Origin of the sequence: Vitreimonas sp. (assembly GCF_036392335.1) — a bacterium.
GTDB lineage: Bacteria > Pseudomonadota > Alphaproteobacteria > Caulobacterales > Aquidulcibacteraceae > Vitreimonas.
Genome location: NZ_DASVYD010000069.1, coordinates 1 through 57671, shown reverse-complemented (window position 1 = coordinate 57671; position 57671 = coordinate 1). Strand labels below are relative to the sequence as shown.

Genomic DNA, 57671 nt, shown 5'->3' with positions numbered 1-57671 from the left:
CGGCCGAGCACGTCGAGCTCATGAGCGTCATTCTGTCTTGGGACTATGCAATTCTTTTCTGGCTCGACCGCCTGCTGCCCCGGGTCGATCGCCTGATCGACGCTGGCGGTCATGTGGGCACGAAATATCGAGCTTTCCGGCACGTCCTCGACATCCCGCCCAATTTTGAATGGATCGTGCTTGAGATCCCTTCTGCGGTCGAACAAGGACGGTTGTTGGCCAGACGCGATGGACTGAATTCGCTTCAGTTTGAAACTGAGGCCAGCGCTACGCCGCCTGCCGATCTGCTTTTAGCGTCTGGCTTGCTTCAATATTATCCCGACGCGTTTTCCAAATTGCTTCGTCAATTGCCGAAATTGCCGAGCCATCTGCTGGTCAACAAGGTCGCTTTACGAGACGCCCGACCGGTGTTCACCATGCAACGCATTGGCCCCGCACGGGTGCCGTATCAAATTCGCAATCGCCAAGCCTTTCTCGCCGACGTGCTGAGCCTGGGATACGAGATCGTGCACGAGTGGGACATTCCCCAACTCGCGCACACCATTCCAACCCATCCTGAATTGGGCGCTTCGCACAGCGCGGGCTTTTACTTCCGGCGGACAGGAGCGCCGGCGCCGGGCGCTCGGTTCAGAGAGAGCGCCGGCCCGATCCGCGTGGATTAGTCCATGTCGAACGTCGCCGACAAATTGTACGCGCACGCCTCGGTCTCGGCTCTGATCTGGGGGCGCCGCGATCTTTACGAAGCGCGCTGGCTTATGCCGGCGCCGCCACCGGCTTCGCCAACACCAAGCCTGCCATGCGTTGTCCATCCTTGGGTGACGAATATGAGGACGATGCTGTGCCCATTGTGCGGCATGGGTTTGTGACCTCAGCCCGCTGGTGTTGTCGCCTCGCCGCGCCCGGCTAGTATGGCCCGCAAGAGCGCAAGGCGCTGTGAGAGCCTGCCCCGCTCGGCAAACGCCAGGCCCGCATAAGCGCCGGCAAGCACAATGGCGGCGGCGAGCGTGTACTCCAGAGCGGACGCCGCCCATATTGCGTGGAGCGCCGCTGTCGCCGCCGCCGCGCACATAGCCCAAAGCAGTGGCTGAGCGATGTTGAGAAAGTAATCCTTTGCCGATGCGCCCACGACATCCAGGTAAAGCGGGAAGCGGCGCACGGCGAACAAAAAATAGGAGACAGTGTAGGTGATGGCCACGGCCAGCGCGCTATGCAAAGCGGCCAGCGGAAGAAGCACGACCCACACGATCGCGAACTCAGTCGCCAGCCGCAGGCGCCGCCCGGTAGCGCCGATGGCCAGCAACATCGATCCGCTGATGGCCAGGATGGATTGAAGGCAAACCACCGGCGCAAGCGCTGTGAATATTGGTGCGGCCGGCAACCATTTGCTCGAGAGAAACACTTCAAACAATGCAGCGCTTGTCGTCGCCGCCACAGCCAGCGCAGGGAATACGAGCGCTGCGACGATCCATGTGGCGACCAGGATGAGATCGCGCGTTGCGGCGCGATCCTCACGTATCATCACCATGCGGGTGAAGAGCGCATTCTGCAAAGGAAACGTCAAAAACTGCATCGGCAGAAAGGCAATGCGGCTCGCCAGCGAATACGTTCCGACAGCGCCAGCGCCGATCAGACGGCCAATGATCAAGGGGTCGAGCTGCCGGGAGAAAAAGGTGACAAGGCTGAGCGCGGCCGTGTCTCGACTGAAGCGGATGTGGGGACCGAGAAGGGCGAAATTCAATCGAAGCGCGGGACGAAACTGCGTTGTGCAAATCGTGATCACGGCTTTCAGGAGCCAATAGGTCAATTGCTGGGCGACAAGCGCCCATGCGCCGGCGCCGGCGAAGGCAAACGCCAAAGCGCTCGCGGTGCCGCATATCGACGCTGTGAGTTCCGTGGCCGCGAGCGTACGGAATTGCTCGCGCTGCTGCAGCTCAGCGCTCGGGGTCGCCAGCGCCGCCTGCATCAAGGGGATGGGCGCCAACACCAATATAATGGCGATAAGCCGGGGCTCCTGCAGCAGCCACGCTGAGGGCCAGGCGATGGCGACAAGAAAAACCGAAAGCGCCGCGCCGACCGCTGACAGAAACCAGAATGCGCTGGACCAGGTTGCGTGCTCGCCTCGATCAATGCGCACCAAAGTCTGACCCAGCCCTGCATCGCTAATCGCGGTCGTGAACCAGACAAAGGCGCCGGCCATCGCCACCAGGCCAAATTCCGCCGGGGACAATAAGCGGGCAAGAACAGGGATAGCCACGAAGCTTGACACCGCCTGAATCACACGGGCGGCGGTGAGTGCGGCGACATTGAGCGCGAATTTCCGGAGCGCCAAGCGCTGCCTCCCCAAGAGCGGCGCCGAGTGCTTCCTGCAGCCGGGCGTCGCTATGTCGATACGCTTGGCGCGGCTGCGCGCCAAGTCGTGTCGTTCAAGACCTGAATACGGCAAATGACGCATATCAGGTGAAATTCGAATTGACCGATCGAGAGCCGGGGGGCGCGGCGCGCCATGCGGGCCGGAGGTCGCTCTCGGCGAAGGGCAAGCTGAAACGGCGTGTCGAGCAAGTGGAGGAGAGCATCGGCCGCTGCCCGAACGCACGCGTCGGCGCAGATGTGCAGGAAGGTGAGATCGGTCAGGTTAAGGCTGGGCGCCTCAAGGACAAGATCGCGTCAATGAAGAGCAATTGCTGCGCGCCCGCTTCAAGGCGGCGAAGCCCCAGCCTCTAGCGGCCCTCGGCCCACGCGATAGCGTCAGCGCCAGCTGGAAGCCGTCGAGGGCAGGCAGGGTGGGTGGTCGCCCGCCACACGGCTTCGGCGACGTCGCTCGGGTGCGTCTGATGCTGGGGATCGATGTCGGCGTATTGGCGAAACGCCTGCCCGACGAGTTCGGCGTAAGGCGCGGAAAAGCCGCCTTCACGCTCGATCCGTACGCGCGCACTCTGGGCGAAGGCGGCAGCCCCCGACTTGCTTACTTATACGCCACCGCCGCGCTCGCTGGCCCGGCCAGCGGAATAATCTCGGTGCGCTTGAACCCGGCCGCCTTGCACCAGCGCGTGAAATCGGCGCCGGTGAAGTCGAACGCTTCGCCGAACTCGATCAGCATGTTGAGCGACATCATGAGGCCGAAGGCGTTCTGGCGTCGCGCGTCGTCGATCAGCGATTCCACCGCGATGAACGCGCCGCCTTCGGGCAGCGCCGCGTACGCCTTGCGGATCAGCATCATCTTATTGTCGAGATTCCAGTCGTGCAGGATCATGCCCATGGTGATCACATCCGCCTTGGGCAGGGGATCGGCGAAGAAGTCGATGTCCTTCGTTTGAACCCGATCCGTCAGGCCAAAGCGCGCGATTTTGCGCTGCGCGATGGGGGAGACTTCAGGCAAGTCGGCGCTGATGCAAGCGATGTGCTTGTGGCGCGAGGCCACCATGATCGAGAGCACGCCGGCTGCACCGCCGACATCGCAGAGCGTATTGTACCTGGAGAAGTCGAACTTCTCCGCCAGCGCCATGAAGTTGGCGGTCGAAACGCCGGTCATCGCTTCGATGAATTGCTCGAGCCGCGCCGGATCGGCGTAGAGCTCGCCAAACATCGACTTGCCGCCGTTCTTCATCTCGTTTTGCGGCTTGCCGGTTTTCAGCGCCTCGGTGAGATCGCCCCAGAAGCGGTAGAGCCGCGCATTCGCCATCTCCAGAATGCCGCCGACATAGGAAGCCTTGCTGCGATCGAGAAAAGCCGCTGTCTCCTGCGTGTTGCGATAGCGCGCGCTGGGGCCCTCGCCATCGCGCTCCAGAAAGCCCAGCGCCAGCAAAGTGTCGAAGAAATCCGGATTGGCGCGCGCATGGAGTCCCAGTGCGGCGTTCAGCTCTTCACCGGTCATCGCCTTGTCCGCGAGCGTCGTGAAAAGCCCAAGCTCGACCGCCGACAGCAGCGATTTGGAGGCCCAGAAACCAAGGCCCGTCTGGATGATGCGATCCGGCGTCAGCTCGCTCATGCTTCTCCCCCCAGGCTCAGGGCCGCGAGGCTACGCCAACCCTGGTTCACGCGCAAACGCTGCATCGAAAGCGCGGTTCGTCGACCGCGTGTCGTCACGATTACGCTCATCGATGGAGATGGCGTGAATTCGCGTGACCGCAATCGGCGATTTTCAGAGTTGGATTTCCGCTTTGCGACGTCAAAACCCGAAGGACCGTTATTGGAATTGCTCGCCGCGCGGCTCGTTGAAGTTTCTGAGGCCAGCCCGAAGCGGACGCGCCCGAATGCTTCAGCAAAGAGACAAACCAAGATATCCGCAAGGCACGGAGATAGCGCTCGCGGCCGGTCCTCGATAACATCGCCCAAAGGCGTGGTTGGCAAGCTACCGAACGCCCGATACTCGTCGGGTCGCCGCGCAGCTGGTGGAAGCCGTGAGGGCGAGGCATGGCGGGAGAAGCGATCTTCATCGGCTATCGGCGCGATGACACTGCTGACGTCGCCGGCCGCATCTACGATGCGTTGGAAGCGCGGTTTGGGCGTGAGCGCATTTTCAAGGATGTCGACAGCATTCCGGTTGGTGCAAATTTCCGCAACTACATAAGAGGCATACTGCCACGCTGCCGGGTCGCGTTGATATTGATCGGGCCCAATTGGGTCGACGCGCGGGATGGCTCTCGGCGACTTGATGATCCGGAAGACTTGGTGCGCATCGAGGCAGAGACCGCGTTGGCCACTCCCGATCTGCAGGTCGTGCCAGTGCTCGTCAATGGCGCGCAGATGCCACGCGCGGAATATCTGCCCGATACGCTTCAGCCAATCCTGCACCTCAACGCCGCAATGATCCGACGCGATCCGGACTTCCGAATTGATATCGACCGCCTCGCCGCGGCCTTGCGCGTAAGCATGCGCTCCGGCTCGCTCGATCTCGGCGCCATCGGGAGCGCACGTAAGCCGCTACGAACGCGCCAAACTGGACCGCTTATTCTGTTCGCTGCTGTCGCCATTGTCGCGCTGGCTGTCGCTACGTTCAACACATTGCGCTGGCAGCCCACGCAAGATTCTGAGCCGGCGCAGAGACAATCACCGATGGTGGAGCCCGCGCCTCAGGACGTGGCGCCAGTGGGGGCCGACGCGGCGCTGCCCGGCAATTCCTCGCCGCTATCAGAGCGCGTGCTCATCGGAGACTGGAAGGGATATTGGGACCTCAATTGCGACGAGCTAACATCGAGCCAATTCCCTATCGAAACTCTTATCCAGGTTACACTCGAGTATCAGGGGCGAGCGGCGACTGAGACGCTGACGCGAGGCGATCGAGAAGAAGGAACATGGTCTCTAGAGGGGCGTGAGGTGCGGCTAACCTTCGGGGACCGTACTTGGAGCGGGGTAGGCGACCCGTTTTGCCTCTCAGGCGAAATGCGGTTCACCGGTGGCCAGACTCGTCCGTTCTCGATTGCACGACAGTAACAGCTGGGCGGGCCGCAGTCGGCGATCTTCAGACGTTGGATTTCCGCTTTGCGATCTAAAAACGCGAAGGGCTGTTGTTGAGATGTATCGGATGCCTCTTCGGGGATCGACGTCGATCCTTGGTCATTATGCGGCGCAACGATGGGAAACTGGCGCTATATCTCCCGGTGCAGCGTTGCAGGCGGCTTGGGGATGTAACGAGCGCGCGGTGCTGGCTCATCAGCGCGAGTCTTGGGTCCCACGGGCCTCGGCGGTCGGCGCGTGAAGGGGCTCGCTCGTGGCGGTCACGCCGAACGGGCTCGCATGCTTGCAAGAAGTGAGTGGAGAGTGTTTCCTGCTCCGGCGCCGGTGGGGGAGATTATGCAGGACGGGGTCATTGCCGGGGCTGCGCCGCGCACGCGCGTCTTTATTTCCTATTCCCGCAAGGACCAGGCATTCGTCGATCGTCTTGCCCAAGCGCTTGACGCCAAAGGCTATGACACGCTGCTTGACCGCGAGGATATATCGGGCGGCGAAGCATGGAAGGAACGCCTTGATGCGCTGATCCTGCGCGCCGATGTCGTCGTGTTCGTTGTGTCGCCCGATTCTGTTGCATCACCGATTTGCGGCTGGGAGACTCTGCGCACTGTCGAATTGGGCAAACGGCTCATTCCGCTCTGTTTGAAACGCATCGAAGACGATTTGGTCCCCGCGCAACTGGCGCGGCTCAACTACATTTTTGTCGACGGCGATGCGCCATTCGAGGAGGCCCTTCCGCGGCTCTACGCGGCGTGTGATGTCGACATTGCCTGGGTGCGTGAGCATACACGACTGGTCGAACTCGCGTCGCACTGGAACGCGGAGGGCCGAAAAGACGCTGCGTTGCAGCGAGGCGAAGTGCTCGCGGCGTCTGAAGCGTGGCTCGGTCGGCGTCAGCCGCTCGCGCCAGTCGTGCCAGAGGTTTTGACAGCCTATCTGCAGGCTTCGCGCGCAAGCGAGACCGCCGCGTTTGCGCGCGAGCGTTTGCGTTTGCGCCGCATGCGTCGTCTGCAACTCGGCATCGGGGCGCTCGTCGTGGCCGCCGCCATGATCGTGTTAGTTGCCGGCCTGGGTGCAGCACGGCTGATCTCGGGTCTTGGCGCCCAGCGCGCGGCAACCTTGATGGAGCTGGCAAGGGTTGCCTCGGACCAGGGGCTTTATGATCGCGCCGCGCGCTATGCGCTCGTGGCGCTCGATGGCGCCGATACGCCATTCATCGGCTTTGACGCCAGTGGAGCCGAGGCAGAGCTGCGGCGCGCGGTTGCTGCGTCCTACTCTGCTGGCGTGCATTTGCTTCATGAGGGCCCGGTTAGAGTTGCCGCGTACAGCCCGGACGGTACACGCATCGTGACTGCCTCCGACGATGGCGCGGCGCGCGTGTGGGACGGCGCAACTGGTCGCCTGATCGCAGCTTTGCAGGTCAGTGCCGATGAGGTCGTAGGAGAAGCCGCGTTCAGCGCCGATGGCGCTCGAATTGTCACCACCTCGGGCAACGACGCTGCCCGCGTCTGGGACGCAACGACCGGCCGCCAGCTTGCGGTTTTCCGCGTCGTTGACGGCTTTGTATCTAGCGCCTCATTCAGTCCGGACGGGGCGCGCGTCCTATTCGTGGCGGATGACACGGCGCGGGTCTGGGATCTGGCGAGCAGGCGAGAAATCATCATACTGCGCGGCCACGAGCGGGGCGTGCAGAGCGCTGCGTTCAGTAGCGATGGCCTGCGTATCGTCACAGCCTCCGCAGACGAGACGGCGCGGATTTGGGATGCAGCGAACGGGCGCGAAATCGCAGTGCTGCGCGGCCATGAGCGGCGCGTCTTAAGTGCTGTGTTCAGCCCGGATGGCGCGCGCGTTGTCACCGTGAGCGATGATCGCACGGCGCGATTGTGGAACGCCATGACAGCGCAAGAGATCGCTGTCATCTCTGGAGGCGGTGGCGCTGTTAGAGGCGCGGCGTTCAGCCCCGACAGCGCCCGGCTGGCTACGGCTGCGGACGAAGAAACCTCGCGCGTAAGGGATCGAGCCAGCGGGTTGGAGGAGGTCACGCTCTCGGGAATAGTGCGCGTGTGGGAGGCTGCGAGCGGGGCTGAGGTCGCCGTGTTGCGCGGTCATGAGGACTCGGTGCGGGATCTTGCCTTCAGCCCCGGCGGCGAGCGTATTGTCACTGGATCCCGCGACGGGACGGCTCGCATTTGGGACGCCAGCAATGGTCACGAACTCGCGGCGCTGCGCGGCCATGAAGGTCCCGCAAACGCTGCTGCGTTCAGTCCAAACGGCAGGCGCGTTGTAACAGCGTCCGACGATGGCAGCGTGCGCGTGTGGAGCGCCGCCGCCAATGTGACACGCCGACTCGAAGGACATGCAGGTCGAGTGACGGCCGCGGCGCTGGGTCGGAGCGGAGCGCTGATCGTTACAGCGTCCGAGGATGGCGCAGCCCGCGTGTGGGACGCGGCACGCCGGCGTTCGGTGGCCGTTCTAGCAGGGCATGAGGCGCCCGTTCTGGGCGTGGCCTTCGCCGCCAACGACACCCGCGTGGCGACTTTCTCCGATAACAGCGTGCGCGTGTGGGACGCCGCCAGCGGCCGACAGATTGCGCTTCGGCAGGGCTATGAGGGCGCGGTCCGGGCCTTCAACCCGGACGCGACCCAACTCGCCACCGCCGCCGCCGATGGCGTCGTGCGCTTATTGGACACACAGAGCGGCGAAGAAATCGCTTTGCGCGGACATGGGGGCGAAATTTCAAGCGTCGTGTTCAGCCATGATGCATCGCGAGTTGTAACGACGTCATTCGACCGGACGGCCCGTGTCTGGGATACAGCGAGCGGACGTGAGATCGCTGTTTTGGCTGGCCACACGGACTTCGTTCTCACCGCTGCGGCGAGTGCCAACGGCGCGCTCATCGTCACCGCATCATCTGACAACACGTCGCGGGTCTGGGACGCGGCGAGCGGGCGTGAGATCGCTCGCCTTCGCGGACACGAAGGCGCTGTTTTTAGCGCTGCGTTTAATGCGGATGCATCGCACGTTGTAACCGCGTCCGATGATGGGACCGTCCGGGTGTGGGATAGCACGAACGGACGCCAAATTGCGTCCCTCCGCGGACATGAAGGTCCTGTGCAAAGTGCCGTGTTCGGCGCAAACGGCACGCGCGTGGTGAGCCTGCTCGCACATGATGGGACGATGCGGGTGTGGGACGTGCATAGTGGGCGCGAAGTTGCGGTGCTGCGAGGTCCCGATGGGTTCTTCAGCTCTGTCGACGGGATAGGTCCCGATCTCGCCCGCATCGTTGTTGTATCAGGCGGCGGCGAGGCGCGCATCTGGGAGCTTCATCCGGCGTTATCGGCTGCTCGTCCGCAATTGCGTCGATTGACGTGCTCTAGTGCGCTCTCGGGAGTCGTGGCGAGGTTCTCCGACGGTGATTACCGGGCCGCGCCACTGCTTGATCGCGCGCTGGACGTCGACGCTTGCGCGTCGCCTTCACCGTGGTCGCGGCTTGGCGTCTACCTTGGATTTGCGACCGACGCGCCTAGCGGAGGCGCTTCGCTGGCGCAGTGAGAAGGCTGTGCGAGCTGGCGTCAAGACTACAGGCCAAGATGCTCAATGCGCGGATCAATAAGTGTCCGCTCCTGTCGACAAGCGGACGAGGCCTGTCTGCTTTGCAGTGTTCAAGCGTTAGGTCCGTTGTTGGGATGCAGCCCCCGATCCTCATCGCTCCAGACCCTGACCTCGCCCGAGCGTCGGCGGCTTGATCTGACGGAGCGGGGCCTCGCGCCGTCGCTCCATCTTGAGCCGCTTGCGGATATCGAGATGCATCTCAAGCTCGCTCAACCTGTCGCGCCACGGGGCAGAGAATGTCAGCACGTTGCGCCTTGTCTCGTCGGCCAGGCCAAGCCGCTGTAATTCCCGCGCACGTGCTTTCAGCGCCTTGGTGACGTCCGGATCGCGATCGGGCGCACGCAGCCGGCTTAGCCGCAATTGCCCCTCGGCATCGATCTGCCGCGCAATCAGTGCGTCGAGCCGGGTAGGGCGATGGGCGCGCGCCTCCCGCTCCAGCGCCTCGCGTTCCTGGCTGCGCGCGCGTTCGCCCAGCCGCGCGGTGGCCACTTCGCGTGCGATATAGCGCATGCCGTGCCGGACAAATTCCCGGGGCAGGACGAGGGGACGACCGCCGCGCGCCCGCCCGCGCAGCAGGATGTGGGTGTGGGGATTGTCAGTGTCCCAATGGTCGACCGCGACCCATTCCAATTGCCTGCCGAGCACCGTTTCAGAGCGCTCCATCACTTCGCGCACATAGGGCTTCAGGTCGTTGAGGCGCTCGCCTTCTTCGGCCGAGAGGATGATGCGGAAATGACGCTTGTCCTCGCGGCCCCAGACCTGCGCCCGCGCGCGTCCGTCGACCTGGTCTTCCAGGGCGTCGTAGAACACCGGTCCGCGCTCCTCGCGGGTCAGGTAGCGGGTATGCGCCTCAAGCTCGCTCTCGCGCTTGAGGCGCGCCTGGTCGCGCTCCCGCGCCCGCTCTTGTTCCCGTTCCGGCTCAAGCTCTGGGTCGCGCTGGGCGGCGTCGCGGGCGACGTAGCGCATATGGGCGCCAAGGGCGGCCGCACCGCCGCCGCCATGGCCGAAGAAATGGATCTTCACCACCGCCCGCTGGCGCATGTCGAAGCCGCCGCCGCCCGATGATCGCTTGCTCTCGCCAAAGCCGAAGCGGCGCCGCGCGCCCAAGCGCGCATCGAGACCCTTTGAGAGTTTCGCCGCGCGTTCTTGTTTTCCGCCATGGCCGAAGCGCCCGCGCAATTCGTCATCGCTCCATGCGAGCAGCGGGAGCGCGTCGTTCGACACGTTCGCGGCGAACAATGTGCTGAAACTTGTGACGCTCATCCGACGCTCTCCCTGGCTTCAGAGGTAAATTCGGCGCCGCTTTGTCCGCACCGTGTTCCACATTGTTGCGGGCCCTGTGCACCTTGGTTTTTCACGAGCGCTTTCAAGCGCGTGAGACCGAGCACGCAGTGCGGTTTATCTTGCCTTCACTCCTTCGTCTTTTTCCGCGTTATTCCGCCGATTGCTTTGTTCTTCGCGGGAGCGGGCATGCGCTCGCATGGCGTCGAAATAAGTTGAGGCCCTCGCTGCGCTGACGCCCGAATAACGCGGAAGCGCCTAGCATAACGCGCCCCGGTGCCTGCTCGTTCGATCTGTGGCTAACTGGCCCGTCTCAGATCGGATCAAGGGGACAAGGCCATGCATGCACGATCGGGAAGCGCGCCTGCAAAGACAGATACGCTTCAGCTTAGCATTTTCGATCTGGAGACAGTCGAGCACGATAGGATCGCTGATCCTTCTCAGCATGAGGTCGCTCGCGAGCGGATCGCTAGCAAAGGCTCCAACGCATTAACGCACATGCGCCAGCCAGTTGCGCCAGTTCGCGTGATCACGACCGAGGATCTCCCGGATTATTCCACCGAAGTCATCAAACAAGTGGACCGCTCGATCGCCGCGTTGCCGCCGGAGAAGCTCTGGTTCACCTATCAGGACATTCGTCGCTGCTTCGGCGTCTCACGCGCGACGGTCGCACGGCGGCTGAAGGATGGCGTCGTGCCCGGCGTCCGTTTCCAGCAGGGCCGAATGATAGAGGGCGGGGCCGTCCGGCGTTTGGATCGCGAACAATTAAGGTGGCTGCTGCTCGCGGTGCAGGGCGGACCGCAGAGAACGCAACACGCCCTAGCGGTTTCGTCGCGGCAGTGATATACGATCGCTGATCCCACGCTGCTGCGAATTGAGGTGTCTGAGGCGCAAAAGGTGTCGTTTCCGGCTCCAGGCTGGTCACGGTTTGCGACTGGAACACGAGAACACTTTCAGCGTGTTGGGAATGTTGGGAAATCGCGCTTTGCTTGACTTAAGTAACGCGCGGACAAATCAGCGGATTTTTTATGTGCGCGAGTCACCTAGGCGCACCATCCCTTCATTTGACATTCCCTGCATCCTGACGGCGGACTGGCGCGTATATGGGGCAAGGAGGCCTTATGCGCGCGCGAGACCTGATCGTTGTTCTTGTTTTGGCTGTGGCGGCATGCAGCCGCGCGCCGGAGCCGCCTACGGCTGAAATTGCGGCGGAACGCACCGAAGCGGTCAACGCCGCCGTCGCTGCACAGCGCGCCCAATTCGCCGCTGCGCCAGCGCCGACGACCGACGACACGGCCTACCAGTTCGTGTTCGATGGTCTTGTTGCGGAACGCGTTCCAATGACCGCGTTTCAAGGCGACGTCGTGCTGGTCGTGAACACGGCGTCGCGCTGCGGGTTCACGCCGCAATATGCCGGGCTTCAAGATATCTACACCGAGTATCATGAGCGCGGCTTCGAGGTGCTGGGCGTGCCCGCGAACAATTTCGCCGGGCAGGAGCCGGGATCGGCGCAAGAGATCCAGGAATTCTGCGCACTGAACTTCGGGGTGACCTTCCCGATGGCCGCCAAGACCGATGTGGTTGGTGACAACGCGCATCCGTTCTATCGCTGGGCGCGCGCGGAGTTTGGCGAAGCCGCGGTGCCGCAATGGAATTTCCATAAGCTCCTGATCAACCGCGAGGGCCGCATCGTCGCCGCGTTTCCGTCGAACGTGACGCCCACCTCGGCTGAGATTCGCGCCGCCATCGAGGCTGCGCTGGCGACGTAGCGGCGCCATTGCCGATCAGCGGAGCGGCGACTAAGCCTGTGGCGAACAGTGAGGAACGCCATGCGCAGAGCCGCGATCGTCAGTCCCCTTCGCACCCCCGTCGGCAAATTCCAGGGCGCGCTGGCCTCCATGCCCGCCGGAGAACTCGGCGCGGTGATTTTGCGGGCGCTAATTGAGCGCACCAAGCTCGATCCCGAACGTGTCGACGATGTGATTTTCGCCCAAGGCTACGGCAATGGCGAAGCGCCGTGCATCGCGCGCTGGTCGCTGCTCGCCGCCGATTTTCCGATAAGCGTGCCCGGGTATCAGCTCGATCGGCGTTGCGGTTCTGGTCTGCAAGCGGTGATCGACGCCGCGATGATGGTGCAAACCGGCGTCGCCGACGTCGTCATCGCCGGCGGCGTCGAGAGCATGAGCAATGTTGAGTATTACTCCACCGATCTGCGCAAAGGCGCGCGCGCCGGCGAATCCGTGATGTATGACCGCCTGTCGCGCGGCCGCGTCATGTCGCAGCCGATCTCGCGCTTTGGCGTCATCAGTGGGATGATCGAAACGGCGGAAAATCTCGCTAAGGACTACAACATCACGCGCGAGCAGGCCGACGAATACGCGGTGATGAGCCATAAGCGTGCGACCACCGCTTGGGCGGAGAACAAGTTCGCCGACGAACTTGTGCCCGTGCCCGTGCCGCAGAAGAAGGGCGAACCTGCTCTTTTCAGCAAGGACGAAGGCTTTCGCCCCGATGCGTCGATGGAGACGCTCGGCGCGCTTCGGCCCATCGAGAAGGGCGGCGTCGTCACCGCGGGGAATGCGAGCCAACAAAACGACGCGGCCGCCGCATGTCTGGTCGTCGCCGAAGACAAGCTTGCCGAATTGAAGCTCGAACCGCTCGCGTGGTTCCATTCCTGGGCGGCCGCGGGGTGCGAGCCGTCGCGCATGGGCATCGGTCCAGTGCCGGCGGTGGAGCGGCTGTTCAAGCGCAACGGTCTCGGTTGGAAAGATATCGATCTGGTCGAACTCAACGAAGCGTTCGCGCCGCAGGTGCTGGCGGTGCTGAAGGGCTGGAATTGGGACGATCGCGACAAGCTCAACGTCAACGGCTCCGGCATTTCGCTCGGCCATCCGATCGGCGCCACCGGCGGACGCATCCTCGCCAATCTCGTGCGCGAACTGCATCGTCGCCAGGGCCGCTACGGTCTGGAGACGATGTGCATCGGCGGCGGCCAAGGTCTCGCCGCCGTGTTTGAGCGCGCCTAAGTGCCGCGCGCGATCGGCGCGGAGAGCGTGCTGGACGCGTTGCCGCGCGGCGCACGCGTGTTGGTGCAGGGCGGAGCAGGCGAGTCGCGCCTAATCGCGCATGCGATCGAAGCGGGCCTATCCGCACGGCGCGATCTTAGCTTCGTTGGCGTCATGCTGCCCGGCGTGAACTGCAACGCTTATGGCGGGGCGTTCACAACCTTCTTTCTGACGCCGGAGCTCAAGGCCGCTGGCGCGCATTTTCTGCCCTTAGGCTACAATGACATCCTCTCGTATCTCGCGGCGCTTCCTATCGACGCTGCGCTCTTCACGGCGTCGCTGCCGAACGCGGACGGATATTGCGGCTTCGGCGTCGCGGTCGACTTTCTTGCCGACCTTTGGCCGCGGATACCGCTCCGTATCGCGCACATCAATCCGTCGATGCCGCACACACGCGGCCATATCGGCATGCCATTCGATCAGCTCACACATACAATCGAGGCCGACGCGCCGCTGATTGAATTGCGCGACCCGCCAGACGACGAGACTGCGCGCGCGATTGGCGCCCATGTCGCGGAACTCGTTGTGGACGGCGCCAGGATCCAGACAGGAATCGGCAAGGCCCCAAGTGCGTGCATGCGCGCGCTGACACGCAAGCGAGGATTGCGCCTCCATACCGGGTTCGTTGGCGAGTGGGCGGTCGATCTCATCGATGCCGGCGCACTCGCAGCCGACGCCGCCATCACGGCCGGGCTCGCCCTGGGGACGTCGCGTCTCTACAGCGCCGTGCGCTCAGAGCGCTTTGCTTTCCAGCCCGTGTCCTACACGCACGCGCCGAGCGTGCTCGCCGGGCAGGAAAAGCTCGTCACCATCAATGCGGCGCTTGAGGTCGATCTATTCGGCCAAGTCTACGCCGAGCGCGCACCTGGTGGCTTTGTCTCGGGTCCCGGCGGATCGCTCGATTTCGCCCGCGGCGCTCGGCTCGCCGGCGGCACGCGGATCATCGTCTTACCCTCTACGGCGCGAGGCGTAAGTCGCCTCGTTGCACCGTGCGCAGGGCGGGGGCCAGTGTCGCTTAGCCGGTTCGACGTGGATATCGTGGTCACCGAATACGGTGCGGCGGATATTCGCGCCTGTACCCATGACGCGCGCGCGGAACGGCTGATCGGTATTGCCGCGCCCGCACACCGCGACGCGCTGTGGGGCGCATGGCGCGCGGCGACGGCCTAAACGACCTGCTGCGCTTCCATCAGCTTTGCCTCGAGGTCCGGCAATGGCGCCTTCAGCAAAATGAGGCGGCTTAATTGATGCAATTGATCGGCCGCTCTTGGATTGCCAAGGCGGTTCGCTTCGAGAATGGCGAGGCTGATCATTTGTTGCGCCCGCTGGCGTTTCGCTGGATCGTTAAGATCGGTCAGCATGATCCGAAGGCGCCGCAATACGGCGCCCAGCGGCGGCGGCTCGCCGGCATCGTTAAGCCGGCGCCGATCGCCCCAGCGCTTACCCCCGTCGCGCTGACGGCGGTCAGGTCCGAAATAGACCTCGTTATCGACCCATTTCTTGATCACGTAGCGGAGTTTACGCTTGGGTTGGCTAACGTCCAATTAGCGTCCCTGCATAGCGCTATTCTCTGCGGCGGATCAGGCCTTCCTGTGCGGCCGACGCCACCAGCACGCCGTCTTCACGATAGATGGCGCCGCGATTGAAACCGCGCGCACCAGAGGCGGAAGGGCTATCTTGAACATAAAGATGCCAGCGCGAGAAATTCGTGGGGCGATGGAACCAGAGGATGTGGTCGAGGCTGGCCGTTTGCACGCCCGACATCCACGACGCGCCGTGCGGCCGCATCGCCGTGCCCAGCAACGAATAGTCGGAAGCATAGGCGAGCAGCACCTGGTTGATGGCGACATCGTCGCCCAGGTCGCGCGTCGCCCGGAACCATACTTGGTGACTAGAGCCGGTGGGCTCGGGCTTGAGCAGATTGACGGGTGACACAGGCCGGAGCTCGATCGGCCGGTCGCGCACCCAATGCTTCAATTGCTCGGGCTGATCCTTGAACATTTCGCGCCAGCGCTCGTTCTCGTCCGGCACCTCGTTCGGCAATGGCGCCGGCGGCATTTCGTCAGCGTGGTCGTAGCCGTCCTCCGGGACTTGAAAAGAGCAGGCGAGGTTGAAGATCTGCTCGCCTTTTTGAATCGCAATCACCCGTCGCGTCGCGAAGCTCTTTCCGTCCCGCGATCGTTCCACCTGATAGAGGACCGGTTGCTTCGGATCGCCCGGGCGAATGAAATAACTCTGTAGCGAGTGGCAGATGCGGCCTTCGACGGTCTTGTAGGCTGCTGTGAGCGCCTGGGCCACGACCTGTCCGCCAAAGATGCGAATCCGATCCGCCGCCGGCGAACGACCGCGAAACAGGTTCACCTCGATCGGTTCGATGGTGAGAATGTCGACTAGTTCGTCCATAGCGGACATGGCGGAAGGCCTAATCATAGTGGGAGGAGGCGGCTTCGTATGGCGGTCCCGCCAGCGGCGCAAGCTTGTGCGCTGAATAAGCGTCAGACGCGGGCGATGGTGGCCAAAGCCGTGGCGACAAGCTTTGTTTCGTCGGCTGTTTCCACGAACACATCGGCCTGAACCGTCACCTGACGCTGGCCCGTGCGAATGACGCGTCCCTTCGCCCGCAGCCGGTCGCCGACCGCCGGGCCCAAAAAGTGCAGCGTATAGCTGGAGGTAACAACGTCCCCGGCGACTGACGCGGCCGCCCACGCGCACGCATTGTCCGCCAAGGCGCCGATCACGCCGCCGTGTGCGAAGCCGTGATGCTGGGTGAGCTCCGGCCGGAGTTCGAGTAGGATTTCGGACTCGCCTTGCCAGCATCTGATGGGCTGCGCGGCGAGCAGAGTGGTGAAGCCCGACTTCTGCACGCTTTGCTTCAGGCGAGCGAGCATGGCTTCTGGTGTGGTGGGCGTGTCTGACATCTTGGGGATTGTAGAAGCGCGAACCGGCGTCGCTCAATTATGCCCCTAGGGCAGCAACTGGCCGTACGCATCGCACCAGGGGTAGCGCCGACCGCGCCAAGGCCGTGCGAGTTCTTCTTCCATCAGCGTTTCGCCCAAGTCGCGGCCGTCGACCAGCACATAAGCGATGGTGCGCCCATAATAGTCGCTGCGCCCGGTGGGGCGCGCTTCGAAACTCTGCGCCGCGGCGATCAGATCGCGCACCGCTTGGGTGGCGGCTTCGCCTTGCGCGCGCTCCGCGGGACAGCTGGCGCGGTTGCCCGTCTCGGGCGTGTCGATATTCACGAGCCGATAGGTGATATCCGCGCTCATGTCTTCGAGCGTGTCGCCATCGATGACGCGAATATAGCCCGAGGGCGGTCCGCTACGTTGTTCTCCGCTTGCGGACATCATCGGCATGAACGCCAAGGTCCCCGCAGCGCCTAGGGCGAACAGGGTTACGTACGCCGCACCAAGAAGTATGCGATTGCGTCGCGCCATGGGCGCTCAAAAAACGCAACCTCCGTTAGAGAAGCGTAAAGGCGCGCAGAAAAACTCCGTTTTGTTTGGAAATGCGCAGCGAAATTAAATGCTTCCCAACCATGCCTGTGACGTAATCTCGCATACATGCGTGAACTTGCGCTCCCCCCGATCACGCCGCAGGAGCTTGCGGCGACAGGCGAAGCCCTCTTCGGTCGCGCTTGGCGGCAGACGCTGCCCAGTATCCTAAACGCGACGGAAACCGAATTGGCGATGGTCGAAGCGGGCAAGATGCCAGCGCCACCGGCGTGGCGTGGGGTTTTGGTCTCGCTGGCGCAGGAGGCTGCTTATCGCGCGCTTGAAGCGGCGAGCACGCTGCTGTCGTATCAGGCCTCCGACGTCGAGTATGATGTCGATCACTATGTCGGCCCGAACTATTCGGCGGCGTTTTCTTAAGCGCTCTTGGCGTCGCCTTCGGACTGGTGAAAACGCCGCTCGATAATCGAGACTGTGTCGGCGACTTGCTCTAGCGCGCGTACGCTGCGCTGCTCAACGCCGTGGATACGCTCCTCCATCCGCTGACGCAGCGCTTCGAACGCGCTGGCAAGGTCGTAGTCTTCCGATCCCGAACCTTCTAGTGCTGCAAAGCGACGTTCGTTGGCGCTGACGAAGGTCGAAATGCTCTCGCGCAGCGTCTCGAACGTGTCGGCCTGGCGCGACTCCATTTCGGCGATGCGGGATTGCAGCTCGGCGATGATATGATTTTCCGCCAAGCCCTCGGAGAGACCGCTTTCCAGTTTCTCCAGCCGTTCGCTTGCGTCGGCGACCGCGTCGGCGTTCTGCGAGGCGAGGCGACCAATGGAGCGCGTCACGCCAGCGATGCGATCAATCGTTTCCGCGCTTGCGCCCTCGAGTGCGGCGACGCGCGCGAGCATGTCCGCGTGCGCGGCGGCCAAGGCGTCGTGCGTGGCGGTGTTCAGCGTCGTCGCTTCCAAGCGCGTCAGGCGCTCGGTGAATTCGGCGTCGAGCGGCCGTTCGGAATTTTCGATCGCGGCCAGCCGTTCGCGGATGGGAGCCACGGCGCTCTCGGCCGCGGCCTTGTAGTCGATCTGCTCCAGCGCCTGCAGCCGCGCCAGCGCTTCGGCGTGGCGGCGGCGCAGCTCGGCTAAGTCGTCGTCAACGGTCGCGCGCAGCACCTTCGCCGCGGCCTCGGCCTCAATCAAGCGGGCGTCCAGCGCCGCGTCACATTCGCGGACATCTTGGACCACTTTTTCGAGCGCCGCGATCGTGCAGGCTTCGACCCGATGAGTCTCGGCGGCGAGCCGGCGCTGGTCCTCGGCCGCGAGTTCCTCGTTTTGCACAATGCGTGCGGCCAACGCGTCGATGCGCTGGCGCATCGCGTATTCGTTTTGCGCCGTGCGCGTTTCCAGTTTTTCGCGCAGTTCGGCAAGCGCGGCGCCTACGTCGGCATGCCAACCTTCGGCGGCGGCCGTCGCCTCTTTGCGTGCGCGCTCCACCTCGGCGAGCAGGTCGGCGTCGGCTTGGCGCAGGCTTTCAGTCGCGGCGTCCAGGGCGGCCTGCGTGGTCTCGGCCACATCGTCAAGGCGCGTGCGCAGGTCCTCGTCGAGCCGGGCGACCGTGCGTTCGGCGCCGGCGACCTTCTCGGCGAGCGCGCTGGTCCGTTCCGCGGCGTCGCTGAACGCCGCTTGCATGCGGGCGCGGGTTTCATTGGTGCTGCGCGCAATGCTGTTTTCCAGATTGCTGCGCATATCTTCAACGTCGCGCACGAGATGCGCCAGCGCCTCGTCGCTCTGCTGCGCGGCGAGGGCGGCGGTATGACGGATGTCGGCCAAGCCCGCTTCAAGCCGCTCGTCAGTGCCCTCGGCGAATTCCTGGAAGTCCGACGCGACAGCGCGCTTCAGCTCTTCATGGGCGTCGCTCAAATCGGCCGCGGTTAACGCCGCGCCGTGCGCCAAACGCTCAATACCGTCGACGCGCCGGCCAAGCTCCTCGCTCCAGGCGTCGAGATCGGCGCGCACCTGCGCCTGTCCATCGCCGAGTTCGGCGGCATTGTGTGCGGCGCTGTGTGCGACGCGCTCGACGCTGTCGAGGCGCCGCCCCAGATCGCCGCCCCAGAGCCCAAACTCGGCGCGCATCTGATCTTGCGTGGTGCGCAGTTCGCCCAGCGCCAGTTCCGCATCACCGACGCGCTTGCGCACGAGGCCGAAATTGCCGGCGCTCTCTTGCGTCGCGCGCGCCACGCCATCGGCGGCGTCGGTCGCGAGCATCTCCACCTGATCAAGCCGACGGGCCAGATCAAACACCGTGGAATCAATACCCTGAACCGTGGTGTCGAGCGTGCTGACGGAAAGGCCCAGACGACGCTCAAGCGCCTCAATACGGACGCGAAGCGCCAAATGGTCTTTTTGCGGTGCGGCAGACGCTGTCGGCTCCGGTAGCGGGCGACGCGATGGGGCCGCTGGCGGCGGCGCGGTCATCGCCTGCGCGAGATAGTCGCCTAGGCTCATACCCAGGCGCGCGGCTTCGGCTTCCGCGCGTCTGCGGGTGTCGGGATCAATGCCCGTCAGAACCCAGGAATGTTCGCTCATGATCGAACAGGCATGCCGCGAACGTGCTTAAGGCTGCGTAAAATTGGAGCTTTTGCCGCGTGATCGCGCGCCGCTCACGAATTGTGACAATGGCCGCCGCGGCGAAACGGCATAGATCGTAAATGAGATGATAAAAATCGGCTGTCGCAGGCTGCCAAGTGCGCGATTCATGTCATGCTTCGTGCTTGCGAATGAGGCGGTGCGGCCGGTTTTGCCCGCAAGCTCACCTTCAAGCCGCCAGATTCATGTTGTCATTTTGTTAAGCATCGGCAGGCCGGGGCACTTATGTAGGATGGGTAGCTGAGGCCGAGGGCGCGATACGGAGGCACGATGTCTGAAGATATCTTTCGCAACTATGCCCGCTCTTTCGAGCAGCGGCGCGAAGCGGAAATGTCGCTGCAGGACTTTCTAAGCCTCTGCCGAACCGAGCCTATGGCGTACGCGAGCGCGCACGAGCGGCTGCTTGCGGCGATCGGCGAACCCAAGATGGTCGACACATCCAAGGACGCCCGTCTCGGCCGGATCTTCATGAACCGCACGGTCCGGTTTTATCCGGCCTTTGCTGAATTCTACGGCATGGAAGAGACGATCGAGCGCATCGTCGCCTTCTTCCGCCACGCCGCGCAGGGTTTGGAAGAGCGCAAACAGATCATCTATCTGCTCGGCCCGGTCGGCGGCGGTAAGTCCTCGCTCGCGGAACGCCTGAAGGCGCTGATGGAAGATCAGCCGATCTATGTTCTGAAGGCCGGGGACCAGATGAGTCCGGTGTTTGAGCACCCGCTCGGTCTGTTCGATCCTGAAGTGTGGGGCGCCAAGCTCGAAGAAGATTACGGCATCCCAATGCGCCGTTTGACCGGCCTGATGAGTCCGTGGTGCTTGAAGCGCCTGGACGAATTTGGCGGCGACATCACCAAATTCCGCGTGGCCAAAGTCACGCCGTCGCGCCTGCGCCAGATCGCAATCGCCAAGACCGAGCCGGGCGACGACAACAACCAGGACGTCAGCTCGCTGGTCGGCAAGGTCGACATTCGCAAACTCGAAATGCACGCGCAGAACGACCCGGACGCGTATTCCTACTCAGGCGGTTTGAACCGCGCCAACCAGGGCATGCTCGAATTCGTCGAGATGTTCAAAGCGCCGATCAAAATGCTGCATCCGTTGCTGACGGCGACGCAGGAAGGCAATTACGTGGGCACCGAGAATATCGGCGCGATCCCGTTCCAGGGCATCATCATGGCCCACTCGAACGAGGCCGAATGGCAATCGTTCAAGAACAACAAGAACAACGAGGCCTTCATCGACCGCATCTACGTGATCAAAGTGCCGTATTGCCTGCGCGTGGACGAAGAGAAGAAGATTTACGAGAAGCTGGTGCGCACCTCCGAATTGGCCGAGGCGCCCTGCGCGCCGGCGACTTTGGAAATGCTGGCGCGGTTTTCGGTGCTTTCGCGGCTCAAGGAGCACGAGAATTCGAACCTGTTCGCCAAGATGCGCGTTTACAATGGCGAGAGCTTGAAGGAGGTCGATCCGAAAGCGCGCACGCTCCAGGAATACAAGGACGCGGCTGGCGTCGATGAAGGCATGGACGGCATCTCGACGCGCTTCGCCTTCAAGGTGCTCGCCGCCACCTTTAATCACGACACGCAAGAAGTCGCCGCCGACCCCGTGCACCTCATGTATGTGCTGGAGCAGGCGATCCGCCGGGAGCAATTCCCGCAAGAGCAAGAAGGCAAGCTGCTCGAATTCATCAAGGCCGATTTGGCGCCGCGCTATGCCGAATTCATCGGCAATGAAATCCAGAAGGCCTATCTGGAAAGTTACCACGATTACGGTCAGAACTTGTTCGACCGCTACGTGGACTATGCGGACGCCTGGATCGAAGATATCGATTTCAAGGACGCCGACACCGGCCAATTGCTGAATCGCGAACTGTTGAACCAAGAGCTGTCGAAGATCGAAAAGCCGGCTGGCATCGCCAATCCGAAGGATTTCCGCAACGAAGTCGTCAAATTCACGCTGCGCGCGCGCGCCAGCCACGGCGGCAAAAATCCGTCATGGACGTCTTACGAGAAAATTCGCGAAGTCATCGAACGGCGCATGTTTAGCCAAGTCGAGGATTTGCTGCCGGTGATCTCGTTTGGTTCCAAGAAGGACAGCGACAGCGAGAAGAAGCACGAGGAATTCGTGCTGCGCATGACGGAGCGTGGATATACCGAGCGACAAGTGCGTCGTCTCGTGGAATGGTACATGCGGGTGAAACAAGCCGGCTAGATCGGGCGCGCTCATGCACATCATCGATCGCCGACTGAATCCGGGCGGCAAGTCCTTCGCCAACAGGCAGCGCTTCCTGCGCCGCGCCCGCGCGCAAGTGCGACGCGCGGTGCGGGAGAGTTCGAGTCAGCGTTCGATCAAGGACGCCGGCAAGGGCGGCGAAGTCTCCATTCCCGCGGGCGGCGTGCACGAGCCGACTCTGCGGCGCTCATCGCAGGGCGGCACGCGCGATTACGTGCTGCCCGGCAACAAGAAATACGTTGAAGGCGACACCATCGCGCGCCCTGACGGTGGCGCTGGCGGCAAACCGCAAGCCAGCGACAGCGGCGAGGGTGAAGACGAATTCCGCTTCGCGTTGTCCGACGAAGAATATCTTGATCTCTATCTCGAAGACTTGGAGCTTCCGGACTTGGCCAAGCGTCAGATCGCGGGCGCGACGTCGGTGCAATGGCGCCAAGCCGGCTATTCCACCTCCGGCCCGCCGTCGCGCATCTCGGTGCCGCGCACGTTGCGTCACTCCATGTCGCGTCGCATCGCGCTGAAACGGCCGAAGGCGGAAGAGATTGTCGCGCTGCGCGAGGAGATCGAACGACTGGAGCGCGAAGGCGGCCATTTCGATGAATTGGTCGCGCTGCGCGCCGAGCTGGAGCAACGCCTCGCCCGCACCAAGCGCATCCCGTACATCGATCCCGTCGACGTGCGCTATCGGCGCCTGGAGTCCAATCCCAAGCCGATCGCCAAAGCGGTGATGTTCTGCCTGATGGACGTCTCCGGCTCGATGAACGAGCACATGAAGGATTTGGCCAAGCGCTTCTATTCGCTGCTCTATCTCTTCCTGAATCGGCGCTACGAGCACGTCGACGTCGTCTTCATCCGTCACACGCACGAAGCGTCCGAGGTCGATGAACAGACTTTCTTCTATTCGCGCGAGACCGGCGGCACAGTGGTTTCCACCGCGCTTTTCAAGATGCAAGAGATCGTGCGCGACCGCTATCCGGTCGATCAATGGAACATCTACGCCGCGCAAGCCAGCGACGGCGACAACACGTCGAGCGACAATCAAGTGGTGTTGGCGCAGCTCAACGACGTGATCCTGCCGATCTGCCAATATTACGCCTATGTCGAAGTCGGCATGGACGATGAAGACGAGCATCAGCCCGGGATGGGCGAACCCAGCACCAATCTCTGGCGCGCCTATCGGCGCGTGCCGGCCGATGCGCCCTTCGCCATGCGCAAGGTGCGTCACCGCCGCGACATTTACCCGGTGTTCCGTGAATTGTTCTCGCGTCGCCCTGAGGGCGTAAGCGCGGAGGGCGCCTAATGAGCGTGATCGCCGACCCAAAAAGCAAACTGCTCTACCAAGGCCCAGATTGGGATTTTGAGCTGATCAAACGCGTGCACGAAGCATGCGGCGAGATTGGCATCGAGGAAATGGGGCTCGATCCGTATCCGAACCAGATCGAGGTGATCACGACCGAGCAAATGCTTGACGCCTATGCCTCAACCGGTATGCCGCTCTTCTATCGCCATTGGAGCTTCGGCAAGGAGTTCGCGCGCAACGAGGCGCTTTATCGCAAAGGCTATCAGGGCCTCGCCTACGAGATCGTCATCAATTCCAATCCATGCCTCGTCTACATCATGGAGGAAAACTCCGCGACGATGCAGACGCTGGTGATCGCGCACGCTGGTTACGGCCATTCGCACTTCTTCAAGAACAATTACGTCTTCAAGCAATGGACCGACGCCAACGGCATTCTTGATTACCTGGAGTTCGCCCGTGGCTTTATCGCCAAGTGCGAGGATCGCTACGGCCAGGAGGAAGTGGAGAGGGTGCTTGATGCGGCGCACGCCCTGCAGAGCCACGGCGTGCATCGTTTCCCGCGCAAGCGCATGGCGGATCTGCGTTCGGAGGAGCGGCGCGAGGAAGAGCGCCGCAAGCACGGCGAGCAATTGTTCAACGATCTGTGGCGCACCGTGCCGCAAGGCAAACGGAAGCCGAGCAAGGACGAAGACGCCAAGCGCAAGGCGTTGCTCGGCCTGCCGGAAGAGAATCTGCTCTATTTCCTCGAAAAGACCGCGCCGCGGCTTCGCCCATGGCAGCGCGAAATCCTACGTATCGTGCGGTTGATCAATCAGTATTTCTATCCGCAGCGTCAAACCAAGGTGATGAACGAAGGTTGCGCCACCTTCGTGCACCATCGCATCATGAACCGCCTGCACGAGAAGGGGCAGATCGACGACGGCGCCTTCCTCGAATTCATCCACTCGCACACCAGCGTGGTGATGCAGCCCGGCTTCGACGATCGCCGCTATAGCGGCATCAATCCCTATGCGCTTGGCTTCGCCATGTGCTGCGATATCGAGCGCATCTGCACCAAGCCAACCGACGAGGATCGCGAATGGATGCCCGATATCGCCGGCAATGGCGATCCGTACGGCACGTTGCGCGATGTGTGGGCCAATTACCGCGACGAGAGTTTCATTTCGCAATTCCTGTCGCCACGCGTCATGCGTGACTTCGGTCTGTTTCGTATCGTGGATGACGAAACGGAAGACGAAATGGAGGTCGCCGCGATCCATGACGAACGCGGCTACCGCAATATACGCCGCGCGCTCTCAAAGCATTACGACATCGCCTACCGCGATCCGGACATTCAGATCATGGACGTCGATCTCGCCGGCGACCGCAAGCTCATCCTGCAGCATCGCGTCATGGACGGCATCACGTTGGTTGAAGGTGACGCGGAGAAAGTGCTTCAACACGTCGCCGACCTCTGGGGCTACGACGTGAAGCTGATCGAGCAGGATGATAACGGAACGGTGCATGCCGAGCACACAGCCAGTCCGCGACGGATGTTCGCCTAGGGCGTAGCGGCGAGTGCGCTCAGCCGGTCGCGATCGACGTAGGCGCCAAGTTGAATGATGCTGGCGAGCACGTCGGTATTGCCCATGAGGTCAGCCATCGCCTTTTCACCAAGCGTTCCAAAGGCGGCATGAAAGGCAGCGTCATGTCCGGCTGCGCTCACCGCCGCGCGCGTCTCCTGGGCGCAAGCGTTCAGCAGCAAGCGGTTGACGAGCGCGCCCATGCGGCGGTTGGCCTCAAGACCTTCCGTGTCGCTGACGCGGACGGACTGGGGCAGGCTGGGATGCCGTGACATCGCGATGAACAGCCAACGCGCTGTTGTCACGCTGTCTTCTGTCGTCACAGCGCCTGAGACACATGCGTTCAGAGCGGACACCGGGTCTGACGTCGTCTGGGCGTGAGCTGGGCCGAGCCCGAACCCCGCAGCGAACACCGCAGCAATCAATACGTTTTTCATGAGCTTCCCCGAGTAGCCACACCACAATGCAATTTCTGGTGGGGCCTGCAAGAGGGCGCCCATGGAATCTTGCTAAGCCCCAATTCGCGCCAATCCCTCAGCGATCGCCGGATCAACCTGCACGTCGCGCACCGACATCGGCCGCGTCAGCCGCAGCGTCTCCATGCTTCGCGCGCGCGAGAGCGCCACGTACGTCTGCCCCGGCGCAAATGCGCCGCGTCCTAAATCGATCTCGACGCTATCGAGCGTCATGCCTTGCGCTTTGTGAATGGTGAGCGCCCACGCGGGCGCCAAGGGGAATTGCACGTATTTGAATTCCTCCTTGACCTCCATGCGGTTCTCTTTGGCGTTCCAGGTCCAGCGCGCCTGCGGCCAGGTCGCGCGTTCGACCTCAACATCATCGCCGCTATCGAGCGTCACGCTCACGATTGTCTCGTCCAAAGCCGTCACAGTGCCGAGCGAGCCGTTCACCCAGCGCCCCTCAGGATCGTTCTGCGTGAAGATCACACGCGCGCCGCGCTTCAGCACCAATTCCATCGGCGCCGGAAAGCGGTCGCCTTGCGCCTTTGGCGCGTCGCCTTCGAATCCGCCCGAATAGCGCGCCGCGGCGCCCTCAAGGTTAGCCAGGCCGCGCGCATTGTAATTGTCCGCCACCGCGTTGGTTGCACACAGCAACACCGGTCGCTTCGGCAGCGAGCGCTCCAGACACACGGTGTTCAGGATCGTCACCGCTTCTTCGACGCCGCGGCGTTCGCGAATTGATGAGAGCAGCGTGATGAAATCCTGATTGGTCTGGCGGTGCACCTCGGTGAGCTGCACCGCCGCCAGCGGTGCGTCGCGCAACACATGCGCGGAGAACGCGTAAGGGCTTGCATAGCCCGCATCCTCCAAAAGCTGCCCTTCCTCACCGCGCACCACAGGCGGCAATTGATAAAAGTCGCCCACCAACAACATCTGTACGCCGCCAAACGGCCGCGAGGATTTGCGCGCGATCTGCAGATGCGTGTTCATCGCGTCGAGCACGTCGGCGCGCAGCATCGAAACTTCGTCGATGATCAGCCGGCGGATGGCGCGCGCGGTGCGCGCGAAGAACCAATTCGGCTTTTCGGCATTGCCGATCAGCGGCCGTGGCGGAAAGCCGAAAAAGGAATGCACTGTCTGCCCGCCGATATTCATCGCCGCCAAGCCCGTGGGCGCTAGCACCGCCTGGGGATAGCTTGGGTCGGAATCCACCAGCGAGCGGATGAAATGGCTCTTGCCCGTGCCGGCGCGGCCAGTGACCAGTACGACCGGCGTGCGGTCATCCAGGGCGGCCTGGGCTTCCGCCACGGCCAGATCGGGTTTCTTCGCGGGAATCGACATGCGCTTCTTGTATATAGTCGCTCGCCCGCTTGCGCTAAGCTGACGCACAAAGGAGTTCGCGATGCTTCGTTTCGTCTGCGCGGCCGCTGCCGCTTTGGTGTTGAGCGCCTGCGCGGCGCAGCCGGAGGCGACGTCGGCGCCGGCGGAAACGCTGGCCAGCGATGGGCGCGCCATTGCCGAGGCGCAATGTGCGGGTTGCCACGCCATCGGCGAATATGGCGCAAGCCCCGTGCCCGAAGCGCCCGTCTTCCGCACCATCCTCACCCGTTATCGCGCCGACGTGCTTGAGCAGGAGATGATCGAAGGCATTGAGGTCAGCCACCGGATGCCTGACTTCCAGTTCAATCCACAGGGCGCCGATGCGCTCATCGCCTATCTGCGCTCGATCCAGCAAGTTCCGCCGCAGCAGTAAAAAAAAGGGCGGCGCTTGCGGCGCCGCCCCGGAGAGAGTCTGCTTGGGTAGCTGTTAGTGCGCGCCGGTCGATGGCGGCGTGCGCAGGTCGAAGCGGTCGAGCTCCATGACCTTGGCCCACGCTTTGACGAAGTCCTGCACGAACTTTTCCTTCGCGTCGGACGCACCATAAACTTCCGCCAGCGCGCGCAATTGCGAGTGCGAGCCGAAGATGAGATCGGCGCGCGTGCCGGTCCATTTCACTTGGCCGGTCTTGCGGTCACGGGCTTCGAACTCCTCTTGCGAGCCGTTGATGCCTTTCCATTGCACGCTCATGTCGAGCAGGTTGACGAAGAAGTCGTTCGACAACACGCCCGGCTTGCTCGTGAGCACGCCATGCTTGTCGTGGCCGACTAGCAGCACGCGCAGGCCGCCGATCAACGCCGTCAATTCCGGCGCGGAGAGTTCCAGCAATTGCGCGCGGTCGACCAGGTGATCTTCGATCGGCATAATCGGCTTGCGCACGTAATTGCGGAAGCCGTCGGCCTTCGGGTTCAGGAATTCGAAGGAATGGACTTCCGTCTCTTCTTGCGTCGCGTCGGCGCGGCCCGGCGTGAAGGGGACCTTCACATTGTGGCCGCCGTCCTTGGCCGCCTTCTCGATCGCCGCGGCGCCGCCGAGCACGATGAGGTCCGCGAGCGAGACCTTCTTTGCGCCGGCGTTGAACTCCTTCTGGATCGCTTCAAGTTTCGCCAGCACCTTCGAAAGCTGGGCGGGCTTGTTGACCTCCCAATCCTTCATCGGCGCCAGGCGAATGCGCGCGCCATTGGCGCCGCCGCGGCGGTCCGACCCGCGATAGGTCGAGGCCGACGCCCACGCCGTTTCGATCAATTCACGCGTGGATAGGCCCGAAGCCAGCAATTTGGCCTTCAGCGCGTCCACGTCGCCGGCGTCGATCGTGCTTGGCGCGCCCGAGATCGGGTCTTGCCAGATCAACGTCTCCTTCGGGACATACTTGCCGCGATAGAGGCATTTCGGACCCATGTCGCGGTGCGTGAGCTTGAACCACGCGCGCGCGAACGCGTCGGCGAACTCTTGCGGGTTCTGATGGAAGCGGCGCGCGATCTTTTCGTAAGCGGGATCGAAGCGCAGCGCCAAGTCCGCCGTCGTCATCATTGGCGCGTGCTTCTTGTTCGGATCGAACGCGTCCTCGACCGTGCCGTCGCCCGTATTGCCCTTCGGCTTCCATTGGTGTGCGCCGGCAGGGCTCTTGGTGAGCTCCCACTCGTACTTAAACAGCGTGTCGAGATAGCCCATGTCCCACTTGGTGGGGTGCGGCTTCCAAGCGCCTTCGATGCCCGACGTGATGGTGTGGCCGGCCATGCCCGATTCGAACGTCGAGATCCAACCCAAGCCCTGGAGCTCGATGGGCGCCGCCTCGGGCTCTTTGCCGACGTGGCTTTCCGGCCCCGCGCCGTGCGCCTTGCCGAAGGTGTGGCCGCCGGCGACGAGCGCCACGGTCTCTTCGTCATTCATCGCCATGCGGGCGAAGGTTTCGCGGATGTCGCGCGCGGACGCGAGCGGGTCGGGATTGCCGTCCGGCCCCTGTGGGTTCACATAGATGAGGCCCATCTGCACGGCGCCGAGATTGCCGGCGAGTTCGCGGTCGCCGGAATAACGCGTGCCCGGCGCCTTGCTGTCGGCAAGCCAGGCTTCCTCAGCGCCCCAGTTCACATGATTTTCCGGTTCCCAGGTATCGGCGCGGCCGCCGCCGAAGCCGAACACAGGGCCGCCCATCGATTCAATCGCCACGTTGCCGGTGAGGATGAGCAGATCGGCCCACGACAGCTTCGCGCCGTACTTTTGCTTAATCGGCCACAACAAACGACGCGCCTTGTCGAGGTTGCCGTTATCCGGCCAGGAATTCAGCGGGGCGAAGCGTTGCTGGCCGCGGCCGCCGCCGCCGCGACCATCGCCCACGCGATAGGTGCCGGCCGCGTGCCAGGCCATGCGGATGAAGAACGGGCCGTAGTGCCCATAGTCCGCCGGCCACCAATCCTGGCTGTCGGTCATCAGCGCGCGGAGGTCTTTGATCACCGCGTCGAGATCGAGGCTGTCGAATTCTTTCGCGTAGTTGAAGGCCGGCCCCATCGGGTCCGATTCCGGTGAGTTCTGGTGGAGAACGTTCACATTGACTTGGTTGGGCCACCAATCGCGGTTGGTGCGTGCGCGCGTGTGCGGCACGGGGCATTTTGAGTCAGTTCCGTCGGCCATCTCGGGCTCCTCCTAACGATAGGCGAATGGACTAGCGCGTTAGGGGATATCGACCAAATCGATTTTATAAGAGGGAACTATAGAAATTTCCTGTGGATCAGCGGGAGAGCAGCTGAAGCAACAGGCCGTATTCATCCTCCATCAGGCCGTTGCGGCGCGCCCGCGCGACGGTTTCGCGGCCTTCATTGGCGATATGCGGCGCCCAAGCCGCGAGGGCGTCGCACCGGGACGCGTCCGGCCGCGGCCGGCGCTCGACCGCAAGCTCCACCAGGCGGCCAATATATTGGCCGACGCCTTCGCGGATCTCACGTTCGCCGCCGCGGCTCGCGGCCGCATTCATGGCCGCAATCTCCAGCGCGCCGACAACGCCTGCATCCACGGTTTGCCGCATCGGCACGCCGCACGCGAAACTGTCGCCCAACGCCATCGACCAAGCGTCGGTCGTGCGTTCAACCTGAGCCGCGGTCGGCCGCCCGGCGAGCACGGACGCCAACGTCCCGCGGCTCGCCGCATCGGCATAACGCAGCGAGGGCAACGCGTCGGGCAGCGTGGCGCAAGCGGCGAGCGCGAAGAGGGCGAGCAGCGGAACCAAGCGCATAGGCGTCCTTTAAGCTTGATCGAGCGCTTGGCTCAGATCGGCGATCAGATCGTCGGGATCTTCAATGCCGATTGAGATGCGAATGAGGCCAGGCGTGATCGAGTATTTCGCCAGTTCCTCGGCTGGCATGCCCGAATGCGTCATGGCGGCGGGATGCGACGCAAGTGTTTCGGTGCCGCCAAGACTGACCGCGAGCTTGATCACCTGCAGTGCGTCGAGCACCCGGAAGGCCGCTGCTTCACCACCTTTGACTTCGAATGAGAAGGTTGAGCCCGCGCTATTGTTCTGACGCTCATGGATCGGCCGGTCGGGATGATCCTTTGGCAGGAAATCGAGATACCAGACATTGTCGATCTTCGGGTGATCACGCAGGAACTCGGCCACCTTGCGTGCGCCGACCGCGCCCGCTTCCATGCGCAGCTTCAATGTTTCCAGCGAGCGCATCAGCAGCCACGCTGTATGCGAATCCGCCATGGTGCCGAGGGTCGAGCGCATGCGCCGCACCGGCGCCAGCATCGCTTTCGAGCCGGATACGCCGCCGGCGATCAAGTCGCTATGGCCGCCGACATATTTGGTCAGCGACATCACGACGATGTCGGCGCCGTGTAAAAGCGGCGTCGAATAAACCGGTCCCAGCATCGTGTTGTCGACGATCACAGGCGGGCGTTTGCCATCGACGGTGAGGAACTCGGAGACTTTGCGCGCGGCCTGAATATCCACCAGCGCGTTGGTCGGATTAGCCGGCGTCTCGATGAAAATCGCCCCGACACGGCCCTTCTTCTTCGCCTCTTCCGCCGCCTTCATCATTTCTTCCGGACCGTGTTCGGCCTCGAACGCGACTTGGCTGATGCCGAATTCCGGCAGGATCGAGTGGATCAGCGTTTCGGTGCCGCCGTAGATCGGCCGGCTCTGCAGGATCACGTCACCAGGCCGGAGATAGGCGAGCAGTGCGGTCGAGATCGCCGCCATGCCCGAGGCGAACACGAGCGCGGTTTCGGCTTCATCCCACAACGCCAGCCGATCCTCGACCACTTCGAGGTTCGGGTTGTTGAAGCGCGAATAGATCAGACCCGGTTCTTCGTCGGGCCCCAGCTTGCGGCGGCCTTGAATGGTGGCGAAGAAATCCTTGCCGTCCTGCGCCGTTTTGAACACGAAGGTCGAAGTTTGGAATTGCGGCGGCTTCAGCGAGCCTTCCGACAACATCGGATCGTAGCCGTAGCCCATCATCAGGGTTTCGGGCTTCAGCGGACGATTATTGAGCGTACGCTTGCGCCATTTTTTCTCGGCCACGCGGGGGTCTCCTAAAGAGCTAAGTTTGCGCTCTTCTCGGCTGACGTGGCGTGAAATTCAATGGCCGCGCGACGGCGCGCAAGAATTTGCCGGCTTTGCGCTCAGAGCGACCAATCCGCGTCGGCCGGCGCGGGCGTGAGCGCCATTTCCGGCATGGAGAGCCCCACATCCGTCAGCGCGGCGGGCAAGCTCGGCAGCGGCGTCGCGAAATTCTGCGCTGGCAGCGCGCCTTTGCCCGGCTTTGCATTTGCGGCGGAGAATTGGCTCCACGCGATCGTCGGCAGCGGCGCGGCCTGCGCGTTCGGGGCCGGCGCGGCGACCGCACCATTCGCGATCTGATCGGCCAAGCCATCAGCCATCGACGCCAGCATCGCGAATTCCTCGGCGCCGACCATTTGCGGCACGCGGCCGGTGAGGCGCAACTGCATCGGCAATTGGTACGACGCGCCCGACGGTTCGATCACACGCAGCATCACGCCATGCACGGCGTCCGGCTCACGCGCGAGCACATCATCGTTCGCGACAGAGACGATGCCCCATTGGCGATCGACGATGAAGCGTCCGCCTGCGTCATCGACGAGATAAAAGCCCGGCTCCTCGTGCGAGAGAGCGGATTCGGGCGCGTGCGAAGGATCGAGTGGCGGAATCATGGTCCGCGCACTCTGACCCTTCGTAGCTAATACCGCGTGAAAACGGCGTTCTTCTCTTGTTTAGCGTGGTTAAGCGCTCTTTACGCTTGTTCGCCCCAGCCGGCGGCGGCTTTGACTTCGAGGAATTCCTCCAAGCCGAAATGCCCGCCTTCGCGGCCCAAGCCTGATTGCTTGTAGCCGCCGAACGGCGTGCCCATGCCGCCCCAGGCGCCATTGATATGGATGTTGCCGGCGCGGAGCTTGCGCGCGACTTTGCGTGCGCGCTCTTCCGGCCCGGCGACGTAAGCAGCCAAACCATACGGCGTGTCGTTGGCGATCTTGATCGCTTCTTCTTCTGACTCGTACGGAATGATGCAGAGCACCGGTCCGAAGATTTCCTCGCGCGCGATCGTCATGTTGTTGTTGACGTCGGCGAACACGGTCGGGCGCACATAATAGCCGCGATTGAAGCCATCGGGACGGCCGACGCCGCCCGCGGCGACGCGCGCGCCTTCATCGATGCCCTTTTGGATGAGGCCTTGCACTTTCTGGAACTGGTTGGCGTTGGCGAGCGGGCCGATCGCGCCCGGTTCCGCTTGATCGGGCGCCTGCACCTTGACCGAATTCGCGGCGGCGGCGGCAATTGCGACCACTTCCTCATATTTCGATTTCGGCGCCAGCATGCGCGACGGCGCGTTGCAGCTTTGGCCGGTGTTTTGCGCCATGTGCAGCATGCCGCCGGCGACCGCCTTCTTCAGATCGGCGTCGTCCAAGATGATGTTCGGGCTCTTGCCGCCCAATTCGAGCGCGACCTTCTTGATGCCCTTGGCGCAGGCTTCCATCACCGCCGTGCCCGCGCGGGTGGAGCCAGTGAAGCTCATCATGTCGACGTCGGGGTGGGCAGAGAGCGCCGCGCCGACTCCTGGGCCGTCGCCATTGACGAGGTTGAACACGCCCGCCGGGACGCCAGCTTCCTCTAGAATTTCGGCGAACAGCACGGCGTTGAGCGGCGCCAGTTCCGATGGCTTCAGCACCATCGTGCAGCCCGCGGCGAGCGCGGGGCCAACCTTCGCGCAGATTTGGTTTTGCGGCCAATTCCATGGCGTGATCATGCCGACAACGCCGATTGGCTCTTTCAGGATGCGGCGGCCCTTGCCGTAATCATATTCGAACTTGAAATCGTCGAGCTGTTTGCGCGCGTCCATCAGATAGCCAAGCCCGGCCGGCGCCTGGGCCGCATTCGCCAGCGGCAACGGCGCGCCCATTTCCATCGAAATGGTCTCGGCCATTTCCGGCAGACGGCGCTGATAGATGGCGATGATCTTGTCGAGCAGCGCTTTGCGCTCATCGATGCTGGTTTGGGAGAAGGTCTCGAACGCCTTCTTGGCGGCCGCGACAGCCTTGTTCACGTCCTCCGCCGTGCCCAACGAAATACGGCCGCACGGCTCCTCATTTGCCGGATTGATCACGTCATGCGTGCGCGGCTTGGTCGGGGCGACCCATTTGCCGTCGATGTAGAAATTCAGTTTCTCGCGCATGGGAGCCTCCAGGTGTCAGGTGCCGGGTGTCAGCGTGCATTATCAGATATAGGACGGCGGGGCGAGATCGCGCCACGGCATGGGAGCTGACACCTGACACCTGACATCCGACACCTGCGAAGCTATGGCCGCATCAAGGCTCGCACCCTCAAGCCGCGCCAAGCCGGTCTGGTCGAGACGCTGCTGCCGCATCTGGCCGTCCCGGAGGAGGGCGCGCTGGATTGGGAAGAGCTGTTCGCGCCGGTGGCCGAGGATGTCGGCCTTGCGCCCCCGACAGCCCCACTTCCTGCTGAACCTAGCGCCCAAATCCTCGAAATCGGCTTCGGCGGCGGCGAGCACCTGGTCTCCCAGGCCACCGCTCATCCCGACCGCCGCTTCATCGGCGTCGAGCCGTTCTTGAACGGCGTTGCCTCGTGCCTGCGCCACATCGAGGAGAGCGGCGCGCAGAACATCCGTCTGCACCAGGGCGACGCGCGCGATGTGATCGCGCGTTTGCCCGATGCGTCGCTTGATCTCGTCTATATTCTTTTCCCCGATCCCTGGCCGAAGACGCGCCACCACAAGCGCCGCCTGATCCAGCCGGAATTTCTGGGCGACCTCGCGCGCGTCATGAAGCCCGGCGCCGAACTCCGCTTCGCCACCGATTGGGCCAATTACGCCGCCTGGACGCTCGAACATCTCATGCGCGACCGGCGCTTCACTTGGCTCGCCGAACGCGCCGAAGATTGGCGCCAACCTTGGCCCGGCCACGTCACCACCCGCTACGAAGAAAAGAAACTCGGCGATTGCGCACCGATCTGGCTGCGATTCGTGCGCCGCTGATAACGGTTAGCACCAGCCGCTTATTTGGAGGCGGCTATCGCGGCATGACTCTGTGGGGTCCCGTCGAAGAAGTGGGCATCAACGGAACGTGTGGATCGGTTGGCTGTATAGAAGGAGCGTTCGTGGTCAATGCGGACACGCGTGCCTCAAAGACGAGCACACCTCGGTCGTATATCTCCAGTGTGTCTCGATTGTCCCAAGCCTCGTTCGCAGGTCGAGCACCCCTTCTGAGGTGTCTGCTTATGACCTGCGCGAAACGCGATCCGTCCTCGGAGATGTCGGCGCCACCGGTGCGCCCCGCGCCCTCTGGCAAGGCAGGCGTCTCGAATAATTCGCCAACGCCCTCTGCGTCGTAGGCCATGTAGCCGTAGAGCAATTCCCGCGTCGGGCGGCGTGGCATTCCTCGCGTGTCGTACCAATCAGTGACGTTTTCATTGCTCAATGAAACGTGCGTGATCACGCGGCCATCGTTCGTAGGGCGCATGCCATGAGCGCCCTCGAGCGCGCCGCTCGCCGGGAATGGGATCGGCCAGTTGGGCAAAAGCTCGCCAGGCGCCAACCTGAACGAAAACACATCGCGGATCTCGCGCCGCCATTGCCAGGACCATCGATTGCGTTCGTCGTTATCCGCCCAATAATAAGACACCTCTGCGTTGGGCAGGGTGCGGATGAACACCGGGTCTAGCATCCCTCCGATGTAGAGTGCGCCAACGCGATCGTAGAAGATGTCTCGGGCGAAACTCACGTGACCTTCAGAGCGCCGCACCGCGCGGCCATCAGTCGTAGTGCGCTCGAAAAGTGCGTAGGCCATTGAAGAGGGGCTGTACGGCGGGTCACCCAATATGACGCCCTCAAATGCCGCGAGCGTCGTCCCGTTTGACGACAATACCGGATGTCGAACGTGGGGAATATTCGCGAGCAAGACCAAGGGGGACTCGTCGCGCGGCCGCAGACGCCAAACACTCGATCCATAACCGCCCAGCACACTTGCCGCACCTGTTACAAACGTGAGTTCGTCGCCATCAGGAGACCAGGCAAGATCTCCCAGATCGCTGTGACCCGCTGGGGCGCGAACAATGATGGCCCGCCTCGCGCCCGTGTCGAACAGCACGAACTGCGTCGCAGGCGAACTCATAAGCGTGAACGCTACGAACGCACCGTCCGGTGACATCGCCATAGTCCCCAAGCCGTGGCACGAATCCGCGCGTGGGCAAGGGTAAGGTTGCGCCAAAACGATGCTTGGATACGCCAGAACCCATACAGCCAGGATAACAACCAGTCGCAGCATGCGAGGAGCCTAACCTTGTTTCCCGATGACGCATTGGGCCAGAAGCGGTAGAATTCCCCTACCCGCCCAGCGCTTCCAGCGCCCGTGCTTTGACGGCCTTGTAATCGAGTTTGCCGTTCGGCGCGCGACGCAGGGAATCCACCACCACGAGCGCGCGGGGCGCTTTATAGTCCGCCAAGTGTTCGCGCACGTGCGCGGCGAGTTCGGCAAGTGAGGGCTCGCGCGCGTCGGCCTGCAGCTCCACAACGGCGCAGATGCGCTCGCCGAAACGCGGATCGGGCGCGCCGATGACGGCGGCGTCGCGGATCGCGGGATGGCGCTTCAACGCTTCCTCGACCTCTTCGGGAAAGACCTTTTCGCCGCCGGTGTTGATGCATTGGCTGCCGCGCCCGAGCAGGCGTAACGATCCGTCCGCCTCGACCGTGGCCCAATCGCCTGGGATCGACCAACGCTTGCCTTCGATGAAGGCAAAGGTGCGCTTGGTTTTTTCGTCGTCGCCATAATAGCCAAGCGGCATATGTCCGCCGACGGCGACGAGGCCGCGTTCGCCAGAGCCGGGCGCCACCCGCCGGTGATCCTCGGTGAACACCGCGCATTCCGGGCCGGCGATGAAAGCGGCGGTCTGGCTTTCGCCGGCGGCGGTCGACACCGACAGCCCCATGCCCACCGCCTCGCTGGAGGAAAACGCGTCGGTCAGCATCGCCTGCGGCAGGAAACGCAACAGCGCGTGCTTGTTCTCTTGGCTCCACATCGCGCCGGACGATCCGATGCTGGTGACGCACGACAAATCCCAGCGGCCGGGGTGGCGCTCCAACGCCTCAAGCATGGGCTGCGCGAACGGCAAGCCCACGATGGCGAGCGAGGTAACGCGATGACGCGCCACTTCGTCCCACAATTCGACCGCGTCGAAATGCCGGCTCGGCAACAGCGCCACCGCGCCGCCGGCAAGCAGCGTCATGAGCGCGCTGAACAAGCCCGTGCCGTGCATCAGCGGGCAGGCGACCAAGCCGATGCGACGCGGATAGGCCGCGATGCGCTCGGCCGCTTCCTCGGGGCGCGCCAGCGGCGGCACGCCGAGCAAGAGCGAGCCGCCAAAGCCGGTGACGCCAATCTGATCCTCTTGCCGCCACATGACGCCTTTCGGCAGGCCGGTCGTGCCGCCGGTGTAGAGGATCAGGAGATCGTCATTCGATCGCCCCCACCGCGCCAAGGTCGGCCGCGTCGCCGGCACATCGACGACGATGCGCGTGTAGTCCTCGGCCCAAGGCGGCGCGCTGAAACCCGGCTCTTCCACCGCGATCCAGATTTTCACTTTCGGCAAGCGCGCACGGATGTCCTCGATGCGCGCAGCGAAGCCAGCGTGAAAGACGACCGCTTCAGCGTCGGCATTATCGAAGAGATAGAGAAGCTCATCGGCCGTGTAGCGATAATTCACGTTGAACGGCGCCATGCCGACTTTGAACGCGGCGTAGGTCGCGGTCAGATATTCCGCGCAATTGTGGAAATAGATTCCGACCTTGGCGTTCTTCTCAAGGCCCGCCGCCAGCAAACGCGCCGCTAGCGCGTCCGCTTGCGCATCGAAGTCGCCCCACGACAGCACGCGTTCGCCTTGCAGCACCGCCGGCGCCTGCGGCTGCATCCGCGCGATTGGCTCCCAGGCGTTAGCGTAGGACCAGACGATGGCGTTCTCGGTCATAAGCGCGAGCCTAGCCAAGCGCCGATCCGCCGTCACCCTAGAGGCTTTGCCAGGGCGCGCGTGTTCGCGTGTGCAGCAAACGCGTCCCTTTGCCTGTTGCGGTCGCGCGCGGCGCCAAAGCCGCCATCGGCATCATGCCTTCCCACTTGGAGTTGGCCCACGCGCCCGTGACGCATCCAATACCACCGACCTCCGCATCTTTGTGAATGACGTGGCGTTGCATCGAACGCGCTGTCGAATTCGGGAGGGTGCTGTGAATCTCGTTCAACGGGCGACGCTCATCGTCGCGGCGGCGGCGGCTTATCTTATTGGCTTTTGGCCGACCTGGCAGCTTCGCGACCTCGTGCTGCAGGCGTTTGGCAATCCTGCCTATGAAGGCGTTTGGATTCTTATCCCGCATGTTTTTCTCTATTCGACTCTGCCGGCTTTGTTTTGCGTCGCGGCTTGGTTCGCTTTCACGCGCTTAGGCTGGATGCCCGCGCCGCGATTTTCGCTGCGTTGGGCCACGTTCGGCTGGGGTTTGGGCGCCGGCCTTATCTCGATCGCGGTGCTGGTGGCGTTCTTTTTCGCGACCGGTCAGGCTGGCGCCTTCCACGCGCCGCGCGTCGATCCGTGGTTGGCGACGGCGAATGTCTTTTCGAATTTCTATGAGGAGTTCATTTTTCGTGGCTTCATCCTCGTGGCGCTGACGGCCGCGCTCGGCTTTTGGCCCGCCGCTATTCTCTCAAGCCTCGCTTTCGGCGCCACACATGCGCAATATCCGCTGGCGCTGCAGGGCTTGATCGCGGCGCTTGCGTTGCTCTGGGCGTGGGCTGGCAGGCAAGGCGGTGGCTTGCTGGCGCCGTACACGGCCCACATGTCGCTCGATTGGCTGGTCGATCCGATCCTCTGACAGGGGGCTTGGCTCCGCGCCTCAAACCCGCTATATCGACCGCCAACATCGCTGATGCCTCCGATGGAGGTTCAGCGGCGGAGCCCCGGGCTCCGCCGCTTTTTTGTTACTCGAAGGAGCCGCTCCTGCGCGCCACCAACCCTGTCGAAGAGCGCGTCATTGCGCTGATCGAGCCGACCGCCGCCGGTCTCGGCTACCGGATCGTGCGCGTGCGTCTCTCCGGCAATCGTCGTAAACGGCTGCAAATCATGGCCGAGCGCGTCAGCGACGGCTACATGGGCATTGACGATTGCGGCCGTCTCTCGCGCGCTCTTTCGCCCGTATTCGACCTCGAGGACCCGATCCAAGGCGAATACGACCTTGAGGTCAGTTCGCCCGGGATCGACCGCCCGCTGATGCGGATCGAGGATTTCGAACGCTTCAAAGGCTATCTCGTGAAGCTCGAAACCGCGCAGATGATCAACGGCCAGCGGCGCTATAAGGGCGAGATCGCGGCCGTCGACGGCGATGAGATCACGCTCGCCACCGAGCACGGCGAAGTGAAGCTGAAATTCTCCGCGCTGTCGGATGCGCGCCTCGTGCTCACCGACAAGCTGATCGAAGAAGATTTGAAACGCGCCAAAGCGGCCGAGGCCGCCGCTGGCGCTGAAGGTTCTGACGAAGAGGAAACACCATGAGCACCGGCATTTCGGCGAACCGGCTTGAAATCCTGCAGATCGCTGACGCGGTCGCGCGCGAAAAGTCGATCGAAAAGGACATCGTCATCCAGGCGATGGAGCACGCGCTGCAGAAGGCCGCGCGCTCGCGCTACGGCGCCGAACACGACATCCGCGCCACCATCGACCCGAAGACCGGCGAGATGGAGCTGAAGCGTGTCATGACGGTGGTGGACGACAGCGTGCTCGATCCGGAAACGCGGCCCTTCAATCCCTCCACCGACATCATGCTCAATGTCGCGCTGAAGTCCGACAAGGAAGCGGTCGTCGGCAAGGAATATGTCGAGCTGCTGCCGCCGATCGAATTCGGCCGCGTCGCCGCGCAGACTGCCAAGCAAGTGATCAATCACGAAGTGCGCGAAGCCGAGCGTGAGCGCCAATACAACGAGTACAAGGACCGTATCGGCGAGATCATCAACGGCGTCGTGAAGCGCGTCGAATTCTACAACGTGATCGTCGACCTCGGCCGCGCCGAAGGCGTGATCCGCAAGTCCGAAGGCATCCCGCGCGAAAATCTCCGCGTCGGCGACCGCACGCGCGCCTACGTCTATGATGTGCGCCGCGAAACCAAGGGCCCGCAAATCTTCCTGTCGCGCGCGCGTCCGGAATTCATGGCCCGCCTGTTCGCGCAGGAAGTGCCGGAGGTCTATGAAGGCGTCATCGAAATCAAGGCCGCCGCGCGCGATCCAGGTTCGCGCGCGAAAATCGCCGTGCTTTCGCATGATTCCAGCATCGACCCCGTCGGCGCTTGCGTCGGCATGCGCGGCGCCCGCGTGCAGGCGGTGGTCGGCGAAATGCAGGGCGAGAAGATTGATATCATCCCGTGGTCGCCGGATCCGGCGACCTTCATCGTCAACGCGCTGCAACCGGCGGAAGTCTCCAAGGTCGTGCTAGACCCGGAGGAAGCGCGCGTTGAAGTCGTGGTCGGTGAAGCCCAGCTTTCGCTCGCCATCGGTCGTCGCGGCCAGAACGTGCGCTTGGCCTCGCAGCTCACCGGCTGGTCGATCGACATCTTGACGGAAGCGGAAGAGTCCGAGCGCCGCCAGAAGGAATTCGCGGCGCGCACCGAACTCTTCATCAAGGCGCTGGAAGTGGACGAAATGTTCGCCCAGCTGCTCGCGTCGGAAGGCTTCGAAACCGTGGAGGAGATCGCCTATGTCGATTCCATCGAGCTGGCTTCGATCGAAGGCCTGAACGACGAAATCGCCGAAGAGCTCCAGACCCGGGCGCAGGAATATCTTGAAAAGCTCGCCGCCGAGCTTGAGTCCAAGCGCGTCGCCCTCGGCGTCGCCGATGACCTCAAGGCCGTGCCGGGGCTCACCGCGCCGATGCTGGTCACGCTGGGCGAGAAGGGCGTCAAGACTCTGGAAGATTTCGCCGGCCTCGTCGGCGACGACATCCGCGGCTATTTCGAGACCAAGAACGGCGAGCGCGTGCGCGAACCGGGCGTGCTCGAAGACTATCAGCTGACGCAAGAACAGGCCGACGCGTTGGTGCTCAATGCACGTATCGCGGCCGGCTGGATCGAAGCGCCGCCGGAAGAGGAAGTCGCTGAAGGAGAGGCGGATGAACTCTCCACCGTCTTCCCAGACCGCGGATGAGGAGACGCGCCGCGGCCGGGAACGCCGCTGCGTCGCCTCCGGCGAATCCTACCCAGAAGCCGCGCTGATCCGGTTCGCGCTTGCGCCGGACGGCGTGGTGACGCCCGACGTCGCGGCGAAATTGCCGGGACGCGGCGTGTGGGTGCGCGCCGAGCGCGCGAGCGTGGAACTCGCCGCGCGCAAAGGGGGCTTTGCCCGCGGCTTCAAGACTCAAGTGAAAGTTCCCGACGGGCTGGCCGATCTGGTCGAGAGGCTGCTGATGAAGCGGTGCCTCGATCAACTCGGCCTCGCCCGCCGCGCCGGCGCCATCGCCTTGGGCGCCACGCAGGTTGAAACGGCGATTCGCGCCAGACCGCCTTTTCTGCTGATCGAAGCCGAAGATGGCGCCGAAGAGGGTCGCGAAAAGCTGATGAGCCTCCATATAGGACTCTGGGGCAGGCCGCCGCGCGCGGTTGGCTGCTTCCAATCCACGGATTTGGGCGTGGCGCTGGGGCGGGAACGTGTGATACACGCTTGCCTGCTTCAAGAGCGCTTGGCGGTGGGCTGGGCGGCGGAAATCAGCCGCCTCGCTGGCTTTCGCACCATCGTTCCAGACTCTTGGCCCGATTCCTGGCGCTCTGTGTCGTGGAAACTGGGCGGCGCGGATGCTGGATCAACCAGCGCTGGGCCGGCGACACCGACATTGGACGACCGCGCGTGACGACGTTTTTAGGATTGGCAACTCGACTGCATGTCTGACGGCAACGAACAGAAAGACACTCCCTCCGGCCGCAAGCCGCTGACGCTGACCCGCACGACGAGCACGGGGACGGTGCGGCAAAGCTTTAGCCATGGCCGCACCAAGCAAGTGGCCGTCGAGGTCCGCGAAAAGCGTTCGATCAACCGCCCTGGCGCTGGCGGCGCCGCCGCGCCGAGCGCGCCCGGCCCCGGCGTACCGCCGCCGATCCGCACCGCCCGCGCGACTCCGGCGCCTGCCGAACCGGTGGCCCCGAAGCCCCAGCCGGGCGGCGTCACCGATGATGAAGCCCGCCGCCGCGAGGAAGCAGTTCGTCGCGCGATGGCTGAACGCGAAGCGCGCGAACAGCGCCTGCGCGCCGAGGAAGAACAACGCCGCGCGCTCGAAGAGGCGCAACGCAAGAAGGCCGCCGAGGATGCGGCGCTGGCCGCCGAAGCCGAGGCGCGTCGCCGCGCCGAAGCTGAGGAGGAGGCCGCTGCCGCCGCGCCCGCCGCCGCCGCGCCGCAACCCCAACAGCCCGCCGCGCCGGAACAGCCGAAGCTCGGCTCGCCCGTGCCGCGCCCGAACGCGCCGCCGCAACGCGACACCGCGCTGCTCGACGAACTGGGCGGCCGTATCAAGTCCGCGCGCAAGCCGTTGCCGACCGCGCCAGTGAAGCCGGCCAAGAAGGGCCAGCCGCAGCGCCGCGAAGGCAAGCTCACGCTCGACATGGTGGAGCGCATCAGCGAGGGCGATGACGATCGCGTCCGTTCGCTGGCGGCCTATCGTCGTGCGCAGCAAAAGGAAAAAGAACGCCGCGCGAAAATGATGGGCGGCGGGGGCGAGCGCGAACAGATCAAGCGCGAAGTCATTATCCCGGAAACCATCACGGTTCAGGAACTCTCCAACCGTATGGCCGTCCGCGTGGCCGACATCATCAAGTTCATGATGCGCCAAGGCCAGATGATGAAGCAGAGCGACGAGCTCGATGCTGATACGGCCGAACTCATCGCCACCGACTTTGGCCACACTGTAAAGCGTGTCGCCGAATCGGACGTTGAGGAAGGCCTCGCCGGCGACATCGTCGACACCGACGAGAACCTGCAGCCGCGTCCGCCGGTCGTGACCATCATGGGCCACGTCGACCACGGCAAGACTTCGCTGCTCGATGCGCTGCGCCAAACCGACGTTGTCTCCGGCGAAGCCGGCGGCATTACTCAGCATATCGGCGCCTATCAGGTGCGTCTGGAAAACGGCCAGCGCGTCACCTTCCTCGATACGCCCGGCCACGCCGCGTTCAGCGCCATGCGCGCCCGCGGCGCGCAAGTCACCGACATCGTCGTGCTCGTTGTGGCCGGCGATGACGGGGTCATGCCGCAAACGGTGGAAGCCATTCAGCACGCCAAAGCGTCCGGCGTGCCGATGATCGTCGCCATCAACAAGATGGATAAGCCGGACGCCAATCCGGACCGCGTGCTCAGCGAACTGACGCAACACGACGTCATCGTTGAGCAATTCGGCGGCGACGTGCAGGTCGTGAAGGTTTCGGCGCTGAAGAGGACTGGCCTCGAAGACCTGATCGAGCAAATTCTGCTGCAAGCGGAAGTGCTCAATCTGCGCGCCAATCCGGATCGCGCGGCGGAAGCGACGGTGATCGAGTCGAAACTCGACAAGGGCCGCGGCACCGTGGCCACGGTGCTGGTGCAGAAGGGCACGCTGAAGCGCGGCGACATCGTCGTCGTCGGCGCCCAAACCGGCCGCATCCGCGCCATCTCGAACGAGCGTGGTCAGCAGCTGCAAAGCGCGGGGCCATCCGAGCCCGTGGAGATCATGGGTCTCGAAGGCGTGCCGGAGCCGGGCGACAATCTGAACGTCGTCGAAAACGAAAACCGCGCGCGCGAAGTCGCGAGCTACCGCGCCCGCACCAAACAACGCCAGCGCGCTGGCGGCGGCAAGTCGGCGGCGACCTCGCTTGAATCCATGATGGCCAAGTTCAAGGATTCCACGGCGAAGGAATTGCCGGTCCTGATCAAGGCCGACGTCCAAGGTTCGGCGGAAGCGATCGTCGGCTCGCTCGAAAAGCTGGCGCACGAAGAGGTCCGCGCCCGCGTGGTGCTCTCCGGCGTCGGCGGCATCAACGAATCCGACGTCCAGCTTGCGAAGGGCTCGGGCGCGCCGATCATCGGCTTCAATGTCCGCGCCTCGAAGGAAGCGCGCGATCTGGCCGAGCGCGAAGGCGTCGAAATCCGCTATTACAACATCATCTATGACCTGATCGACGACATCAAAGGCGTCATGTCCGGCATGCTCGCGCCGCTCACGCGCGAAACCATGCTCGGCAACGCCGAGGTCCTGGAGGTCTTCAACATCTCCAAGGTCGGCAAGGTCGCCGGGTGCCGCGTCACCGATGGCGTGGTCCGCAAAGGCGCCAAGGTCCGCATCTTGCGCGATGACGTGGTGATCCAGGAAATGGGCGTGCTCACCACGCTGAAGCGCTTCAAGGACGAAGTCGATCAAGTGGTCTCCGGCCAGGAATGCGGCATGAGCTTTGGGCCGTTCCAGGACATCAAGCAGGGCGACGTGATCGAGTGCTTCAACGTCGAAGTGGTGCAACGCTCGCTCTGAGGCGTGGGATGATGCGTCGGGTTGTTCTTGCAGCGGTGGCGGCGCTTGGCCTGATGGCCGGCGCCTGCAACCGCACTGCCGAAGAGGCCGAAGGCCCGCGCGTGCGCACCACCACCATCGTCGAGCCGGAAACGCGCGTGGACACGGTGCCCCAGGAAGAGCCGGCGGTGGCGCGTACGCAATGGCGCGCCACCAGTGACGCCGCCCGGTCCATCACCGGCAATCTGCGCGTGAGCATCGAAACGCGCCGCGGCGGACCGCTCATCTTCGCCTTCGCCAACGGCATCACTGTGCGCGCGCAACCCTACAATGTGGTGCCCGCGGATTCGCGCTCGGGCGTGGGCGGGCAGAGCTTCGCCGCTGTTCTCGGCGGTGATCCGCGCGTGGACGTGTATCTTTATCGCGTCGAGCGTGAGAACGTGGCGCCCAGCGCTGGAGACGGCGGTCTGTGCGGCGGTCGCCGCACGCGCCACATGGCGGTGAGCGAGTTCGTCGATTCCAGCGGCCGTTGGGTGTTCAAGGTCGCGGCCTTCCAAGGCGAGGCGGGACCATCCTCGGGCGCCGATCCAGAATTTTGCAACGCATTCGCCTTCGTGGCGCAGTAAAATGAAACGCAAATCCAAAGGACACGATCACGGCCACGGGCCGTCGCAACGCCAGTTGCGCGCCGCCGAATTGGTGCGCCACGCATTGGTCGACGTGATTGCGCGCGAAGATCTCCGCGATCCCGATCTGAAGGGCGTCTCCGTCACCATCGGCGAAGTGCGCGCCTCGCCGGATTTGAAGCATATGACCGCGTTCGTCTCGGCGCTCGGCCCCACCGATCCGCGCGTCATCGCCAATGCGCTCACCCGCAGCGCCGGTTTCCTACGCGGCCGTCTCGCGCGTTCGATCGATCTCAAATTCACGCCCGAGCTGCACTTCCAGCCCGACGTCTCCTACGACGAAGCCCGCCATATCGACGAATTGCTCGCCAGCCCCGAAGTGGCGCGCGATTTGACTCCTCCCCCGCATGCGGGGGAGGTCGCGAGCGAAGCGAGCGGGAGGGGGCAAGTCCGTCAGCCATCCGCGCAGTCCCCCCTCAGTCACGCTGCGCGTGACAGCTCCCCCGCCAGCGGGGGAGCAGTTGGAGACGACGACGCATGAGCCGCCGCAAGAAGGGCGACGACGTTTCCGGCTGGGTGGTGCTCGATAAGCCGGACGACATGACGTCGACGCACGCCGTGTCCGCCGTGCGCCGCATCTATAACGCGCAGAAGGCAGGCCATGCCGGCACGCTCGACCCGCTCGCCTCCGGCATCCTGCCGATCGCGCTGGGCGAAGCGACCAAGACCGTGCCTTGGCTGATGGAAGCGGAGAAGACCTACCTTTTCACCGTCAAATGGGGCGTCTCGACCGACACTCAGGACCGCGAGGGCAAGGTGATCGCCACCAGCGACGTGCGGCCAAGCGCCGACGCTGTTCGCGAAGCGCTCAAAGCCTTTGTCGGGCAGATTCAACAAATCCCGCCGCAATTCAGCGCCGTGAAGGTTGATGGCGAGCGCGCCTACGATCTGGCCCGCGACGGTGAAACCGTCGAATTGGAGCCGCGCACCGTCGTGGTGCACGAGGCGGACTTGGTAAACACCGAGGGCGACGACCTCGCCACGTTCCGGGTTCGCTCTGGAAAAGGCTTTTATATCAGGGCCATGGCCCGCGATCTCGCCGCGGCCTTGGGCGCGGAAGGCCATGTCTGGCGGCTCCGCCGCACCGCCGTCGGCCCCTTTACAGAAGCCGAATCCGTCGCCCTCGACGCGCTCGAGGATTTGCGCCATAAGGGCGCCGCGTCAGAACGCCTGAAACCCGTTGAGACCGCGCTGGCCGACATCCCGGCGCTGGCCATCAATGGTGAGGACGCGTTCAAGCTCAGACAAGGACGGCCCATTGTTCTCCTTCCGCATGTGATGGAGGCGCTGAAGCCGAAATTCCGCGAACGCACCATCGCCGGGCAGGACGCCTCCCGTGCGGTGGTCGCCTTGTTTCAAGGCAAAGCGATCGCGCTGGGCGACGTGCGGGCCGGCAAGTTTTCGCCGACCCGCGTCTTCCACCTTGCAGACCAATAGGAGTCCGCGATGTCGATTACCGCTGAGCGCAAAGCCGCGCTCATCAAAGACAACGCCAAAACCAAAGGCGACACCGGTTCGCCGGAAGTACAGGTTGCGATCCTCTCCGAGCGCATCGCCAACCTCACCGAGCACTTCAAGACGCACAAGAAAGACAACCACTCGCGTCAGGGCTTGCTCAAAATGGTTTCTCAGCGCCGTCGTTTGCTCGACTACCTGAAGAGCCGCGATGCGGCGCGCTACCAAGCGCTCATCGAAAAGCTGGGTCTGCGCCGCTAAGCGCAGATCGTCCTCTCCTCGCAAGGGGAGAGGACAGCGCTCGCTTGCGAGCGCAGGTGAGGGGTGCTGGCGCCAACGCGTCAAACCTCACGCATTCACCCCTCATCCGACCGCTTGCACTGCAAGCGGCCGCCTTCTTCCATCGCGGAGGAAGGATGACGAAACGCAACAGAATCCGCTGTTGCGCATGTACGCACGGCGATCAGGCAGGGGCCTCATCGCCTGGAGTTAGATGTATGTTTGATATCAAATCCGTTTCCATCGATTGGGCGGGCCGCCCACTCACGCTCGAAACCGGCCGCGTTGCGCGCCAGGCTGACGGCGCCGTCTACGCCACTTGGGGCGAAACCGCGCTGCTCGCGACCGTTGTGTATGCGAAGGAAGCGAAGCCCGGTCAGGACTTCTTCCCGCTGACCGTGAACTACCAAGAAAAGTATTTCGCCTCGGGCCGCATTCCCGGCGGCTTCTTCAAGCGCGAAGGCCGTCCGACCGAGCGTGAAACGCTGCTGTCGCGCCTGATCGACCGCCCGATCCGTCCGCTGTTCGTCGATGGCTTCAAGAACGAAGTGCAAGTCATCATCACGGTGCTTTCCTGGGACAATGAGAACGAGTCCGATCTGTTGGCGATGGTCGCCGCCTCGGCCGCGCTCACCATTTCGGGCGTGCCGTTCATGGGTCCGATCGCCGCCTCGCGCGTGGGCTGGATCGACGGCAAGGCCGTGCTGAACCCGACCATCGCGCAAATGGCCACAAGCGATCTCGACCTTGTCGTCGCCGGCACCGCCAACGCGATCATGATGGTCGAGTCGGAAGTGAAGGAACTCACGGAAGCGCAAATGCTTGAAGCGCTCTCGCTCGCGCATAAGGGCATGCAGCCGGTGATCGACGCGATCATCGATCTCGCCGAAAAGGCTGGCAAGGAGCCGTTCGACTTCACCCCGCCGGATAATGCCGAGCTGAAGAAGAAGATATTCGATCTCGTCGGCGCCGATCTCTCCGCCGCCTACAAGATCACCAAGAAGGATGAACGTTACGCCGCCGTCGGCGCGCTGCGCGACAAGGCCAAGGCCGCGCTCGTGAAGAGCGACGCCAATCCGGACGGCGTGGACGCGAACGTCCTGAAGGAAGTCTTCAAGGAAGTCGAAAGCGACGTCGTCCGCTCGCGCATCGTCAAGGAAAAGGGCCGCATCGACGGCCGTCCCGTCGACAAGGTGCGTCCGATCGAAAGCATGGTGGGCTTCCTGCCGCGCACGCACGGCTCGGCGCTGTTCACGCGCGGTGAAACGCAAGCCATCGTGGTCGCCACCCTGGGCACGGCCGAAGACGAGCAATTCATCGATGCGCTCTCCGGCACGACCAAGGAGCGCTTCATGCTCCACTACAATTTCCCGCCCTATAGCGTCGGTGAAACGGGCCGCATGGGCGGCGCCGGTCGCCGCGAAATCGGTCACGGCAAATTGGCGTGGCGCGCGATGAAGGCGGTTCTGCCGTCCGCCGAGCAATTCCCGTACACGGTGCGCCTCGTTTCCGAGATCACCGAGTCGAACGGCTCGTCCTCGATGGCCACGGTGTGCGGTTCTTCGCTCGCGCTGATGGATGCGGGCGTGCCGATCTCCGCGCCGGTCGCCGGCGTCGCGATGGGCCTCATCCTCGAAGATTACGGCTACGAAGTTCTGACCGACATCCTGGGTGATGAAGATCACCTCGGCGACATGGACTTCAAAGTCGCCGGCACGGCCAAGGGCATCACCTCGCTGCAGATGGACATCAAGGTCGCCGGCATCACGCAGGAGATCATGCAGGTGGCGCTGGATCGTGCGCACGCCGGCCGTATGCACATCCTCGGCGAAATGGCCAAGGCCATGGACGCGCCGCGCGGTGAAGTTGGCAAGAACGCGCCGCGTATCGAGCAGATCAAGATCCCGGTCGACAAGATCCGCGACGTGATCGGCACCGGCGGCAAGGTCATCCGCGAAATCGTGGAAAAGACCGGCGCCAAGGTGAACGTCGAAGACGACGGCACGGTGAAGGTCGCATCGGCCAATGCCGACTCGATCGAAGCCGCCATCAAGTGGATCAAGTCGCTGACGTCCGAACCGGAAGTCGGCCAGATCTACGAAGGCAAGGTCGTGAAGGTGATGGAATTCGGCGCCTTCGTGAACTTCTTCGGCGCCAAGGACGGCCTCGTTCACGTCTCCCAACTCGCGCGTGAGCGCGTGGAAAAGCCGGGCGACGTCGTGAAGGAAGGCGACACCGTGAAGGTGAAGCTCTTGGGCTTCGACGATCGCGGCAAGGTGCGCCTCTCGATGAAGGTCGTCGACCAAGCCACCGGCGCTGACCTCACCGCCGAGCTCGGCGAAGAGGCCGAAGACAAAGGCCCGCGCGGCGATCGTGGTGAGCGCGGCGACCGCGGCCCGCGTCGCGACCGCGGCGATCGTGATCGCCGTCCGCGCCGCGAAAGCTCGGGCGACTAAGCCTCAAGCGAAAACGCAATACGAAAGCCCGTCGCGCAAGCGGCGGGCTTTTTTGTTTTTGGCGCCGCGCGGATTTGGATACATGGGCAAAATCGGGAGCGGCACATGGATTGGACGCAAGTTGGAGTAGCCGGCGTTGCTGGTGGGCTTTCGGCGTTGCTTGGCTCGTTGATAGGCGCGCTCGTTGACAGAGCCCTGAAGCCAGAGTCGGCTGGTTGGCGCGCTAGTAGGTGGCTGCCAATCGCCTTTGCCATTGTCGGTGCGCAAGTCGCAGGTGCCGTCTTTAGCAGTTACCAGTCGTCACCCTCACGCGTGGAGGCTGAAATGTTGAGTGACGAGAGAATAGGCGCTCTTGCGTCAGCGTGGCGCGATGCGGAGCCAGAGACGTTTTCGAGGTTCATCGACGGCGTTTCAAGGGCGCTCCGCGAGGGGCAGAGCCGTGATGAGGCGGTGAACGACCTTCGAGTGGGCCTATTGGGCGCCGCCACCGGACGCGTGAGATATCTGGATGACGCCAGCGCAGTCGAAACCGCAAGAATTGCACGCGATGAATATGCGGAGCTGGCGGCGTCGCGACCACAGATATGTCATCCGATGTTCAATGGTGGTGCGTTTGGCGATGTCACGCCGTATTTGAGCGAGCCATTGTTGCGGCGCGAGTTGGATGTGTTGACGGAAGCCTTTCGCGCAGACACCTCAATCGAACGACGTACGCTTACCGGCGCGGAGTTGGAGATCGCGATTGGTCGGGCGCTGGATGGCGTGCGACACAACGTTGGCGACGATGTCGGCCTCTTAGCGCCATCCGCTTCGCTAGTTGGTCGAGAAGCTCAGTATTGCAGAGCCGTAGCAAGTTTTTTCGCAAGCGTCGCAGCGATGCCGGAATCGGAGGCCGCAGCTCTCATGCGGGGCCTTCGAACCCTTCAATAGCTTTTGGTTGACAATGCGCGCGAACTTCGCACGAGGGCGGGCGTAGGCGCTCCGAATAGCCATTCTTGGTCACAAAGCGGACCGGATTCGCGCTAAGCTCATGCCATGTCCGCGCTCATTATCGTCGCGCGCTTCGCCTCGCGGCCGGAAGCGATTATCGCGCAATCGCTGCTGCGCAGCGAAGGCATCGAGACGCTGATGCCGGATTTCAACGTGCTCATGGCGGATTTCGACCCGAGCATGATGGAGCACGGCTGGCGTCTGCTGGGGCGGGAGGAAGACGCAGCCCAGATCGAGGCGATCCTGCGCGATGCGCAATTACCGGACGAGGGGTAGGCATTTGCCACGTGAGCGCCGGTCCTGTATCGACACAGGGTCGGTTCCCTCAGCGGGGATCAAAAGGGAACGCGGTGCAAATCCGCGGCTGCGCCCGCAGCTGTAAGCGGCGAGTTCGAGGCCAAAACCACTGGCGATCCGGTCAAAGGATCACCGGGAAGGGGCCAAAGAACAACGACCCGCGAAGCCAGAAGACCTGCCGACATGAAAGCTCTTGGTCCGGGATGGGGCCGAAGGAGGTCATGTGCGTTGGGTTCTCTGCGCGTTAGCGCTTGTTTGTGCGTGGCCCGCCGCGGCCGAACCGCGTCGCATTGTGTCGCTGGATTATTGCGCCGACCAATTCGTGCTGGCGCTCGCCGATCGCGATCAGATCGCGGCGCTCTCGCGCGGCTCGCAGCGTGACGATTCCTATTTCCGCGCCCGCGCCCACGGCATTCGCCAAACGCGCGGCACGCTTGAAGAAGTGCTGGCGCTGCGTCCCGATCTCGTCGTCCGAAATTGGGGCGGGCCGTGGGACGCCGAGCAAGTTTATGCGCGCTTCGGCATTCCTGTGCTCCAAGTCGGCGACACGCCCACCTTCGCGCAAGCCCGCGAAGATGTGATCGGCGCCGCCCGCGCGTTCGGGCATGCGGATCGCGGCCAGGTCATCGCGCGCGATCTCGATATTCGACTCGCGCGTCTGCAAGTCCACGCGCCGCGCCAACGCCCACCCGTGATGTATCTCTCTTCGTACGGCGGCGTGCCGGGCTCGGGCGTGTTGATGGATGATGTGATCCGAAGCGCGGGCGGTCGCAACGTGCGCACGGACGCCAGCTGGACCGTGCTGCCGCTTGAGCGCATGATCACGACGCCGCCCGCTTTGATCGCGTTGGGCTTCTTCGATACCGGCCGCAGCGCTGTGAACGCCTGGTCGCCCGCGCGTCATCCGGCCGTGCAACGCGCGCTCGCGGAGGCGCGCACGATCGATCTGCCGGCTGCCGCGATTTCGTGCGAAGCCTGGTACGCGATCGATGCGGCTGAAGCGATCGCCGCCGCCTTGCGCACGCCATGAGCGCGGCGCTTCGCACAAATCTTGCGCTCGTCGCATTGAGTCTCGCGGCGCTGTTCGCGGCCCTTTGGCTGGGGCCGACGCCGCTCGCCACGCCATTCGCCGACGATGAAGCCACGCGCACGATCATTTGGGACATTCGCTTGCCACGCGCGCTCGCGGCTTGGCTGGTCGGCGCCGCGCTCGGCTTGGCAGGCGCTGCTTTGCAGGGTTTGCTGCGCAATCCGTTGGCCGATGCCGGCGTGCTCGGCCTATCAGGATTTGCCGCGCTCGGCGCTGTGATTGCGTTCGCCTTCGGCTTCGCCACGTTCGCGCCGGCGCTCGCGGTGCTGTTTGCGCTTGGCGCGTCGCTTGTTGTGGTCGCTATGGGTTGGGCGGCGCGAGGCCCGGCGAGTTTGGCTTTGATTGGCGTGGGCCTTTCCAGTTTCGCGGGTGGGCTCATTGCGCTGGCCTTGAACCTTGCCCCCAATCCCGGCGCGCTGGCGGACTTGGTGAATTGGACGCTCGGCTCGGTTGAAGCCCGCTCCTATGAACATGTCGCGCTCGTCGGCGTGCTCTTCCTCATCGGCGCCGGCTTCATCTTCGCCGCCGCACGTGGGCTGCAAGCTTTGACGCTTGGCGAAGAAGCCGCCGCGGCGATCGGCGCCAATATCACGCGAACCCGCAGCCTCGTTGTGCTCGGCGCCGCCGCTTGCACTGGCGGCGCAACGGCCGTGGCGGGGATTATCGGCTTCGTCGGCATCGCCGCGCCGCATTTTGTCCGCGCTGTCGCCGGTCACGATCCGGCCCGCTTGCTTTTGCCGAGCGCCTTGGCCGGGGGCGTCATGTTGGTCTGCGCGGATATCGCAGTGCGCCTCTTGCCAACGGATACGGAACTTAAGCTCGGCGTCGCCGCGGCGCTGATCGGCGGACCAGTGTTCGCGCTGATCGCCGCGCGTCTTGCGTCGCGGGGAGGCGATGGATGAGCGCGCTGCTGGAGCTCGACAAGATCAGCGTGAAATTGCGTGCAACGCACGCGCTGAACGGCGTATCGCTCAGAGTGCAGCGTGGCGAAATCATTGCGCTGCTCGGTCCAAACGGCGCGGGCAAAACGACGCTGATGCGCGCCGCGCTGGGGCTGATACCAGCCGCAGGCGCACGCGCGTTGGGCGGCGCCGATCCCGCGAAACTCACCAATCGCGAACGGGCCCTGCGCGTCGCCTATCTGCCGCAACGGCCGCAATCGATCTGGCCGATCAGTGTGGAAGCCTTGGTCGCGCTCGGGCGTTTCGCGCATGGCGCCGCGCCCGATCGATTGGGCGCGGAAGATCAAGAAGCTGTCGATGCGGCGATCGAAGCGTGTGGATTGAACACGCTTCGTGCGCGCGGCATGGATGAAATCTCCGGCGGCGAAAAAGCGCGTGCGCACTTGGCGCGGGCCCTGGCGCAGCATGCCCCTTTGTTGATGCTGGACGAACCCAGTGCGGGGCTCGATCCGGCGCAAGCACTGGCGGTGGCCGAAATTCTTCGCGCGCATGCCGCGAAGAATGGGGCTGTTGTGTTTTCGACTCATGACATCGGACTCGCCGCAAGCGTCGCGCGCCGCGTGGTGCTCATGCATGAGGGACGCGTGCTGACCGAAGGCGAGCCAGAGAAGGCGCTGACACGCGACGCGCTGGAAGCGGCTTATGGCAGGCCGGGTCGGCTCGAACGCATTGGCGAATCTTACGTCGCGCTGTTCCGCTAGAGCTTGAACGCGCCGGCTTGGATTTGCGCGTACAGCTCCGGCGTGACGCGGACATAGTCCTGCAGTTCCGGGTGATCGAACCAGATTTCGTGTTCGCTTTTGTGCGGATCGAAGCCATCGCGCACGAGATCGACCTTGCGATACTTGAATGTGCCTGTGGTTTCGATCGCAGGCTGGATGCGGATGAAGATCGGACGCGCATAGGCCGGTAATTCGCGCGCGAGGAAGCCACGGAGATTGCCAAGCTCAAAGCCTTCGCCGGGCGTGATGGCCGCCATGCCGGCGCGGCCGTCGAGCTTGCCGACGGCGACGCCATAGACGTTCGCTTCCTCGACCCCTTTGAAGCGCGCGATCACTTGCGCCACTTCGGTGGTGGAGACGTTTTCGCCCTTCCAGCGGAAGGTGTCGCCGATGCGATCGACGAAGTAGAAATAGCCGTCCTTATCCTGACGCATCAGATCGCCGGTGCGGAACCAAGCGTCGCCCTTTTCCATGACGTCGCGCAGGATTTTCTTTTCTGACGCGGCTTTGTCGGCATAGCCCGTGTAATTGTGGCGGGCGTCATCCTTAATCAGCCCGACGGCTTCTCCGGGCTCGCCGAGATCGGCGAGCACGCAGAGGCCGTTTGCGTCACGCACCGGCATTTCAGCTTCGACGTCGAATTTGACAAGACGCACCGCGAAATTGCGCTTCAGATAAGGCGGCACCCGGCCAATGGCGCCGGCATGACCGTCGAAATTGAACATCGACACGTTGCCTTCGGTCGAGCCGTAGAATTCGAGAATGCGCGGCACGTTGAAGCGTTGTTGGAACTCGGTCCACACTTCCGGACGCAGACCATTTCCGAAACCCAGGCGTAGGCGATGCGCACGCTCTTTCGGATGCGCATCGGCGTTCACCAGATAGCGGCATAGCTCGCCAATATAGACGAACATGGTGCATGCATTATCGGCGACGTCGTCCCAGAAATGCGTCGTCGAGAATTTGCGCCGCAGCACTACCGTGCCGCCCTTCAGCAAGGCCGCGCCCACGCCGCAAAGCCCGCCCGTGGCGTGATAGAGCGGCAGCACGCAATAGATTCTGTCGTCCGCTGTCGCGCCCGTGGCCGCCGCAAAACTGCGCATATAGAGCTCGGCGCGCATGTGGGTGATCTTCGCGGCTTTCGGCATGCCGGTGGTGCCGGAGGTGAAGATATAAAGCGCGACGTCCTTGGCGGTGAGGCCGGCGCGGCGCGCGGCGGCGGGGCGTTCGGGGGCGTTGCGCGGTTCTTTCAAATCAAGCGCGCGCTGGTTTTCGCCGAGTGCGCTGGCGGCGTCGATCACCCAATAGGTGAGCGGGCGGGCGAGGCCGGCCCGGAGCGTGCCGATCGCGTCAAGGCTCTCGGTGTCGGTGATGACGTGATCGGCGTTTGAAATGGAGAGGCAGTGCGCGAGCGCCGCGCCGGTGAGGTTGTTGTTGATGAGCGCCGCGGCCACGCCGACCTTGGCGAGCCCGATCCAGGCGGGCACGTACTCGGCGCGGTTCGGCAACAAGAGCGCGACCGTGTCGCCCCGCTGCAGACCTTGCGCGTCGGCCCAGGCCGCGAAGCGATTGGCGAGCCCGTCGAGCTGGCGATAGGTGTAGCGTTCGCCTTCGAAGATCATAGCCGTGTGGTCGGCGAATTTGTCGACCGCGCGTTCGAAATCGTCGCAGACGAGCACGGGCGAGTCCGGCTTGATTTCGCGCACCGACCAGAGTGTGCGTGCAACGCCGTTCAGAAACCGCAGCTCGCGCCGAATCGCGCCCGTAATGCTCATCCATCGCCTCCGCGTCGAACATAAGGTTGTTCGCGATGGAGCGAAACCTCAGGACGACGCGAAAGAAGCGCGCACCGCCTCCAGGAGCGTGCGCTCGTCGAAGGGCTTGCGCAGAAGGCGCGGGCGCGCCGCGGATTTTTCCAGCGCCTCCGCGTCGGCCCAGCCTGAGATGATCAAGAGCTGCATGTTCGGCTGACGCTTGCGCGCCTGCTCCGCCAGTTCGAGCCCAGTCATCGCCGGCATCGAGAAATCGGTGATCAACAGGTCAAAACGGTCCGCATCGAGCTTGCGCAGCGCAGCGCCGGGATCGCCGGCCTCAGCGGCGTCGAAGCCCGCATCGCGCAAGGTTTGCGCCACGAAGCTGCGGACGCCGGCTTCATCGTCGACCACCAGAACCTTCTGACCATTGCCGCGCGGCGCAGGCGGCGCGGGCGCCGCGTCGACATCGGCGGGGGCGCTCGCCGCCTCGGTGCGGGGCAAGAGCAGGCGGACGGTCGTGCCGCGCTCGGGGGCGCTGTCGATCTCGACCTGGCCGCCGGACTGACGTGCGGCGCCGAACACTTGGGCGAGACCGAGGCCGGTGCCTTTGCCGGCGGGCTTGGTGGTGAAGAACGGCTCCATCGCCCGCTCCGCCACATCGCGCGGCATGCCGAAGCCGGTGTCGCTGACGGCCAGTTCGATGAATTCGCCCCGCGCATCCGACGGGCGTGTTGAAATGACGATGCGGCCGCCGTTCGGCATCGCGTCGCGTGCGTTGATGACGAGATTGAGGATGGCGAGTTCGAGTTGGTTGGCGTCGGATTTCACCCAGCGCGCGTCCGGCGCGAGGTCGAAGTCGATGGTCACGTCCGCGCCGACCGAGCGGCGCAGCAATTCCTCCATGCCGGGCGCCAATTGATGCAGATCGATCGGCGTTAATTCCATGCGCTTGCCGCGCGAGAAGGCGAGCAATTGCTTGGTGAGCTTATCGCCGCGCTTGGCCGCGTCGAGCATATGGTCGGCGATCTCGCGCTGCTTGGGATCCTCGATGCGCTTCAACAGCATGTTGAGGCCGCCGATGATCACGGTGAGCAGATTGTTGAAATCATGGGCCACGCCGCCGGTGAGTTGACCGATGGCTTCGAGCTTTTGCGTCTGCGCCAAACGCTGTTCGGCTAGGCGACGCTCGGCGATATCGCGCAGCGCCCAGGCAATGATGCCGGCGGCGAGGATCAAGGCGAGGACGATGCCGACAATGATGGCGGCGTTGGAATAGGCGCGGGGCCGTTCGATCAGCGCCGAGGCGATCGCGACATGGGCCGACCAGCCGGTGAGCGGGGAGACGAAATAGGCGCTGTGATTGCGAAAGCCTTCATAGGTCACGCCCTCATAAACGCCCGACACTTGGCCGCTCGCCACGGCGTCGCGGACATATTGGGTGGCCGGCGTGGCGACGCGTTCGGATTGTTCGCGGCTGCGGGCGATGAACAGGCCTTGGCGATCGACCAGGGCGGCGATGGAATCCTCGGGCAGATTGGTCATCAAGATGTCGCGAAAGATTTCCGGATCGATCGCGACCGTCAGCAGATAGCGCGCATCACCGCCGATCGGCTGATAGAGATAGGCGCACGGACAGAAACGGCCTTCGCGACTGATGCTTTCCCGGTCGGCGATCGCCGCATCGAGCGGGGGCTGAGCATTCGAATAGGGACGAGCGAGATTGAACATCTCCGTGTTCGTCCGCGTATCGCTGATGATGACATTGCGCCAATGCGGATTGAGGCTCATCACTTCGCGGGCGCGGGCATAGGCCAGCGGCCAATCGCGCGCATCGACCATTTCGGCGGTCGCCAGCACGCGCATCACGGCGTGATCGGCTTGGACTTGCGCCTCGGCCAGGCGGACGATGCGTTCGGCGCGGCCCAAGGCGAATTCGGCGACGTTCTCGCGCTCGCGCTGCAAGGCGAACACAATCTGCAGCACCACGAGCAAAACGATCGGCAACGCCAAGGCGGCCGCGATCAGCGCGTTCGAACGTAATCCCTGAAAAAAATGCAAAAAGTCCAACCTCGCGCGGCGGACTCTAGGGACGGCTCAGGCCCGCGGCAATCCGGGAACCTCACGCGATCGCGCTGGGAAAGGCCGCGACCACGGGCAGAAGGGCTAAAATCAACGTGATCAGAGATGATGCGGGCTTCATCATGCGCCTCCTTGGACAACGCGCATGGCTTTACGCATCGCTGTTTGCAGCGATGTTGCGGACGCGTTGCGGATTTGCGGCGATTTAGCGGCGCTCAGCTTGAATCGAGCACCGGGCGCGGCGGCGGGCGCCACGCGCTCTTGGCCGCCTTGGTCAATTCGTGCAGCGCATCGCGGCCGACCGTGGCGGTGATCGCGGCGGAGGCGCGCAGGATCGCACGCGCGCGACGCGGCGCGGCGCGCAAGCGGCGGGCGAGCCGCGCCGCATAGGGGCCGGGATTGTTGCAGACGCGGATGAGCGCTTCGTACCGCAGTGCGAGCGGCCAAGCGTCGACGATGTGGCGCGGCGTGAACAGACGCTTCTTCGGCCGCCAGAGGCGCAAAGGCCTGTGCTGTGACGGCACAGCGCGAAATGACACACGCCACGCCTGCGGTTGATCGGGAAAGCAGGCGACGCGGGCGCGGACTCTGGCGGCGCGTTTGGCGCGAGGCTTGCGCGGCGGCGCCGGTGTCGCCGCGGCGGCTTCGATCATCAACAGACGGCGCAACAGCGCTTCACCCGCCGCGATCCAGGTCGCGAGCTGCTTGTAGGCGCGCGCCTGGCGATGCGGCGCCTGGGCGATGTCCTCGGGATTGCCGAAGAGCGCATAGAGCGCCTGCATGAACGCTTGCGCGATCAGCCAAAGCGCGCGCGGCGCGTGGCGAGGGGGCGGTGTGTCTGACATTTCGCGCCAAGCCTACGGGCGCGCGAAAGGGGTTGAATAGATTTTTTGCGAACCCTCTCCCGCAGTGCGGGAGAGGGCAGGGTGAGGGGCCGGCGCCGGCGTGGAATGTTCAGACGTGTCCAGTCGTTCGCCCGCGCGTCGTTTTGAGAAGCCGGCGCTCCACCCTCACCCTGCCCTCTCCCTCCCAAGGGAGGGAGAGGGTTCTCTGTCGCGCTAGTTCGCGGCGTCGCCTTCGGGGAAGGCGCCGGCGTAATCCATGAAATGGCGGCGCGGCGGGTTCACCGCGCGCAGGAAGCTCAGCGCGTGTTCTTCGGCGATTTCTTTCGACGGAAACGCGTCGGGGCCGGCGTGGATGCCGGGAAAGATGGTGCCGAGACGCCAAAGGTCGAGCACGCGATAGACGCGATAATAATTGCGCCAGCGTTTGGCCGGCGGGGCGTGCGTGCGCGCTGCGGGTTTGGTCTCCAGCATGCGGGATAGGTCGGGGCGGGGCGGGTTTGAGTCAAGCGGCGGTGATTGGCGTCCCTTCTCCCTCACCGGGAGAAGGGACGGGGAGATCGGTGTGCGCTTGTCGCGCGTATCAGGCTCACATTCAGGGAGCGTGTTGATGCGGGTGGC

The 57671-nt window shown here is 63.6% G+C and carries 49 protein-coding genes and 1 riboswitch (1 of these 50 running past the window's edge); of the genes, 28 read left to right on the top strand and 21 right to left on the bottom strand.

From position 1 onward, the window contains the following. On the top strand, nt 1-662 hold the 3' portion of the coding sequence (locus tag VF769_RS16380; RefSeq protein ID WP_331009505.1) for a methyltransferase, TIGR04325 family. Its footprint begins 193 nt before the window's first position; 662 of the gene's 855 nt are visible here — the last part of the coding sequence; the start codon falls outside the window, past its left edge; the stop codon is at nt 660-662. 206 nt (nt 663-868) lie between these two features. Here VF769_RS16380 and VF769_RS16375 read toward each other — a convergent pair whose 3' ends face one another. Together VF769_RS16375 and VF769_RS16370 are read right to left on the bottom strand one after the other, a co-directional pair. Then, nucleotides 869-2329 carry an oligosaccharide flippase family protein gene (locus tag VF769_RS16375; protein WP_331009504.1) on the bottom strand — a complete coding sequence of 487 codons (1461 nt, stop codon included), beginning with the start codon at nt 2327-2329 and terminating at the stop codon, nt 869-871. A gap of 633 nt (nt 2330-2962) precedes the next feature. Next, the gene (locus VF769_RS16370; RefSeq protein WP_331009503.1) at nt 2963-3985 is read right to left on the bottom strand and encodes a methyltransferase; all 1023 of its coding nucleotides are present in this window, start codon (nt 3983-3985) and stop codon (nt 2963-2965) included. Nucleotides 3986-4410: 425 nt separating this feature from the next. Here VF769_RS16370 and VF769_RS16365 point away from each other — a divergent pair, with 425 nt between their 5' ends. Beyond that, the gene (locus VF769_RS16365; protein ID WP_331009502.1) at nt 4411-5430 is read left to right on the top strand and encodes a TIR domain-containing protein; all 1020 of its coding nucleotides are present in this window, start codon (nt 4411-4413) and stop codon (nt 5428-5430) included. 360 nt (nt 5431-5790) lie between these two features. Further along, on the top strand, nt 5791-9000 hold the full coding sequence (locus VF769_RS16360) for a toll/interleukin-1 receptor domain-containing protein (protein WP_331009501.1): 3210 nt from the start codon (nt 5791-5793) through the stop codon (nt 8998-9000). Nucleotides 9001-9150: 150 nt separating this feature from the next. On the opposite strand, the gene VF769_RS16355 is transcribed toward VF769_RS16360, so the two are convergent. Continuing rightward, the gene (locus VF769_RS16355; protein WP_331009500.1) at nt 9151-10167 is read right to left on the bottom strand and encodes a hypothetical protein; all 1017 of its coding nucleotides are present in this window, start codon (nt 10165-10167) and stop codon (nt 9151-9153) included. Nucleotides 10168-10839: 672 nt separating this feature from the next. Between VF769_RS16355 and VF769_RS16350 the strand changes: the two genes are divergently transcribed. The 4 genes from VF769_RS16350 to VF769_RS16335 all read left to right on the top strand — a co-directional run bounded on the left by VF769_RS16350 (nt 10840) and on the right by VF769_RS16335 (nt 14576). Further along, entirely contained in the window at nt 10840-11184 is a 345-nt protein-coding gene (locus VF769_RS16350; protein ID WP_331009499.1) for a hypothetical protein, read from the top strand. Nucleotides 11185-11462: 278 nt separating this feature from the next. Further along, the gene (locus VF769_RS16345) at nt 11463-12110 is read left to right on the top strand and encodes a glutathione peroxidase (RefSeq protein WP_331009498.1); all 648 of its coding nucleotides are present in this window, start codon (nt 11463-11465) and stop codon (nt 12108-12110) included. A gap of 60 nt (nt 12111-12170) precedes the next feature. Continuing rightward, nucleotides 12171-13367, top strand: a complete 1197-nt coding sequence (locus VF769_RS16340; protein ID WP_331009497.1) for an acetyl-CoA C-acetyltransferase — start codon at nt 12171-12173, stop codon at nt 13365-13367. Then, a complete protein-coding gene (locus tag VF769_RS16335) occupies nt 13368-14576 on the top strand; it encodes an acetyl-CoA hydrolase/transferase family protein (protein WP_331009496.1) in 1209 nt (402 codons plus the stop codon). Here the strand turns inward: VF769_RS16335 and VF769_RS16330 are convergent. The 4 genes from VF769_RS16330 to VF769_RS16315 all read right to left on the bottom strand — a co-directional run bounded on the left by VF769_RS16330 (nt 14573) and on the right by VF769_RS16315 (nt 16843). Continuing rightward, nucleotides 14573-14950 carry a hypothetical protein gene (locus tag VF769_RS16330; RefSeq protein WP_331009495.1) on the bottom strand — a complete coding sequence of 126 codons (378 nt, stop codon included), beginning with the start codon at nt 14948-14950 and terminating at the stop codon, nt 14573-14575. The genes VF769_RS16335 and VF769_RS16330 overlap by 4 nt on opposite strands. Nucleotides 14951-14969: 19 nt before the next feature. Further along, nucleotides 14970-15818 (bottom strand): acyl-CoA thioesterase II, encoded by an 849-nt coding sequence (locus VF769_RS16325; protein ID WP_331009494.1) that lies wholly within the window; start codon nt 15816-15818, stop codon nt 14970-14972. A gap of 83 nt (nt 15819-15901) precedes the next feature. Next, nucleotides 15902-16324 carry a PaaI family thioesterase gene (locus VF769_RS16320; protein WP_331009493.1) on the bottom strand — a complete coding sequence of 141 codons (423 nt, stop codon included), beginning with the start codon at nt 16322-16324 and terminating at the stop codon, nt 15902-15904. Between the two features lie 45 nt (nt 16325-16369). Further along, on the bottom strand, nt 16370-16843 hold the full coding sequence (locus tag VF769_RS16315; RefSeq protein WP_331009492.1) for a thermonuclease family protein: 474 nt from the start codon (nt 16841-16843) through the stop codon (nt 16370-16372). A 126-nt stretch (nt 16844-16969) separates the two neighbouring features. Here VF769_RS16315 and VF769_RS16310 point away from each other — a divergent pair, with 126 nt between their 5' ends. Then, nucleotides 16970-17278 (top strand): hypothetical protein, encoded by a 309-nt coding sequence (locus tag VF769_RS16310; RefSeq protein ID WP_331009491.1) that lies wholly within the window; start codon nt 16970-16972, stop codon nt 17276-17278. Here VF769_RS16310 and VF769_RS16305 read toward each other — a convergent pair. Further along, the gene (locus VF769_RS16305) at nt 17275-19431 is read right to left on the bottom strand and encodes a hypothetical protein (RefSeq protein ID WP_331009490.1); all 2157 of its coding nucleotides are present in this window, start codon (nt 19429-19431) and stop codon (nt 17275-17277) included. The two genes, VF769_RS16310 and VF769_RS16305, sit on opposite strands and share 4 nt — an antisense overlap. A gap of 330 nt (nt 19432-19761) precedes the next feature. On the opposite strand from VF769_RS16305, the gene VF769_RS16300 reads away from it, so the two are divergent. Genes VF769_RS16300 through VF769_RS16290 form a run of 3 tightly spaced genes read left to right on the top strand, consistent with a single transcriptional unit; the run spans nt 19762 to nt 24567 of the window. Further along, entirely contained in the window at nt 19762-21702 is a 1941-nt protein-coding gene (locus VF769_RS16300) for a PrkA family serine protein kinase (RefSeq protein ID WP_331009489.1), read from the top strand. Between the two features lie 13 nt (nt 21703-21715). Continuing rightward, complete coding sequence (locus tag VF769_RS16295; protein WP_331009488.1) at nt 21716-23023, top strand: YeaH/YhbH family protein; 1308 nt, start codon at nt 21716-21718, stop codon at nt 23021-23023. Then, a complete protein-coding gene (locus VF769_RS16290) occupies nt 23023-24567 on the top strand; it encodes a SpoVR family protein (RefSeq protein WP_331009487.1) in 1545 nt (514 codons plus the stop codon). Before VF769_RS16295 ends, VF769_RS16290 begins: the two co-directional genes overlap by 1 nt. Here VF769_RS16290 and VF769_RS16285 read toward each other — a convergent pair. Together VF769_RS16285 and VF769_RS16280 are read right to left on the bottom strand one after the other, a co-directional pair. Beyond that, a complete protein-coding gene (locus VF769_RS16285) occupies nt 24564-25022 on the bottom strand; it encodes a hypothetical protein (RefSeq protein ID WP_331009486.1) in 459 nt (152 codons plus the stop codon). The two genes, VF769_RS16290 and VF769_RS16285, sit on opposite strands and share 4 nt — an antisense overlap. A 72-nt stretch (nt 25023-25094) precedes the next feature. Then, nucleotides 25095-26384, bottom strand: a complete 1290-nt coding sequence (locus VF769_RS16280) for a DEAD/DEAH box helicase (RefSeq protein ID WP_331009485.1) — start codon at nt 26382-26384, stop codon at nt 25095-25097. Between the two features lie 61 nt (nt 26385-26445). Between VF769_RS16280 and VF769_RS16275 the strand changes: the two genes are divergently transcribed. Further along, on the top strand, nt 26446-26796 hold the full coding sequence (locus VF769_RS16275; RefSeq protein ID WP_331009484.1) for a c-type cytochrome: 351 nt from the start codon (nt 26446-26448) through the stop codon (nt 26794-26796). Nucleotides 26797-26850: 54 nt separating this feature from the next. On the opposite strand, the gene katG is transcribed toward VF769_RS16275, so the two are convergent. From katG to VF769_RS16250, 5 genes are all read right to left on the bottom strand, one after another. Next, complete coding sequence (gene katG / locus VF769_RS16270) at nt 26851-29049, bottom strand: catalase/peroxidase HPI (protein ID WP_331009483.1); 2199 nt, start codon at nt 29047-29049, stop codon at nt 26851-26853. A gap of 97 nt (nt 29050-29146) precedes the next feature. Next, a complete protein-coding gene (locus tag VF769_RS16265) occupies nt 29147-29647 on the bottom strand; it encodes a hypothetical protein (protein ID WP_331009482.1) in 501 nt (166 codons plus the stop codon). A 9-nt stretch (nt 29648-29656) separates the two neighbouring features. Then, nucleotides 29657-30937: a cystathionine gamma-synthase family protein gene (locus VF769_RS16260; RefSeq protein WP_331009481.1), complete on the bottom strand. Its 1281-nt coding sequence runs from the start codon at nt 30935-30937 to the stop codon at nt 29657-29659. 101 nt (nt 30938-31038) lie between these two features. After that, the gene (locus VF769_RS16255) at nt 31039-31587 is read right to left on the bottom strand and encodes a hypothetical protein (protein WP_331009480.1); all 549 of its coding nucleotides are present in this window, start codon (nt 31585-31587) and stop codon (nt 31039-31041) included. An 80-nt stretch (nt 31588-31667) separates the two neighbouring features. Then, nucleotides 31668-33104: an aldehyde dehydrogenase family protein gene (locus VF769_RS16250; RefSeq protein ID WP_331009479.1), complete on the bottom strand. Its 1437-nt coding sequence runs from the start codon at nt 33102-33104 to the stop codon at nt 31668-31670. 93 nt (nt 33105-33197) lie between these two features. Between VF769_RS16250 and trmB the strand changes: the two genes are divergently transcribed. Then, a complete protein-coding gene (gene trmB / locus VF769_RS16245) occupies nt 33198-33926 on the top strand; it encodes a tRNA (guanosine(46)-N7)-methyltransferase TrmB (protein ID WP_414731785.1) in 729 nt (242 codons plus the stop codon). A 34-nt stretch (nt 33927-33960) separates the two neighbouring features. Here trmB and VF769_RS16240 read toward each other — a convergent pair whose 3' ends face one another. Both VF769_RS16240 and VF769_RS16235 read right to left on the bottom strand, forming a co-directional pair. Further along, nucleotides 33961-35214: a hypothetical protein gene (locus tag VF769_RS16240; protein WP_331009477.1), complete on the bottom strand. Its 1254-nt coding sequence runs from the start codon at nt 35212-35214 to the stop codon at nt 33961-33963. A 58-nt stretch (nt 35215-35272) separates the two neighbouring features. After that, nucleotides 35273-36910, bottom strand: coding sequence for an AMP-binding protein (locus VF769_RS16235; protein WP_331009476.1), 1638 nt, complete (start codon nt 36908-36910; stop codon nt 35273-35275). 253 nt (nt 36911-37163) lie between these two features. Here VF769_RS16235 and VF769_RS16230 point away from each other — a divergent pair, with 253 nt between their 5' ends. The 15 genes from VF769_RS16230 to VF769_RS16160 all read left to right on the top strand — a co-directional run bounded on the left by VF769_RS16230 (nt 37164) and on the right by VF769_RS16160 (nt 52354). Then, the gene (locus tag VF769_RS16230) at nt 37164-37802 is read left to right on the top strand and encodes a CPBP family intramembrane glutamic endopeptidase (RefSeq protein WP_331009475.1); all 639 of its coding nucleotides are present in this window, start codon (nt 37164-37166) and stop codon (nt 37800-37802) included. 8 nt (nt 37803-37810) lie between these two features. Then, on the top strand, nt 37811-38479 hold the full coding sequence (gene rimP / locus VF769_RS16225) for a ribosome maturation factor RimP (protein WP_331009474.1): 669 nt from the start codon (nt 37811-37813) through the stop codon (nt 38477-38479). After that, nucleotides 38476-40119: a transcription termination factor NusA gene (gene nusA / locus VF769_RS16220; RefSeq protein WP_331009473.1), complete on the top strand. Its 1644-nt coding sequence runs from the start codon at nt 38476-38478 to the stop codon at nt 40117-40119. Before rimP ends, nusA begins: the two co-directional genes overlap by 4 nt. Beyond that, nucleotides 40085-40819, top strand: coding sequence for an RNA-binding protein (locus tag VF769_RS16215; protein ID WP_331009472.1), 735 nt, complete (start codon nt 40085-40087; stop codon nt 40817-40819). Before nusA ends, VF769_RS16215 begins: the two co-directional genes overlap by 35 nt. Nucleotides 40820-40849: 30 nt before the next feature. Continuing rightward, entirely contained in the window at nt 40850-43459 is a 2610-nt protein-coding gene (infB, locus tag VF769_RS16210; protein ID WP_331009471.1) for a translation initiation factor IF-2, read from the top strand. 8 nt (nt 43460-43467) lie between these two features. Next, nucleotides 43468-44064 carry a hypothetical protein gene (locus VF769_RS16205; protein WP_331009470.1) on the top strand — a complete coding sequence of 199 codons (597 nt, stop codon included), beginning with the start codon at nt 43468-43470 and terminating at the stop codon, nt 44062-44064. Between the two features lies 1 nt (nt 44065). Further along, nucleotides 44066-44605, top strand: a complete 540-nt coding sequence (gene rbfA, locus VF769_RS16200; RefSeq protein ID WP_331009469.1) for a 30S ribosome-binding factor RbfA — start codon at nt 44066-44068, stop codon at nt 44603-44605. After that, on the top strand, nt 44602-45561 hold the full coding sequence (gene truB / locus VF769_RS16195) for a tRNA pseudouridine(55) synthase TruB (protein ID WP_331009468.1): 960 nt from the start codon (nt 44602-44604) through the stop codon (nt 45559-45561). The genes rbfA and truB overlap by 4 nt, the downstream gene beginning before the upstream one ends. 9 nt (nt 45562-45570) lie before the next feature. Further along, nucleotides 45571-45840: a 30S ribosomal protein S15 gene (gene rpsO / locus VF769_RS16190; RefSeq protein WP_331009467.1), complete on the top strand. Its 270-nt coding sequence runs from the start codon at nt 45571-45573 to the stop codon at nt 45838-45840. A gap of 236 nt (nt 45841-46076) precedes the next feature. Continuing rightward, entirely contained in the window at nt 46077-48314 is a 2238-nt protein-coding gene (pnp, locus tag VF769_RS16185) for a polyribonucleotide nucleotidyltransferase (protein ID WP_331009466.1), read from the top strand. 450 nt (nt 48315-48764) lie between these two features. After that, on the top strand, nt 48765-49244 hold the full coding sequence (locus VF769_RS16180) for a hypothetical protein (protein ID WP_331009465.1): 480 nt from the start codon (nt 48765-48767) through the stop codon (nt 49242-49244). A 105-nt stretch (nt 49245-49349) separates the two neighbouring features. Then, nucleotides 49350-49580, top strand: coding sequence for a hypothetical protein (locus VF769_RS16175; protein WP_331009464.1), 231 nt, complete (start codon nt 49350-49352; stop codon nt 49578-49580). Nucleotides 49581-49604: 24 nt separating this feature from the next. Beyond that, nucleotides 49605-49798: riboswitch (cobalamin riboswitch) on the top strand. Nucleotides 49799-49824: 26 nt separating this feature from the next. Further along, nucleotides 49825-50631, top strand: a complete 807-nt coding sequence (locus tag VF769_RS16170; protein WP_331009463.1) for an ABC transporter substrate-binding protein — start codon at nt 49825-49827, stop codon at nt 50629-50631. Then, the gene (locus VF769_RS16165) at nt 50628-51593 is read left to right on the top strand and encodes an iron ABC transporter permease (protein WP_331009462.1); all 966 of its coding nucleotides are present in this window, start codon (nt 50628-50630) and stop codon (nt 51591-51593) included. Before VF769_RS16170 ends, VF769_RS16165 begins: the two co-directional genes overlap by 4 nt. Next, nucleotides 51590-52354, top strand: a complete 765-nt coding sequence (locus VF769_RS16160) for an ABC transporter ATP-binding protein (protein ID WP_331009461.1) — start codon at nt 51590-51592, stop codon at nt 52352-52354. Before VF769_RS16165 ends, VF769_RS16160 begins: the two co-directional genes overlap by 4 nt. Here VF769_RS16160 and VF769_RS16155 read toward each other — a convergent pair. The 4 genes from VF769_RS16155 to VF769_RS16140 form a co-directional block, all read right to left on the bottom strand. Then, nucleotides 52351-54150: a long-chain-acyl-CoA synthetase gene (locus tag VF769_RS16155; protein WP_331009460.1), complete on the bottom strand. Its 1800-nt coding sequence runs from the start codon at nt 54148-54150 to the stop codon at nt 52351-52353. The genes VF769_RS16160 and VF769_RS16155 overlap by 4 nt on opposite strands. Before the next feature lie 48 nt (nt 54151-54198). After that, nucleotides 54199-56187, bottom strand: coding sequence for a response regulator (locus VF769_RS16150; RefSeq protein ID WP_331009459.1), 1989 nt, complete (start codon nt 56185-56187; stop codon nt 54199-54201). A 236-nt stretch (nt 56188-56423) separates the two neighbouring features. Then, complete coding sequence (locus VF769_RS16145) at nt 56424-57053, bottom strand: hypothetical protein (protein WP_331009458.1); 630 nt, start codon at nt 57051-57053, stop codon at nt 56424-56426. Nucleotides 57054-57266: 213 nt separating this feature from the next. Further along, a partial coding sequence (locus VF769_RS16140; RefSeq protein ID WP_331009457.1) for a hypothetical protein occupies nt 57267-57671 on the bottom strand: 405 nt, incomplete at its 5' end.

Excerpts from the sequence above, each read along its gene's own strand:
- VF769_RS16215 (WP_331009472.1), top strand. The coding sequence starts at position 40,085 with ATGAACTCTCCACCGTCTTCCCAGACCGCGGATGAGGAGACGCGCCGC.
- VF769_RS16165 (WP_331009462.1), top strand. The coding sequence starts at position 50,628 with ATGAGCGCGGCGCTTCGCACAAATCTTGCGCTCGTCGCATTGAGTCTC.
- VF769_RS16235 (WP_331009476.1), bottom strand. The coding sequence starts at position 36,910 with ATGACCGAGAACGCCATCGTCTGGTCCTACGCTAACGCCTGGGAGCCA.
- VF769_RS16145 (WP_331009458.1), bottom strand. The coding sequence starts at position 57,053 with ATGTCAGACACACCGCCCCCTCGCCACGCGCCGCGCGCGCTTTGGCTG.
- VF769_RS16325 (WP_331009494.1), bottom strand. The coding sequence starts at position 15,818 with ATGTCCGCTATGGACGAACTAGTCGACATTCTCACCATCGAACCGATC.
- VF769_RS16310 (WP_331009491.1), top strand. The coding sequence starts at position 16,970 with ATGCGTGAACTTGCGCTCCCCCCGATCACGCCGCAGGAGCTTGCGGCG.
- katG (WP_331009483.1), bottom strand. The coding sequence starts at position 29,049 with ATGGCCGACGGAACTGACTCAAAATGCCCCGTGCCGCACACGCGCGCA.
- pnp (WP_331009466.1), top strand. The coding sequence starts at position 46,077 with ATGTTTGATATCAAATCCGTTTCCATCGATTGGGCGGGCCGCCCACTC.
- VF769_RS16250 (WP_331009479.1), bottom strand. The coding sequence starts at position 33,104 with ATGCGCGAGAAACTGAATTTCTACATCGACGGCAAATGGGTCGCCCCG.
- VF769_RS16345 (WP_331009498.1), top strand. The coding sequence starts at position 11,463 with ATGCGCGCGCGAGACCTGATCGTTGTTCTTGTTTTGGCTGTGGCGGCA.
- nusA (WP_331009473.1), top strand. The coding sequence starts at position 38,476 with ATGAGCACCGGCATTTCGGCGAACCGGCTTGAAATCCTGCAGATCGCT.
- VF769_RS16280 (WP_331009485.1), bottom strand. The coding sequence starts at position 26,384 with ATGTCGATTCCCGCGAAGAAACCCGATCTGGCCGTGGCGGAAGCCCAG.
- VF769_RS16240 (WP_331009477.1), bottom strand. The coding sequence starts at position 35,214 with ATGCTGCGACTGGTTGTTATCCTGGCTGTATGGGTTCTGGCGTATCCA.
- VF769_RS16290 (WP_331009487.1), top strand. The coding sequence starts at position 23,023 with ATGAGCGTGATCGCCGACCCAAAAAGCAAACTGCTCTACCAAGGCCCA.
- VF769_RS16275 (WP_331009484.1), top strand. The coding sequence starts at position 26,446 with ATGCTTCGTTTCGTCTGCGCGGCCGCTGCCGCTTTGGTGTTGAGCGCC.
- VF769_RS16255 (WP_331009480.1), bottom strand. The coding sequence starts at position 31,587 with ATGATTCCGCCACTCGATCCTTCGCACGCGCCCGAATCCGCTCTCTCG.
- VF769_RS16365 (WP_331009502.1), top strand. The coding sequence starts at position 4,411 with ATGGCGGGAGAAGCGATCTTCATCGGCTATCGGCGCGATGACACTGCT.
- VF769_RS16285 (WP_331009486.1), bottom strand. The coding sequence starts at position 25,022 with ATGAAAAACGTATTGATTGCTGCGGTGTTCGCTGCGGGGTTCGGGCTC.
- VF769_RS16320 (WP_331009493.1), bottom strand. The coding sequence starts at position 16,324 with ATGTCAGACACGCCCACCACACCAGAAGCCATGCTCGCTCGCCTGAAG.
- VF769_RS16175 (WP_331009464.1), top strand. The coding sequence starts at position 49,350 with ATGTCCGCGCTCATTATCGTCGCGCGCTTCGCCTCGCGGCCGGAAGCG.
- VF769_RS16340 (WP_331009497.1), top strand. The coding sequence starts at position 12,171 with ATGCGCAGAGCCGCGATCGTCAGTCCCCTTCGCACCCCCGTCGGCAAA.
- truB (WP_331009468.1), top strand. The coding sequence starts at position 44,602 with ATGAGCCGCCGCAAGAAGGGCGACGACGTTTCCGGCTGGGTGGTGCTC.
- rbfA (WP_331009469.1), top strand. The coding sequence starts at position 44,066 with ATGAAACGCAAATCCAAAGGACACGATCACGGCCACGGGCCGTCGCAA.
- VF769_RS16205 (WP_331009470.1), top strand. The coding sequence starts at position 43,468 with ATGATGCGTCGGGTTGTTCTTGCAGCGGTGGCGGCGCTTGGCCTGATG.
- VF769_RS16350 (WP_331009499.1), top strand. The coding sequence starts at position 10,840 with ATGCGCCAGCCAGTTGCGCCAGTTCGCGTGATCACGACCGAGGATCTC.
- VF769_RS16300 (WP_331009489.1), top strand. The coding sequence starts at position 19,762 with ATGTCTGAAGATATCTTTCGCAACTATGCCCGCTCTTTCGAGCAGCGG.
- VF769_RS16295 (WP_331009488.1), top strand. The coding sequence starts at position 21,716 with ATGCACATCATCGATCGCCGACTGAATCCGGGCGGCAAGTCCTTCGCC.
- VF769_RS16155 (WP_331009460.1), bottom strand. The coding sequence starts at position 54,150 with ATGAGCATTACGGGCGCGATTCGGCGCGAGCTGCGGTTTCTGAACGGC.
- VF769_RS16315 (WP_331009492.1), bottom strand. The coding sequence starts at position 16,843 with ATGGCGCGACGCAATCGCATACTTCTTGGTGCGGCGTACGTAACCCTG.
- rpsO (WP_331009467.1), top strand. The coding sequence starts at position 45,571 with ATGTCGATTACCGCTGAGCGCAAAGCCGCGCTCATCAAAGACAACGCC.
- VF769_RS16160 (WP_331009461.1), top strand. The coding sequence starts at position 51,590 with ATGAGCGCGCTGCTGGAGCTCGACAAGATCAGCGTGAAATTGCGTGCA.
- VF769_RS16360 (WP_331009501.1), top strand. The coding sequence starts at position 5,791 with ATGCAGGACGGGGTCATTGCCGGGGCTGCGCCGCGCACGCGCGTCTTT.
- VF769_RS16265 (WP_331009482.1), bottom strand. The coding sequence starts at position 29,647 with ATGCGCTTGGTTCCGCTGCTCGCCCTCTTCGCGCTCGCCGCTTGCGCC.
- VF769_RS16370 (WP_331009503.1), bottom strand. The coding sequence starts at position 3,985 with ATGAGCGAGCTGACGCCGGATCGCATCATCCAGACGGGCCTTGGTTTC.
- VF769_RS16305 (WP_331009490.1), bottom strand. The coding sequence starts at position 19,431 with ATGAGCGAACATTCCTGGGTTCTGACGGGCATTGATCCCGACACCCGC.
- infB (WP_331009471.1), top strand. The coding sequence starts at position 40,850 with ATGTCTGACGGCAACGAACAGAAAGACACTCCCTCCGGCCGCAAGCCG.